The organism is Pengzhenrongella phosphoraccumulans (assembly GCF_045689905.1).
GTDB lineage: Bacteria > Actinomycetota > Actinomycetes > Actinomycetales > Cellulomonadaceae > Pengzhenrongella > Pengzhenrongella phosphoraccumulans.
In genome coordinates this window covers 1,366,124-1,422,008 of the sequence record NZ_CP144210.1, presented here as the reverse complement: position 1 = coordinate 1,422,008, position 55,885 = coordinate 1,366,124, and the positions used below count along the sequence as shown (strand labels likewise).

At 72.3% G+C, this 55,885-nt stretch carries 57 protein-coding genes (1 of these 57 only partly in view); 34 read left to right on the top strand and 23 right to left on the bottom strand.

Annotation, left to right across the window (positions count from 1 at the left end; translation table 11 throughout):
* The first annotated feature begins 86 nt into the window (after positions 1–86).
* A complete protein-coding gene (locus VTA80_RS06630; protein ID WP_407344605.1) occupies positions 87–485 on the top strand; it encodes a hypothetical protein in 399 nt (132 codons plus the stop codon).
* A gap of 117 nt (positions 486–602) precedes the next feature.
* Positions 603–1,001, top strand: coding sequence for a hypothetical protein (locus tag VTA80_RS06625; RefSeq protein WP_407344604.1), 399 nt, complete (start codon positions 603–605; stop codon positions 999–1,001).
* 18 nt (positions 1,002–1,019) lie between these two features.
* On the opposite strand, the gene VTA80_RS06620 is transcribed toward VTA80_RS06625, so the two are convergent.
* Together VTA80_RS06620 and VTA80_RS06615 are read right to left on the bottom strand one after the other, a co-directional pair.
* Positions 1,020–1,865: an SGNH/GDSL hydrolase family protein gene (locus VTA80_RS06620; protein WP_407344603.1), complete on the bottom strand. Its 846-nt coding sequence runs from the start codon at positions 1,863–1,865 to the stop codon at positions 1,020–1,022.
* Positions 1,866–1,905: 40 nt separating this feature from the next.
* A complete protein-coding gene (locus tag VTA80_RS06615) occupies positions 1,906–2,583 on the bottom strand; it encodes a uracil-DNA glycosylase (protein WP_407345709.1) in 678 nt (225 codons plus the stop codon).
* 208 nt (positions 2,584–2,791) lie between these two features.
* Here VTA80_RS06615 and VTA80_RS06610 point away from each other — a divergent pair, with 208 nt between their 5' ends.
* A complete protein-coding gene (locus VTA80_RS06610; protein WP_407344602.1) occupies positions 2,792–3,094 on the top strand; it encodes a DUF3263 domain-containing protein in 303 nt (100 codons plus the stop codon).
* Positions 3,095–3,125: 31 nt separating this feature from the next.
* On the top strand, positions 3,126–3,713 hold the full coding sequence (locus VTA80_RS06605; protein WP_407344601.1) for a LytR C-terminal domain-containing protein: 588 nt from the start codon (positions 3,126–3,128) through the stop codon (positions 3,711–3,713).
* A gap of 13 nt (positions 3,714–3,726) precedes the next feature.
* On the opposite strand, the gene VTA80_RS06600 is transcribed toward VTA80_RS06605, so the two are convergent.
* Positions 3,727–5,229, bottom strand: a complete 1,503-nt coding sequence (locus VTA80_RS06600; protein ID WP_407344600.1) for a glycoside hydrolase family 15 — start codon at positions 5,227–5,229, stop codon at positions 3,727–3,729.
* Positions 5,230–5,482: 253 nt separating this feature from the next.
* Here VTA80_RS06600 and groL point away from each other — a divergent pair, with 253 nt between their 5' ends.
* A complete protein-coding gene (gene groL, locus VTA80_RS06595; RefSeq protein ID WP_407344599.1) occupies positions 5,483–7,123 on the top strand; it encodes a chaperonin GroEL in 1,641 nt (546 codons plus the stop codon).
* A gap of 218 nt (positions 7,124–7,341) precedes the next feature.
* On the opposite strand, the gene VTA80_RS06590 is transcribed toward groL, so the two are convergent.
* Entirely contained in the window at positions 7,342–7,605 is a 264-nt protein-coding gene (locus VTA80_RS06590) for a DUF4031 domain-containing protein (protein WP_407344598.1), read from the bottom strand.
* Between the two features lie 67 nt (positions 7,606–7,672).
* Here VTA80_RS06590 and VTA80_RS06585 point away from each other — a divergent pair, with 67 nt between their 5' ends.
* A complete protein-coding gene (locus VTA80_RS06585; protein WP_407344597.1) occupies positions 7,673–8,596 on the top strand; it encodes an alpha/beta hydrolase family protein in 924 nt (307 codons plus the stop codon).
* Between the two features lie 19 nt (positions 8,597–8,615).
* Here the strand turns inward: VTA80_RS06585 and VTA80_RS06580 are convergent, their stop codons facing one another.
* The 7 genes from VTA80_RS06580 to VTA80_RS06550 all read right to left on the bottom strand — a co-directional run bounded on the left by VTA80_RS06580 (position 8,616) and on the right by VTA80_RS06550 (position 15,698).
* Positions 8,616–8,954: a hypothetical protein gene (locus tag VTA80_RS06580; RefSeq protein ID WP_407344596.1), complete on the bottom strand. Its 339-nt coding sequence runs from the start codon at positions 8,952–8,954 to the stop codon at positions 8,616–8,618.
* A 42-nt stretch (positions 8,955–8,996) separates the two neighbouring features.
* Positions 8,997–9,287 (bottom strand): WXG100 family type VII secretion target, encoded by a 291-nt coding sequence (locus VTA80_RS06575; protein ID WP_407344595.1) that lies wholly within the window; start codon positions 9,285–9,287, stop codon positions 8,997–8,999.
* Positions 9,288–9,380: 93 nt separating this feature from the next.
* Complete coding sequence (locus VTA80_RS06570) at positions 9,381–10,121, bottom strand: hypothetical protein (RefSeq protein ID WP_407344594.1); 741 nt, start codon at positions 10,119–10,121, stop codon at positions 9,381–9,383.
* A gap of 153 nt (positions 10,122–10,274) precedes the next feature.
* Complete coding sequence (locus tag VTA80_RS06565; protein WP_407344593.1) at positions 10,275–11,930, bottom strand: sensor histidine kinase; 1,656 nt, start codon at positions 11,928–11,930, stop codon at positions 10,275–10,277.
* Between the two features lie 2 nt (positions 11,931–11,932).
* Complete coding sequence (locus VTA80_RS06560; RefSeq protein ID WP_407344592.1) at positions 11,933–12,682, bottom strand: response regulator transcription factor; 750 nt, start codon at positions 12,680–12,682, stop codon at positions 11,933–11,935.
* A gap of 157 nt (positions 12,683–12,839) precedes the next feature.
* The gene (locus VTA80_RS06555) at positions 12,840–13,559 is read right to left on the bottom strand and encodes a PspA/IM30 family protein (RefSeq protein WP_407344591.1); all 720 of its coding nucleotides are present in this window, start codon (positions 13,557–13,559) and stop codon (positions 12,840–12,842) included.
* A 75-nt stretch (positions 13,560–13,634) separates the two neighbouring features.
* Positions 13,635–15,698 (bottom strand): TPM domain-containing protein, encoded by a 2,064-nt coding sequence (locus VTA80_RS06550; RefSeq protein WP_407344590.1) that lies wholly within the window; start codon positions 15,696–15,698, stop codon positions 13,635–13,637.
* Positions 15,699–15,835: 137 nt separating this feature from the next.
* On the opposite strand from VTA80_RS06550, the gene VTA80_RS06545 reads away from it, so the two are divergent.
* Entirely contained in the window at positions 15,836–16,591 is a 756-nt protein-coding gene (locus VTA80_RS06545) for a type 1 glutamine amidotransferase (protein WP_407344589.1), read from the top strand.
* Here VTA80_RS06545 and VTA80_RS06540 read toward each other — a convergent pair.
* The 3 genes from VTA80_RS06540 to VTA80_RS06530 all read right to left on the bottom strand — a co-directional run bounded on the left by VTA80_RS06540 (position 16,588) and on the right by VTA80_RS06530 (position 21,979).
* The gene (locus VTA80_RS06540; protein ID WP_407344588.1) at positions 16,588–18,294 is read right to left on the bottom strand and encodes a DNA repair helicase XPB; all 1,707 of its coding nucleotides are present in this window, start codon (positions 18,292–18,294) and stop codon (positions 16,588–16,590) included. The two genes, VTA80_RS06545 and VTA80_RS06540, sit on opposite strands and share 4 nt — an antisense overlap.
* Positions 18,291–20,789, bottom strand: coding sequence for a helicase-associated domain-containing protein (locus VTA80_RS06535; RefSeq protein WP_407344587.1), 2,499 nt, complete (start codon positions 20,787–20,789; stop codon positions 18,291–18,293). Before VTA80_RS06535 ends, VTA80_RS06540 begins: the two co-directional genes overlap by 4 nt.
* A gap of 194 nt (positions 20,790–20,983) precedes the next feature.
* Positions 20,984–21,979, bottom strand: a complete 996-nt coding sequence (locus tag VTA80_RS06530; protein ID WP_407344586.1) for a hypothetical protein — start codon at positions 21,977–21,979, stop codon at positions 20,984–20,986.
* Between the two features lie 657 nt (positions 21,980–22,636).
* Between VTA80_RS06530 and VTA80_RS06525 the strand changes: the two genes are divergently transcribed.
* From VTA80_RS06525 to VTA80_RS06510, 4 genes are read left to right on the top strand one after another with little or no spacing between them, the layout of a single operon-like run.
* Positions 22,637–23,020: a cold-shock protein gene (locus VTA80_RS06525; protein ID WP_407344585.1), complete on the top strand. Its 384-nt coding sequence runs from the start codon at positions 22,637–22,639 to the stop codon at positions 23,018–23,020.
* A 3-nt stretch (positions 23,021–23,023) separates the two neighbouring features.
* A complete protein-coding gene (locus tag VTA80_RS06520; protein ID WP_407344584.1) occupies positions 23,024–24,040 on the top strand; it encodes a DUF3027 domain-containing protein in 1,017 nt (338 codons plus the stop codon).
* Complete coding sequence (locus VTA80_RS06515; protein WP_407344583.1) at positions 24,037–27,171, top strand: sacsin N-terminal ATP-binding-like domain-containing protein; 3,135 nt, start codon at positions 24,037–24,039, stop codon at positions 27,169–27,171. The genes VTA80_RS06520 and VTA80_RS06515 overlap by 4 nt, the downstream gene beginning before the upstream one ends.
* A complete protein-coding gene (locus VTA80_RS06510) occupies positions 27,168–28,415 on the top strand; it encodes an MFS transporter (protein ID WP_407344582.1) in 1,248 nt (415 codons plus the stop codon). The genes VTA80_RS06515 and VTA80_RS06510 overlap by 4 nt, the downstream gene beginning before the upstream one ends.
* Positions 28,416–28,426: 11 nt before the next feature.
* On the opposite strand, the gene VTA80_RS06505 is transcribed toward VTA80_RS06510, so the two are convergent.
* From VTA80_RS06505 to flgN, 6 genes are read right to left on the bottom strand one after another with little or no spacing between them, the layout of a single operon-like run.
* A complete protein-coding gene (locus tag VTA80_RS06505) occupies positions 28,427–28,675 on the bottom strand; it encodes a hypothetical protein (protein WP_407344581.1) in 249 nt (82 codons plus the stop codon).
* 19 nt (positions 28,676–28,694) lie between these two features.
* Complete coding sequence (locus VTA80_RS06500) at positions 28,695–29,966, bottom strand: EAL and HDOD domain-containing protein (RefSeq protein ID WP_407344580.1); 1,272 nt, start codon at positions 29,964–29,966, stop codon at positions 28,695–28,697.
* A gap of 3 nt (positions 29,967–29,969) precedes the next feature.
* The gene (locus VTA80_RS06495; protein WP_407344579.1) at positions 29,970–30,347 is read right to left on the bottom strand and encodes a flagellar assembly protein FliW; all 378 of its coding nucleotides are present in this window, start codon (positions 30,345–30,347) and stop codon (positions 29,970–29,972) included.
* A gap of 17 nt (positions 30,348–30,364) precedes the next feature.
* Positions 30,365–31,297 carry a flagellar hook-associated protein FlgL gene (gene flgL, locus VTA80_RS06490; RefSeq protein ID WP_407344578.1) on the bottom strand — a complete coding sequence of 311 codons (933 nt, stop codon included), beginning with the start codon at positions 31,295–31,297 and terminating at the stop codon, positions 30,365–30,367.
* Between the two features lie 2 nt (positions 31,298–31,299).
* Positions 31,300–32,718 carry a flagellar hook-associated protein FlgK gene (gene flgK, locus VTA80_RS06485; protein ID WP_407344577.1) on the bottom strand — a complete coding sequence of 473 codons (1,419 nt, stop codon included), beginning with the start codon at positions 32,716–32,718 and terminating at the stop codon, positions 31,300–31,302.
* A 10-nt stretch (positions 32,719–32,728) separates the two neighbouring features.
* A complete protein-coding gene (flgN, locus tag VTA80_RS06480) occupies positions 32,729–33,211 on the bottom strand; it encodes a flagellar export chaperone FlgN (RefSeq protein ID WP_407344576.1) in 483 nt (160 codons plus the stop codon).
* Between the two features lie 299 nt (positions 33,212–33,510).
* Here flgN and VTA80_RS06475 point away from each other — a divergent pair, with 299 nt between their 5' ends.
* A complete protein-coding gene (locus tag VTA80_RS06475) occupies positions 33,511–34,455 on the top strand; it encodes a sigma-70 family RNA polymerase sigma factor (RefSeq protein ID WP_407344575.1) in 945 nt (314 codons plus the stop codon).
* Between the two features lie 95 nt (positions 34,456–34,550).
* Here VTA80_RS06475 and VTA80_RS06470 read toward each other — a convergent pair whose 3' ends face one another.
* The 3 genes from VTA80_RS06470 to VTA80_RS06460 are packed head-to-tail and all read right to left on the bottom strand — an operon-like array spanning position 34,551 to position 36,899.
* On the bottom strand, positions 34,551–34,868 hold the full coding sequence (locus tag VTA80_RS06470; RefSeq protein ID WP_407345708.1) for an Hpt domain-containing protein: 318 nt from the start codon (positions 34,866–34,868) through the stop codon (positions 34,551–34,553).
* Between the two features lie 7 nt (positions 34,869–34,875).
* Positions 34,876–35,247, bottom strand: coding sequence for a response regulator (locus tag VTA80_RS06465; RefSeq protein ID WP_407344574.1), 372 nt, complete (start codon positions 35,245–35,247; stop codon positions 34,876–34,878).
* On the bottom strand, positions 35,244–36,899 hold the full coding sequence (locus VTA80_RS06460; protein ID WP_407344573.1) for an ATP-binding protein: 1,656 nt from the start codon (positions 36,897–36,899) through the stop codon (positions 35,244–35,246). The genes VTA80_RS06465 and VTA80_RS06460 overlap by 4 nt, the downstream gene beginning before the upstream one ends.
* Here VTA80_RS06460 and VTA80_RS06455 point away from each other — a divergent pair.
* The 22 genes from VTA80_RS06455 to VTA80_RS06350 all read left to right on the top strand — a co-directional run.
* Positions 36,868–38,385: an ATP-binding protein gene (locus VTA80_RS06455; RefSeq protein ID WP_407344572.1), complete on the top strand. Its 1,518-nt coding sequence runs from the start codon at positions 36,868–36,870 to the stop codon at positions 38,383–38,385. The genes VTA80_RS06460 and VTA80_RS06455 overlap by 32 nt on opposite strands.
* A gap of 128 nt (positions 38,386–38,513) precedes the next feature.
* Positions 38,514–39,704, top strand: coding sequence for a flagellin (locus VTA80_RS06450; RefSeq protein WP_407344571.1), 1,191 nt, complete (start codon positions 38,514–38,516; stop codon positions 39,702–39,704).
* Positions 39,705–39,900: 196 nt separating this feature from the next.
* A complete protein-coding gene (fliD, locus tag VTA80_RS06445; protein ID WP_407344570.1) occupies positions 39,901–41,289 on the top strand; it encodes a flagellar filament capping protein FliD in 1,389 nt (462 codons plus the stop codon).
* A gap of 52 nt (positions 41,290–41,341) precedes the next feature.
* Positions 41,342–41,803 carry a flagellar export chaperone FliS gene (gene fliS / locus VTA80_RS06440; RefSeq protein ID WP_407344569.1) on the top strand — a complete coding sequence of 154 codons (462 nt, stop codon included), beginning with the start codon at positions 41,342–41,344 and terminating at the stop codon, positions 41,801–41,803.
* A gap of 8 nt (positions 41,804–41,811) precedes the next feature.
* A complete protein-coding gene (locus tag VTA80_RS06435) occupies positions 41,812–42,138 on the top strand; it encodes a hypothetical protein (RefSeq protein WP_407344568.1) in 327 nt (108 codons plus the stop codon).
* A gap of 212 nt (positions 42,139–42,350) precedes the next feature.
* Positions 42,351–42,692, top strand: coding sequence for a flagellar basal body rod protein FlgB (gene flgB / locus VTA80_RS06430; RefSeq protein ID WP_407344567.1), 342 nt, complete (start codon positions 42,351–42,353; stop codon positions 42,690–42,692).
* Positions 42,692–43,096 (top strand): flagellar basal body rod protein FlgC, encoded by a 405-nt coding sequence (locus VTA80_RS06425; RefSeq protein ID WP_407344566.1) that lies wholly within the window; start codon positions 42,692–42,694, stop codon positions 43,094–43,096. Before flgB ends, VTA80_RS06425 begins: the two co-directional genes overlap by 1 nt.
* A complete protein-coding gene (gene fliE / locus VTA80_RS06420; protein ID WP_407344565.1) occupies positions 43,096–43,407 on the top strand; it encodes a flagellar hook-basal body complex protein FliE in 312 nt (103 codons plus the stop codon). Before VTA80_RS06425 ends, fliE begins: the two co-directional genes overlap by 1 nt.
* Positions 43,407–44,984, top strand: coding sequence for a flagellar basal-body MS-ring/collar protein FliF (gene fliF, locus VTA80_RS06415; protein WP_407344564.1), 1,578 nt, complete (start codon positions 43,407–43,409; stop codon positions 44,982–44,984). The genes fliE and fliF overlap by 1 nt, the downstream gene beginning before the upstream one ends.
* Positions 44,981–46,021 carry a flagellar motor switch protein FliG gene (gene fliG, locus VTA80_RS06410; RefSeq protein ID WP_407344563.1) on the top strand — a complete coding sequence of 347 codons (1,041 nt, stop codon included), beginning with the start codon at positions 44,981–44,983 and terminating at the stop codon, positions 46,019–46,021. Before fliF ends, fliG begins: the two co-directional genes overlap by 4 nt.
* Positions 46,014–46,631, top strand: a complete 618-nt coding sequence (locus VTA80_RS06405; RefSeq protein WP_407344562.1) for a FliH/SctL family protein — start codon at positions 46,014–46,016, stop codon at positions 46,629–46,631. The genes fliG and VTA80_RS06405 overlap by 8 nt, the downstream gene beginning before the upstream one ends.
* Positions 46,628–47,989, top strand: a complete 1,362-nt coding sequence (locus tag VTA80_RS06400; RefSeq protein WP_407344561.1) for a FliI/YscN family ATPase — start codon at positions 46,628–46,630, stop codon at positions 47,987–47,989. Before VTA80_RS06405 ends, VTA80_RS06400 begins: the two co-directional genes overlap by 4 nt.
* A complete protein-coding gene (locus VTA80_RS06395) occupies positions 47,989–48,465 on the top strand; it encodes a flagellar export protein FliJ (protein WP_407344560.1) in 477 nt (158 codons plus the stop codon). Before VTA80_RS06400 ends, VTA80_RS06395 begins: the two co-directional genes overlap by 1 nt.
* Positions 48,462–49,172 carry a C40 family peptidase gene (locus VTA80_RS06390; RefSeq protein WP_407344559.1) on the top strand — a complete coding sequence of 237 codons (711 nt, stop codon included), beginning with the start codon at positions 48,462–48,464 and terminating at the stop codon, positions 49,170–49,172. Before VTA80_RS06395 ends, VTA80_RS06390 begins: the two co-directional genes overlap by 4 nt.
* Positions 49,169–50,635 (top strand): flagellar hook-length control protein FliK, encoded by a 1,467-nt coding sequence (locus VTA80_RS06385; protein ID WP_407344558.1) that lies wholly within the window; start codon positions 49,169–49,171, stop codon positions 50,633–50,635. The genes VTA80_RS06390 and VTA80_RS06385 overlap by 4 nt, the downstream gene beginning before the upstream one ends.
* A 58-nt stretch (positions 50,636–50,693) precedes the next feature.
* Complete coding sequence (locus VTA80_RS06380) at positions 50,694–51,170, top strand: flagellar hook assembly protein FlgD (protein ID WP_407344557.1); 477 nt, start codon at positions 50,694–50,696, stop codon at positions 51,168–51,170.
* Between the two features lie 30 nt (positions 51,171–51,200).
* Positions 51,201–52,403, top strand: coding sequence for a flagellar hook protein FlgE (locus VTA80_RS06375; protein WP_407344556.1), 1,203 nt, complete (start codon positions 51,201–51,203; stop codon positions 52,401–52,403).
* A 220-nt stretch (positions 52,404–52,623) separates the two neighbouring features.
* Positions 52,624–52,914 (top strand): flagellar FlbD family protein, encoded by a 291-nt coding sequence (locus VTA80_RS06370; protein ID WP_407344555.1) that lies wholly within the window; start codon positions 52,624–52,626, stop codon positions 52,912–52,914.
* The gene (locus VTA80_RS06365) at positions 52,914–53,726 is read left to right on the top strand and encodes a motility protein A (RefSeq protein WP_407344554.1); all 813 of its coding nucleotides are present in this window, start codon (positions 52,914–52,916) and stop codon (positions 53,724–53,726) included. The genes VTA80_RS06370 and VTA80_RS06365 overlap by 1 nt, the downstream gene beginning before the upstream one ends.
* Positions 53,723–54,574, top strand: a complete 852-nt coding sequence (locus VTA80_RS06360) for a flagellar motor protein MotB (protein WP_407344553.1) — start codon at positions 53,723–53,725, stop codon at positions 54,572–54,574. Before VTA80_RS06365 ends, VTA80_RS06360 begins: the two co-directional genes overlap by 4 nt.
* A gap of 7 nt (positions 54,575–54,581) precedes the next feature.
* The gene (gene fliL / locus VTA80_RS06355; protein ID WP_407344552.1) at positions 54,582–55,100 is read left to right on the top strand and encodes a flagellar basal body-associated protein FliL; all 519 of its coding nucleotides are present in this window, start codon (positions 54,582–54,584) and stop codon (positions 55,098–55,100) included.
* 154 nt (positions 55,101–55,254) lie between these two features.
* Positions 55,255–55,885: the 5' portion of a flagellar motor switch protein FliM gene (locus tag VTA80_RS06350; protein WP_407344551.1), read on the top strand. The gene runs 302 nt beyond the window's last position; only the first 631 of its 933 coding nucleotides appear in the window; it begins with the start codon at positions 55,255–55,257; the stop codon falls past the right edge of the window.

Below are 55,885 nucleotides of genomic sequence, written 5' to 3'. Positions count from 1 at the left end.
CCTCACACCTCCCGGCCGGTGGCCGATCAGGCCTCCAGGTGCCCCGCTCAGCACAGGATGTGCAGCGGCGGGTCAAGGAGGCCACCGTGGCGATGGATCGCAGAGTATTTCTGGCTCGACGGCTCGTCGCCGTGAGCTTGATCGGCCTGTCCACCTTCGGGGTGCGCGAAGCGTTTGCCCGGACCGGCGATTCCCTCACGCAGGGCGCAAACGGGACTGGCGGCTGCCAGGCGTTGTCCGTGGCGTACCAGGTCGACTACGTCCCCGAGCGGCGCACCTACGTGGTCGCCGGCGCGGAGGTCACGGGACTGGGTCCGGGCTGCGCGGGCCGAACCGTGCAGGTGACCTTCACCGCCGACGACGGCTCGCCACTCGCGACGGCGGACGCGCGCATTGCGGCGAGCAGCGCCGCCGTGGTCCTCACCGGCGACGAGGCCGTCGAGGCCGCCAAGGTCGCCGGCGTCTCGGTGGCCGTCCTGGGCTGAGCCGATCAGGGGACGAAAACCCTGCCAAAACCTCTCAACTCCGCGTCCGTTGCGCCGATCGGGTGATCGGCTGCGCCATTCGGGCACCTATGGCGCAGGGGGTGTGAGGAGACCACCGTGCTCGAACACCTGCTCAGCCTGCCGAGATGGCTCATCGTGTCGATCATCGTCGTCGTCGCACTGCTCGGGGCCACCGATCAGATGGACCGCGGTTCGGCGGCGCGCGCCGAGGAGGCGCCCTGCACGTTCAAGTCCGTCGACTACACCTACGGCTACGCCGCGGCGCTCGACGCCCGGGCCGTGACCGGGGCCGAGCTCAACGGGGTCGCCCCGGTCTGCGCGGGACGCGTCGTGCGGATCACGTTCCACGCGAAGGACGGCCGGCAGCTGGCCGGTGCGACCACCCGCGTGGTGGCCCCCCGGACCGTGCTGCTGCTGCGCTCCGAGGAGGCCCTGAGATCCTCGTCGATCAAGGGGTTCGACGTCGTCGTGGAGGGCTCGGCCCTCGAGGGCTGACGGCCGCGACAGTCAGACCTAGCCGGCCGAGCCCGTCGCGCGCGCGGGCCCGTCGAGCGGCATCACGGGGCCGAGGTCGGGGCGCTTGGGCGTGCGCTGGTCGCCCGACGAGCGGTTGCGCAGCCGGCGGGTCGCCCACGGGTAGACGTGCTCGCGCAGCCAGACGGCGTCGGCCATCGCCTTCTCGAGCCGGGGGACGGGCGGCAACGGGCTGAGCGGGTCGTCCCACGCGGCGTCGTCGGGCGTGAGGCCGAGACCGACCAGGGCCGCCTGCGCGACCCGCGCGTGCCCGTCCGTCGTGAGGTGGATGCGGTCGTCGGACCACATCCGCATGTCGTGCAGCGACTGCATGCCCCACAGGTCGAGCACGTGCGCGTCGTGCCGGCGCGCGATCGACCACACGTGGGAGTTGTAGACCCCGACGCGGTGCCGCGTGCGGCGCATCAACGCGCTGTCCGTGGGGTTCATCCCGGTGGAGAGCAGGACGTCGGCGCCGGTCGCGCGCAGCTGGATGACGGCGGCCTCGAGGCGGCCGGCCATCTGGTCGACGTCGACGGTCGGACGCAGGATGTCGTTCCCCCCGCCGACGAGCGAGACGAGGTCCGGCTCCAGGGCGATCGCGGTCGGAAGCTGATCGGTCAGGATCGGGCCGAGCAGCCGGCCCCGGATCGCGAGGTTCGCGTACTCCAGCGGTGCGGCACCGGCGTCCGTGCGCCGGGTCGACAGGTGAGCGGCGAGGATGTCGGCCCAACCGCGGCAGCGCGTGTCGTCGTCGGACCCCAGATCCCACAGGCCCTCGGTGAACGAGTCGCCGATCGCGACGTACCGGGTCCAGGTCGGGGTCGCGCTGCTCAGCTCCGTCATCGGGCCAGTCTGGACCTCGCGCCCGGCCGATGCGTGGCGATCAGGGCAGGTACCAGTCGATGGGCTCCGCACCCTGCGCGACGAGCAGCGCATTGACCCGCGAGAACGGTCGCGACCCGATGAAGCCGCGATGCGCCGACAGGGGGCTCGGGTGGGCCGAGGCGACCACCGGGGTCGCCCCGAGCGCACCCGCGACCGACTGGGCGTCCTTGCCCCACAGGACGGCCACGAGAGGCCCGCCACGGGCCACCAGGGCGGCGATCGCGGCGTCCGTGACCTGTTCCCACCCCCGGCGTCGATGGGCCGCGCTCTCGCCGGGCCGCACCGTCAGCACGCGGTTGAGCAGCATGACGCCGCGGTCCGCCCACGCGGTCAGGTCGCCGGACTTCGGGGTCGTGGCGCCGACGTCGGCGGTGAGCTCGGCAAAGATGTTCGCGAGCGAGCGCGGCAGCGGACGCACATGGGGCGCCGTCGAGAACGCGAGTCCCATCGAGTGCCCGGGTGTCGGGTACGGATCCTGCCCGACGACGAGGACCCGCACCTCGGCGAGCGGCCGCGTGAAGGCGCGCAGCACGCTGTCCGACGGCGGCAGATAGCCCCGGCCCGCGGCGGACTCGGCCTCGAGCCAGCCCGCCAGCGCCGCGAGCTGCGGGGCGACCGGGGCGAGCGCCGCGGCCCAGTCCGGCGCCACGTGGTCCGTCCACGCGGGGGCACGCAGGGCGGCGCGGGCCACCGTTGCGTCGTCGCGATCGGCCGCGGTCGGGGTCGGGGGCGTCGGGGTCACGGCGTGAGGGTATCGACCCGGGGTCGGGACCTCGACGCGTCCACCCCGACGCGCCGACGGCGGCGCGCCGAGGGGAATGACACTGGTGTGGTTCGCCTCTACGATGGGCCGAAGCGGTGAAGTTCGACGACGAGGGAGGACCATGGAAGCCAGGGCGGCGGCGGTGCACGAGCACGCGGATGCAGGGCTCGAACGGGACCTCTCCGAACGCGACCAGCAGGTCCTGGCGTTCGAGCGGCAGTGGTGGAAGTACGCGGGCGCCAAGGAGCAGGCGGTGCGCGAGCTGTTCGACATGTCCGCTACGCGGTACTACCAGGTGCTGAACGCCCTGATCGACTCGCCCGCCGCGCTCGCGCACGATCCGATGCTGGTCAAGCGCCTGCGCCGCATGCGCGCATCGCGTCAGCGCGCCCGAACCGCGCGCCGCCTGGGCGTCGACGCCTGAACTCCCTGCTGGACCCGCTAATCTGTCGGCCGTGACCAAGGGCGAATACCCATACCCCCCGGACGAGTTCGACACTGTCGAGCGCGGTTCCGTCCCTCGCGGTGTGCATCGCGCCACGCGATCGGTCTGGAAGCGGGTCTGGCCGTTCCTGCTCGTCCTCGTGCTCTTCCCTGCGCTTGCCTACGGCGCGGTGACCTACTGGTCGATCGAGCGCAACGGCGCCCCCGTCGCTGCGTCGAGCCCCGCGGACGCCGTCGTCCCGGAGGGAACCCCCGCGGAGACGCCGGCTGAGACGCCGGCTGAGACGCCGGCCGAGACGCCCGCGGAGACCCCGGCCGTCCCCGCGGACCTGACCGCGCCCGTGGTGGTCTTCAATGCGACCTCGACCAAGGGGCTCGCCGGCAAGGCCGCGACCGTTCTGACCGATGCGGGCTGGACGTCGGTGACCTCGGACAACTACACCGGGGACCCGATCACCGCCTCGACCGTGCTGTTCGGCTCGGCCGACCTCGAGACCACAGCCCAGGCGGCCGCGGACGCGCTCGGGCTCACCTCGATCGCGCTCGACGACACGGTCACCGGCATCCAGGTCATCCTGGCGGACGACTACAAGCCCTGACCGCTCTTGCCCCTTACGGGGTTGCGGTCGCCGGCTGCTTCGCGTACCCGTCGAGCTCGGCGACGGCGAGCACCACGCACGCCGCGCTCCAGGACAGCGGGGCGACGGCGGCCGGCGATCCGTCCCCGAGCACCTTCTCCGGGATCGCGCCCGACGACGTCCGGTGCGCGTCGAGCCAGGACAGCCACGACCCGGCGGTTGCGGTGTCACCGACCGAGGCGGCCGACAGCGCGTACAGCGCGGTCTGCGGCGTCCACGAGATGCCGTCCTTCTTCCACCCGGCGCCGGGGGCGAGGCCGCCGGCCGGACGGGACATCTCCAGTGCGGACGCGCGCCACGCGTCGAGCGCCCCCGGGATCGCCGTCGGCTGGAACGGCGGCAGCAGGAACGCGCCGGCGGCGTCCTGGCTGCGGCCGTCGGTGTACCGGGCGAACCGCGGACCGAACTTGTCGATGATCGCCGCCCGCAGCTCGGTCGCGCGCGTGGCGGCCGCCGCGGCCGGTTTGCGCAGGCCCAGCTCGCGGTTGAGCTCGGCTGCCGCCTCGAGTCCGCTGAGCGTGGGTGCCGCGATGCCGAGCGTGAGGTCCGCCTCGCCGACCTCCCAGAAGTCGCTCGAGGCCCGCGGGAGGGTGCCGCGACGCTCGGTCTCCGCGAGCAGGTGCGTGGTCGAGCGGTCGATCATCGGGCGCAGCGTGCGCAGGGCGGTCGCGCGCGCGGCGTCGTCGTCGATGGTGGCGATCACGGACTGCGTGGCCCACAGGGCCCAGCCGGTGCCGTCGGCCTGGATGCCTCGGTCGTCCGGCGGGCCGGAGCCGTCCGGCAGGTAGCGGGCCTCGAACTCGCCGCCGCTGTGCTGCACGCGCTGGAGGAAGCCCAGGATCTCGAGCGCCTCGGCGGGGTGACCCGTGGTCGCCATCGCGACGGACACGTAGGAGGCGTCCCGGGGCCACACGTAGCGCCACTTGGCCGACCAGCCGGCCACCGAGGCGCCGTCGTTCAGCAGGAGGGCCCGCATGTCCAGCAGAGCGCCGGAGACCATGTCCGCGTACGGGCCGTCCTGACCTGGGACGGTGCCCGCGGCGAGCCACGCGCGGGACTCCGCCGCCTGGGTCTGCGCAGCGGCGAGCGCGTCGGCGTCGAGCGGGCCGGGGTCAAGGACCCGGCTGCCCGGGAGGTACACGGCGGTGGTCCCGGCCGCCACCATGTCCGGCAGGCGCGAACCGCTGCCGGAGACGCCGTCGGAGTAGAGCCGGATGAACTCCGACCGGTCGAGGTTGGCCCAGGGGGAGCGGCGATCGGTGAGCAGGAACGGGTAGGCGAGCATCGTGATCGTCACCGCAGCGGTGACGGTGCGCCGGGTCCAGCGCGCGGCGGTGCGCCGTCTGGCCTCGGCTCGTTCGGCGGGCGTCGGCGTCATCGTCGGCCGGGCGCGTGGCTGGGGTCGCGAGAGCAGGCCACGCCGCGGCGGGCTCGGAGGCGGCGTTGCCTCGACGAGGTCACGGGTGGGGGCGGTCATCCGCCCGAGGGTAGCCCGAGGCGTCCACCCGCAGCGAAATGTGGGGGTGCATCGGGGGTCGAGGGGTGCCTTCCCTTGCACTCGACGTGGTCGAGTGCTAACCATGGACTTAGCACTCTCGGCATGAGAGTGACAGAATCATCGGGCCGTCCGGTGAGGTGCGTGCAGGAACGGGACATGACCGTTGCTGCACGGGCCGTCCGTCGCGGGCATCAGTCGGCCCCACCCCCAGCAAGCGGAGGTTCACACACCGATGGCCAAGATCATTGCGTTCGACGAGGAGGCACGTCGCGGCATGGAGCGGGGCATGAATGCCCTCGCCGACGCCGTCAAGGTCACGCTCGGCCCGAAAGGCCGCAACGTCGTCCTCGAGAAGAAGTGGGGCGCGCCCACCATCACCAACGATGGTGTGAGCATCGCCAAGGAGATCGAGCTGGAGGACCCCCTCGAGAAGATCGGGGCCGAGCTCGTCAAGGAGGTCGCCAAGAAGACTGACGACGTCGCCGGTGATGGAACCACCACCGCCACCGTGCTCGCCCAGGCGCTCGTGCGCGAGGGCCTGCGCAACGTCGCCGCCGGCGCCAACCCGATCGCGCTCAAGCGCGGCATCGAGAAGGCCGTCGAGGCCGTCACCTCTGAGCTGCTCAAGGCAGCCAAGGAGATCGAGACCAAGGAAGAGATCGCGGCCACCGCCGGGATCTCGGCCGGGGACTCCTCCATTGGTGACCTCATCGCTGAGGCGATGGACAAGGTCGGCAAGGAAGGCGTCATCACGGTCGAGGAGTCCAACGCTCTCGGCCTCGAGCTCGAGCTGACCGAGGGGATGCGCTTCGACAAGGGCTTCCTCGCCGGTTACTTCGTCACCGACCCGGAGCGTCAGGAAGCCGTCCTCGAGGACGCGTACGTCCTGCTCGTCGAGTCGAAGATCAGTTCCGTCAAGGACCTGCTGCCCCTGCTGGAGAAGGTCATCCAGTCCGGCAAGCCGCTGGTCATCATCGCCGAGGACGTCGACGGTGAGGCCCTGGCCACGCTCGTCGTGAACAAGATCCGCGGGACGTTCCGCTCGGTCGCCGTCAAGGCGCCCGGCTTCGGCGACCGTCGCAAGGCGATGCTGCAGGACATGGCCATCCTCACGGGTGCCCAGGTCGTCTCCGAGACCGTCGGGCTCAAGCTCGACACCGTCGGCCTCGAGGTGCTCGGCACCGTCCGCAAGGCTGTCATCACCAAGGACGAGACGACTCTCGTCGAGGGTGGCGGCGAGCCCGACCAGATCGCCGGTCGCGTCAGCCAGATCCGTGCCGAGATCGAGAACTCGGACTCGGACTACGACCGCGAGAAGCTCCAGGAGCGCCTCGCCAAGCTGGCCGGTGGCGTTGCCGTCATCAAGGCCGGTGCGGCCACCGAGGTTGAGCTCAAGGAGCGCAAGCACCGCATCGAGGACGCCGTTCGCAACGCGAAGGCCGCCGTCGAAGAGGGCATCGTCGCCGGTGGTGGCGTCGCTCTCATCCAGGCGGGCAAGCTCGCGTTCGAGCGTGCCGAGATCATCGCCCTCGAGGGCGACGAGGCCACCGGTGCTCGCATCGTGGCACTCGCGATCGACGCTCCGCTCAAGCAGATCGCGATCAACGCCGGCCTTGAGGGTGGCGTTGTGGCCGAGCGCGTGCGCAACCTGCCGAACGGTCACGGCCTGAACGCCGCGACCGGCGTGTACGAGGACCTGCTCGCGGCCGGGGTCAACGACCCGGTCAAGGTCACGCGTTCCGCGCTCCAGAACGCGGCGTCCATCGCTGCGCTCTTCCTCACCACCGAGGCGGTCGTGGCTGAGAAGCCCGAGCGCAACGGCGGCGCGGCCCAGGGCGGCGGCGACGGCGGCATGGGTGGCATGGACTTCTGATCCTCGCGATCAGGGTCTAACCCCTCAGCACCACGCACGATAGAACGGGCCGGTCACCTTCGGGTGGCCGGCCCGTTCTGCATGCCACGGGGGAGGCGAGTGTGAGGTTGAGTTCGCTGATGTGGGTCGAGTTCGCTGGTCTGGACCGGCGAACTCGACGCAGATCAGCGAACTCACCCGCTGTCCGGGGGCGGGGTGCGCGTGCGGGGGTGCGGGGGTCAGCGGTCGCGGGGGCGGATGCGTAGGCCCGAGGCGCGCAGGCGACGGACCAGCTCGCGCGTGCCGACCGGTTCGGCGCCCTGCGTGATCAGGCGGTCCACCAGGTCGTCCGGGACGTCGTAGTGGTCGCGGTCGAACGCCCGGATCGGGATGCCGGCCGCCGCGGCGAACTCGTGAAGCTCCGCGAGCGACGAGTCGCTGATCAGGTGGCTCCACAGCTTGCCGTGCCGGGGCCACAGCGGGGGGTCCACGAGCACGGCCATCCGCCGAGGTTAACCTGCGCGGTGGGCAGCCCGTGCCGGGCGCGGCCGGTCCGCCTACGGTGGGGGGATGGAGCGGGGGCGCATGTACGGCAGGTCTGGGCGGTCGCCGCGGCGGGTCGCCCGGCGTGCGGCCGCGGGGGCGGCGGCGCTGGTGGCCGGGACGTTGCTGGTGGCGTGCACGGGCTCGACCTCGCCCGGCTCGACCTCGCCCGGCTCGACCTCGTCCGCGAGTTCCCCTGCCGCCACCGAGCGCCCGCCGACGAGCCGCGCGGAGTACCTGCCGGGCCTGACCGCGAACGTGTGGGAGCCGGCCGCGCCCGGGCCCGGGCCTCTCGTCGTTCTCATCCCGGGGGGCGGCTGGATCACGGCCGACCCGGCGGGCCTCGCCCCGCTCGCCTCGGCACTGGCCGACGCCGGCATGACCGTCGTGACCGCGACCTACCGCACCTCGACGACGGACACGTACTTCCCGGGCCCGCTCGAGGACGTCCTGTGCGCCGTGGCGTATGCCGCCGCCCTGCCGACAGTCACCGGCGACGCGCCGCACCCGATCGTCGTCGTCGGGCACTCGGCCGGGGCGAACCTGGCCGCACTCGCGGCGCTGACCCCGGAGGCCGGCTCTCCCTCGTGCCCCTACCAGCCGGTCGCACCCGATGCCCTCGTAGGCCTCGCCGGGCCCTACGACGTTGCCCAGGTCCCGGAGATCGGGGTCTCGTTGTTCGGCAAGGCCCCGCAGGAGGCGCCCACGGCATGGGTGGACGGCAATCCCGTGCACCAGGCGGGCAACCGGGTCGACCTTCCAGTGCTGCTGCTGCACGGTGAGGACGACTCTGACGTGTCGACCTCGTTCACCACCGGGTTCGCGGACGCCCTGAAGGCGGGCGGCCACGACGTGACCGTCAAGCTCGTGCCGGGGGCCGACCACTCCGGGATCTACCAGGCCGACGTGGCGGCCCAGCCGCTCATCACCTGGATCGACGCGCTGCCCTGACGATCCGGGAGCTCGCGCGTCAGGCGGTCGCGGGGCGCCTCTCGGTGTACCTGGCAGACGCGACGGCGGTCGCGACAGCGGGAAGCAGCAGGCCTCCCACCGTCAGCAGACCGATGAGAGCGCCAAGGCAGAGCAGGACGGCGCACACCAGCATCGGGAGTCGGGTCCGGCCGGATACTGCGGCCGCGAGGGCGAGCAGGGCCGTGACCAGGAGGACGCCGACGTACCACCAGGCGACGCCCGGCCCGTCCTGAGCTCGTACCACCTTTGCGTAGACGCCAAGAAAGGCCAAGGTCAGCACGGAGGTCGCCGCGGCGAGCTGACGCGCCCGGGGTCGGACCCGACGATCGATCGTCATGATGGACATCTTGCCCGCGGGCGGGCGCTCGCGGGTGCGGGCCTAGCGTCCGAACAAGCGCGTGGCCTGCTGCTCGGCGTCGGCATAGGACGCCGCGGCCGCACCGAGCGCGGCGGTGATCTGGTCCAGGGACTCCTCGACCCGACCCTGCGTGCTCGACCAGTCGGCCATGATCGCGCCGAACGCGGTCGCGGCCCCGCCCCGCCAGCTGCCCTGCAGCTCGGTGAGGTGCCGCATCATCGCGGCCACCTCGGTGCGGATGGCGGCCGTCGAGCCGCGCACCGCCGCGCTCGCCTGCGCGACCTGCTCGCTGTCGACCTCGTACCTGCCCATGGCGTCCTCCTGAAAGAAGTGGAAGGCGCCGACACTACGAAGGCCGACGGGTGCGCCGTCGTCGGGCAGGGGTGGGCTGGGGACGAGGCTCGCTCAGGCCCGGTCGGGGGACGGCTGGGGCTCGGCAGGCTCGGCCGTCGAGGCCTCGAGGGCGGCGAGCTCCTTCTCGAGCCGGTGGAGCTCCGCGGCGACGTTCTGCCGCGCGGGCTCCTCCCAGGCGCTGCCGAGCGGGCTGACGAACAGCGCGCGGCGCTGCAGCAGCTTGGTGAGGATGCGGATGCGCGCGCGCACGTAGTCCTCGACCGGAAGGTGGGAGTACTCGGCGCGGATGTCGCGCAGGTACGTCTTGTAGCGCTGGGGCTCGCTCGCCAGGACCGCAAGGTCGGCGTCGCACAGCACGGCGCAGTCGAAGTCGCCCGACGTGGGGGCGTGCCGTCGCAGGGCGATCACGAGGTCATGGACGCGCACGGCGCGCTTCTCCGGGACCCCGAGCGCGGTCAGCTCCTCGAGCGCGAGGTCGGCGCTGGCCACCTCGTCCTCACCGCCGCGGTTCGCGTAGGTCGCCTCGTTCGCCGCGTCGAAGATCGCTCCGTGGTACCACGCGGCGAGCCGGACGACCTCCGGCTCGTGGGTCTCCTCGGCGAGCTCATCGACTCGCGCGAGCACGTCCGCGAGGTGCTTGATCGTGTGGAAGTGGCGGCCCGGCTCGGACCACCGCTCGATCAGGCGTGCGCCGACGGCGCGGATCTCCTCGGGGGAGGCGGTCGCACCGCTCCCCAGACAACTGCGGACCCAGGCGGACAACAACCACTGTGGAGCGTCGTAAACGCCCATCGACTTGCCTCACCACGACAGGGGGAACCTCGGACAAAGACTCAGCATCCTATCCCCCACTTCGGTTGCACGCTGCTCACCTTGAGAGTAACTGGGGATGATTCGATGTGATCTGTCCGGTCGGCGGGGGCGTGCCGTGGCGGCCGCGGGTCGTCACCGGTCGGCGTCGACCTCGTCGGCGTCGTCGGGCTCCTCGGGGGCGGGGGCGCCCCGACCGAGGGTGGCGGCGTCGACCGGCAGGCTGACCCGGACGGTCGTGCCGCCGCCAGGGGTCAGCGCGATCTCGACGCTCCCCCGATGCGCGCCCACGATCGCGGCGACGATCGCCATGCCGAGGCCCGCCCCGCCGCCGAACTCGCGGCCGCGGGACGAGTCGATGCGGTAGAACCGCTCGAACACGCGCGCGGTGTGCTCGGGCAGGATCCCGGGGCCGTGGTCGCGCACCTCGAGCACCGCGCGCGCCGTCGGCCCGGTGCCCACGAGGCCGACGGCGATCTCGACGGCGGTGCCCGCGGGCGTGTGCTGGGCGACGTTGCCGGTGAGGTTGGCGAGCACCTGGCGCAGCCGGTCCTCGTCGCCGACGACGACGCAGGGCGTCACCGCGGTCCCGGCGACCAGGGGTTCGAAGCGGATCGGTCGGCCGGCGTCGAGCGCGTGCAGGTCGCTGACGGCGTCGGCGACGAGGACGGTGAGGTCGACCGGCTCGTGGCGCATCGGGCGGCCGTCGTCGAGCCGCGCCAGGTGCAGCAGGTCCTCGACCAGGCGGCCCATCCGGGTCGCGGAGTCCTCGATGCGACGCAGGGTGTCGTCGACCTGGGGCTTGGTGGTGACGGCGCCCATCCGGTACAGCTCGCTGTAGCCGCGGATCGTCGCGAGCGGGGTGCGCAGCTCGTGCGAGGCGTCCGCGACGAATCGCCGCATGCGCTCCTCGGACGCCGCGCGCGCCGCGAACGCCTGCTCGATCTGGGCGAGCATCGCGTTCAGCGCGTCGCCCAGCCGGCCGACCTCGGTGGTCGTCGGTGCTGGGGGCACGCGCCGGGACAGGTCGCCCGCGGCGATGGCCGCCGCGGTGTCCTCGATCTGGCGCAGCGGGCGCAGCGATCGACGTACGGCGAGCCAGCCCGCGAGCCCCCCGAGCACGAGCACGACGACGGAGATGCCGAGCAGGGCCCAACGCATCAGGGCCATCGTGGCGCTCGCGGACGCGAGGGGGAGCGCGACGGCGACGGACCCGACGACGATCGAGGGGTCCAGCGTGCTGACGAGGACCCGCTCGACCACGCGCCACTGGTGGTGACCGCCGACCGAGGCCACGGTGAACGGCTCGCCGCCGAGCGCCGCGACCTGCTTCGCGGTGAGGGCGGGGAGGTCCGGGGCCGAGGTGCTCGTGGTCGCCGACGGGTAGGTCTGGAAGATTGAACCATCCAGCGCCGCGACCTGGACGTAGTAGTCGCTGGGCCGGCCGTCCGACCCGCGCAGCGCGTCGTCGCCGTCCCACGCCTGCTTGGCGGCCTGCTCCGCGGAGGTGGTGAGCTGGACGTCGACCTGGTTGAGCAGCGAACGGTCCAGCAGGGTCAGCGTGGCCAGGCTGGCCAGCCCGAGCCCGAGCAGCAGCAGCCCGGTGACGATCCCGACCATGCGGACGCGCAGCGGTACGGCGTGCAGCCGGTCGACGACGGCGTCGCGGAATCGGACCGGGCCGCTGGCGCGCCGGTCGGTCGGCACGCCCGGTCCGGCCGGCGCCGTGGTGGCGTCGGCCGGGCTCGCCGTGCCGGTCAGGGCCGCTTCGGCCTCGGTGCGGGCGTCCACCGTCACCCCGCCGCCGGCGGCAGGCGCAGCACGTAGCCGACCCCGCGCTTGGTGTGGATCAGCGGCAGGGGCGCGGCGGCGTCGTCGTCCACCCCGGCCGGCGGCGCGTCGATCTTGCGCCGCAGGTAGGAGATGTAGGACTCGACGATGTTCGCGTCGCCGCCCCAGTCGTACTGCCAGACGTGGTCGAGGATCTGCGTCTTGGACAGCACCCGGCCGGCGTTGAGCATGAGGTAGCGCAGCAGCTTGAACTCGGTGGGGGAGAGGTCGATCGTGCGGCCGGCGCGGCGGACCTCGTGGCCGTCGTCGTCGAGCTCGAGGTCGGCGTAGCGCAGGGTCGCGTCGTCGGCGTCGTCGTCCCCCGGGCGGGTGCGGCGCAGCACCGCGCGGATGCGGGCGACGACCTCCTCCAGGCTGAACGGCTTGGTCACATAGTCGTCGCCGCCGACGGTCAGGCCGGTGACCTTGTCGGACGTGTCGTCGCGCGCTGTGAGGAAGACGACGGGGACGTGGTGACCCTTCTCGCGCAGCCGACGCGTCAGGGTGAAGCCGTCCATGTCCGGCAGCATCACGTCGAGCACGACGAGGTCGGGGTCGACCTGCTTCACGAGCCGGAGCGCGGAGGCGCCGTCGCCGGCGGCGTGCACCTCGAACCCGGCGAACCGCAGCGACGTCGCCAGGAGCTCACGGATGTTCGGCTCGTCATCGACGACGACAAGACAAGCCTCAGGCTCTCCGCCGGTCATATTCATGCATCCCAGTCTGCTCCGATTTTCTGGGAGTCACCTGGGTATCCCCTGCACGCACGACGCCGCCGAACTCGGAGGTTTGGCTCGAACTCGGACACCGCAGTGTCCGAGTTCGGCGCAAACCTCCGAGTTCGGCGAAGTTGGCGGGACTGGGAGGGGGTTAGTCCTGGGGGGATTTCATTGCTGCCAGGCGGGCTGCGATTTCTGCGTCGGCTCCCGCGGACTCCAGGTCCTCGAACTGGGCGTCCAGGGAGGAGCTGTTGAGCTCGGCCTGGCCGGCCACGCGGGCCTCCTCGCGGCGCACCTTCTCCTCGAAGCGGCTGACCTCGCTCGTGGGGTCGAGCATGTTGATGCTCGACACCGCGTCCTGGACCTTGGACTGCGCCTCCGCGCTCTTGGCCCGGGCGACCAGCGCGTCGCGGCGCTGCTTGAGGTCGCTCAGCTTCTCCTTCATGCCAGCCAGGCCGGTCTTGAGCTTCTCGACGACCTCGTTCTGCGAGGCGATCATCGGCTCGGCGCCGGAGGCCTCGTTCTCGAAGCTGATCTGCTTGCCGAGCGCGACCTTCGCGAGGTTGTCGAACTTGTCGGCGTCGACGGTGTTGCCCGTGGCGCGCAGCGCGTCGGCGCGGCTGGACGCGGCCAGGGCCTTGGTGCCCCAGTCCTTGGCGGCGGCGACGTCGGCCGTGTGGTCCTGCTCGGCCATCCGCAGGTTGCCGATGGTCTGCGCGATGGCGCCCTCGGCCTCGGCGATGCTGTTGGTGTAGTCGCGGATGAGCTGGTCGATCATCTTCTGCGGGTCCTCGGCGCGGTCCAGCATCGCGTTCACGTTGGCGCGCGTGAGCTGGCTGATGCGTCCCAGGATGGTCTGCTTCTCGGTCATGGTCGTGTGAGCCTCTCGTCCGTTCGTGGTCACTGGTCCGTGCTGGTCGTGCCCCATGCTGGTCGATCCGCAGTGCTAAAAGCCGCCACCTCCGCCGCCGAAGCCGCCACCGCCCCCGCCGAAGCCGCCGCCCCCGCCGCCCCCGAAGCCGCCTCCGCCGCCCCAGCCGCCGCCGAAGCCGCCGCCGCCACTGCCGTGGCCCCCGCGGAGCAGGCTGTCGATGAGGATGCCGCCCAGGATGAGGCTGCCCGCGTTGTTCGAGCCGCCGCCGAACCCGCCGCCGCCGCGCCGCGACTGCTCGTACGCCTCGACGTCCTGCTGAGCGAGGCCCTGAGCCTGGGCCGCCAGCTGGTCGGCGCGCCGCGCGTCGTCCAGGCCCCGCGGGGGGTCGGTCTGCACCAGGGACTCGGCCTCGTCGAGCAGGCGCTGCGCCTCGGCGATCCGGGTGCGGGCCTCCGGGCCGACGGCGCCGCGGCGCGTCTCGATGTAGTCCGTCACGGCGCGCACGCGCGAGCGCAGCGGGCCGATCATGCCCGCGAGCTGGGCCCGCGCACGTTCGGCCTGCTCGGCCTGGCCGCGCGCCGGCTCGAGCGCCTTGTCGAGCACCGCCTCCGCCGTCCGCAGGTCGCCGAGGAGCTTCAGCGGGTCGCTGCCCGGCCCGGCGGCCCGCGCCGCGTCGCGGGCGATGGTCGCTGTGGCGGCCGCGGTCGCGACAGCTGGATCGTTCGGTGCCAGGCGGACGACGTCGTCCAGGTCGGACCCGAGGGACCGGATCCCCGCCGCGATCGCGGCCTCCGCGCCGGCGAGCTCGACGCCGGCCCGATCGACGGCGTCCAGCAGGGTGGTCCCCTGGCCGACGGCGTTCTCGGCCGTGCGCGCCGCGATCACAGCCGTCGCGCGGTCACCGGCCGCGACGGCAGCGCGACCCTGCACCACCGACTCGCGCGCCGCCGCGAGCAGCCCTGCCGCATGCTCCGGGTTGGTGCTGACCGAGGCGAGCGAGGTCGCCGGGTAGGTCGCGGCGAGGCTCGCGAGGGTCTGCGTGGCGGTGACGATCCGTTCGGTGGCCTCCGCGGCGCGCCGGTCGATCTCCTCGAGCAGCTCAGGCGCACGCGCCTGCAGGTCTCGCAGCGCCTCGAACGCGGCGGTCTGCCCGTCGAGCGCGGCATCGGCCTGGGTGCACAGGCGCAGGATCTCCAGCAGCATGGCCCGGCGCTCGTCCTCGGTCTCGGGCTCGGCGTCGTCGAGAAGCTGGCGCAGCCCGAACGCCCGCAGCCCGGCCGCCTTCGCGTCGGCGAGCACGGTCGTGAAGGTGCGCGTCTCGGCGTCGCCGAACTGCGCCTGGGCGAAGCCGAGCTCCTGCTCGGACGACCGCAGCTCGTCGTCGAGCGTGACGAGGGCGGCGCTGGCCTGGCGGTCCAGGGTTGCGGTGTCGACGGGGGCCGGCTCGCCGGCGGGGCCGCCCGGCTGGCGGGACTTCGAGCGCATCGACCGGAACAGCAGGAAGCCGCCGATGACGACCAGGCCGACGAGGAACAGGGTCAGCAGCGACGAGAAGCCGGAGCCGGAGCCGGAGCCGGTCGTGCTGGACGATCCGGAGCCCGTGTCCTGGAGGGCGTTGGCGGTGTCGATGGCGGCGGCGGCCCAGTTGTTCTTCGCGAGCTGCGGCACGATCACGTCGGTGCGGATCCGGGCCTGCTCGGAGGCGCTCACCGGCGAGCTGTTCGAGGCCACGAAGCCGTACTCGCGATCGGTGACCGCCACGGCGAGCAGCAGGTCGTTCGCACCGAGACCGGTCGCGGTTGCGGTCTTGGTCGCCCAGGAGACCGGGTCGGTGCCGTCGAACGAGTCGACGTACACGACATACAGGCGCAGGCTCGCCGTCGCCTCGAGGTCGGACTGCGCCGCAGTGACGTCACTGGCCTCGGTCGCGGTGAGCACCCCGGCCGAGTCGGTGAGCTGGCTCGAGACCGCGTCCGGGGGGTCGGCGGCGGCGGGGGCGGCGCCCAGGCCCAGGAACAGGACCAGGGCGACGGCGGCGATCGCCGCCCGCAGCGCCGTCAGGATCGGCGTCGGGCTCGGCGCCGTCGTCGACGAGAACGTGCGGGGAGCTGGCCGGGTCGCTGGTGCTGGGGTCACAGGCCGATCTTTGTCTGTGGCTGCCCGCACCGCAAACGTCCGGTGGTTCGCGGCTATTGCTCGAAATCGGTGGTTTTCGCCCGAACGGCGGCCGGAATCGGCAGCAACCGCCCCCGGGGGTCCAGTAAGTTCTCCGCATGAATCAAACCGAGCCGACCGCGCCCGACGCGATCCGTCCGCCCGTCGTCACCGTGATCCAGCACAATGCGGACGTGCCCCTGGACAGGTTCGCCGACTGGCTCGGTGACGTCGAGGTCGTCGTGGTGCGGGCGTTCGCAGGTGACGCGGTCCCGGCCGAGGTCAGCACGGACGGACTGATCGTGCTGGGCGGCCACATGAACGCCCACGCCGACGCCGTCGCGCCGTGGCTCCCGGCCACGCGCGCGCTGCTCGTGGCGGCGGTCGCCGCGCGCGTGCCGACGCTCGGGATCTGCCTGGGCGCCCAGCTCCTCGCGACGGCGTGCGGCGGGCACGTCCAGGTCGCCGCTCCGCCCGGACGCGAGGCGCAGATCGTCGACGTCCGCTGGCGGGCCGAGGCGGCGAGCGACCTGGTCCTCGCCAAGGTCGCTGCCGGTGGGCGCAGCGCGCCGCTGCCCTCGATGCACGCCGACGCGATCGTCGACCTGCCGCCCGGTGCAGTCTGGCTCGGGTCCAGCGCGATGTACCCCTACCAGGCGTTCCGGCTCGGCACCGCGTGGGGCGTGCAGTTCCACCCCGAGGCGAGCGCCGAGACGTTGCGCGCCTGGGCTGACGCGTACGACGACGTCGACACCGCCGCGGTCATGGGAGCGTTCTCATCGCGTGCGGGGGAGATCGAGGCCGCGGGACAGGCGATCGCGTCCGGGTTCGCCGACGTCGTCCGTCGGGCCGCCGACGGGGCCGGCCGGGTCTAGCCCGGCTGCTCGGTCGCGTCGGGGACGTCGGTGACATCGGTGCTGTTGGTGACGTCGGGGACGTCGGTGACCAGGTCCTCGGCGTCGATGATCGTGTACGCGTAGCCCTGCTCGGCGAGGAAGCGCTGGCGGTGCGCGGCGAACTCCTGGTCGACGGTGTCGCGCGCGACGACCGTGTAGAAGTGCGCGGTGCGCCCGTCGGCCTTCGGCCGCAGGATGCGACCCAGCCGCTGGGCCTCCTCCTGGCGGGAGCCGAACGATCCCGAGACCTGGATCGCGACGGACGCCTCGGGCAGGTCGATCGAGAAGTTCGCGACCTTGCTCACCACGAGCTTGGTGATCTTGCCGGTCCGGAACTCCTCGAACAGCCGCTGCCGCTCGGGCACGGTCGTCGCGCCCGTGATGACCTCGCAGCTGAGGTGCTCGGCGAGGTCGGCGAGCTGGTCGAGGTACTGCCCAATGATCAGGGTCGGGTCGCCCTCGTGCTTGGCCACCAGCTCTTCCACGATCCGGTTCTTGCCGGTCGCGCACGCCGCCAGGCGGTAGCGCTCCTCGGGCTCGGCCGTCGCGTACGCCATCCGGTCGCGTTCGGGCAGGGTCAGGCGGACCTCGACGCACGCCGCCGGGGCGATGTACCCCTGCGCCTCGATGTCGCGCCACGGCGCGTCGAACCGCTTGGGCCCGATCAGGGAGAACACCTCGTCCTCGCGACCGTCCTCGCGCACGAGCGTCGCGGTCAGGCCCAGTCGCCGTCGGGCCTGGAGATCGGCCGTCATGCGGAAGATGGGGGCGGGCAGCAGGTGGACCTCGTCGTAGATGACCAGGCCCCAGTCGCGCGCGTCCAACAGCTCGAGGTGGGTGTAGACGCCCTTCCGCTTGGTCGTCATCACCTGGTAGGTCGCGATCGTGACCGGGCGGACCTCCTTGCGCGAGCCGGAGTACTCCCCGATCTCGTCCTCGGTGAGCGACGTGCGCTTGAGCAGCTCGTCGCGCCACTGCCGCGCGGAGACGGTGTTGGTGACGAGGATGAGCGTCGTCGTGCCCGAACGGGCCATGGCGCCCGCGCCGACGAGGGTCTTGCCGGCCCCGCACGGGAGCACCACGACGCCGGACCCGCCGAAGTAGAAGCTGTCGATCGCCTGCTGCTGGTAGGGGCGCAGCGACCAGTTGCTGTTGTCCAGCGTGATCGCGTGCGCCTCGCCGTCGACGTACCCGGCGAGGTCCTCCGCGGGCCAGCCGAGCTTGAGCAGCACCTGCTTGAGGTGGCCGCGCTCGCTCGGGTGCACGACGACGTCCGTCTCACCCAGGCGTTCGCCGACCAGTCCGGCGGTGCGCCGGGACCGCAGCACCTCTTCGAGGACGGCCCGGTCGAGCGCGTGCAGGACGAGCCCGTGCGCCGGGTCGCTCACGAGCTGCAGCCGGCCGTACCGCGACATGGTCTCGGCGACGTCGACCAGCAGCGCGTGCGGCACCGGGTAGCGCGAGTACTCGAGCAGCACGTTGACGACCTGCTCGGCGTCGTGGCCGGCGGCGCGCGCGTTCCACAGGCCCAGCGGCGTGAGCCGGTAGGTGTGGACGTGCTCCGGTGCCCGCTCGAGCTCGGCGAACGGCGCGATCTCGCGCCTGCACGCGTCGGCCCTCTCGTGCCCGACCTCCAGCAACAGGGTCTTGTCGCTCTGCACGATCAGCGGGCCATCGGTCATGTGGTGGGTTCTCCAGGGTCGATCAGCGTTACTCCGGCGATGCGGTGCACGGCCACGGTGAGCTCGGCGTCACGCTCGGTGTCCACCGCTCGCACCCGCCCTGCATCCACGCGCAGCGGACGCACCCGACGCCTGCCGGGAGTGCCCTGCGGACCGACGATCTCGAGCCAGACCTCGTGCCCGTCGGCGGCCGCCTGCCGCAGCGTTGCCAACGCGGCGACGGGGTCGACTGTTCCCGCGTCGCCACGACCGGGGCCGGAGCCGCTGTCGTGCGCGTGCGCCGCGCGGTCGGACCGGGCCTCGGCCTCGGCGCGTCGCAGGGCAGGCACCAGGGCGGCGAGGTGCTCGCGCCACTCGCGGGCGTCGGCGGGCGTGGTCGGCGCGGTGGGCCGGGCGCCGTTGACCGCCGGCGACGGCGTGGCGGGGGCCGTGGAGATCACGCCACCTGCCCCACGGCGCCGTCGGGCACCGGCGCGCACGCGGCGCACCATCGGGCGGGCGTGCACGACCTGACCGTCCGGACCCTCGCCCGCGGGGGCGAGCCCGCGGTCGCGCAGGGCGGCCAGCAGGGCGGTCGGGGTGGCGTGCGCCGCCAGGACGGTCGGCGCGAGCCGGACCAGGCCGAGGTCGGCGAGGGTCGGGTCGTCGACGAGGCCGGCGAGGAGCGTGGGGTCCTCGGCGCGGATGTAGCCGAGCGCCGAGCCGACCCGCAGCCGGCCGTGCCGCCGGGCGGCGTCGCGCACGAGGTACTCGAGCGGCTGGGGGACGTCGCCGAGCGCGTGCGACGAGAGCTCCTCGAGCAGCTCGTCGGCCGTCTGGCCGCCGTCGAGCGCGGACCGGACGGACTCGATCGTGAAGCGCACGGTCACGCCCGCACCGCGAGACTCGACCTTGGCCATCCGCTCGAGCAGTGCAGCGAGCTCGCGGGTGGGCCGGCCGGGCACGATGCCGGTCAGGTCGCCCTGGAGCATGAGCTCGCTCACGGCCACGGGGAGCACAGCCGCGATCGCCTCGGCGGCCGCGGCCTTGCCGGCCGCGAACCGTTCGGCCGCGTCCGGGCTCTCGGCGCCGGTGTGGGTGCCTGCGGTCTTCGGCGCGGCGGGGGCGGTGCCGCCCTCGGGCCACGGGCGCAACAGGGCACGACCGGCGGCCGACAGCGCGTTCGCGCCGAGCACGCCGAGCACGCCGGCCTCACGCAGGGTGGCCTCGACGGCGGTCAGCGGCGGGACGGACCGCGGCGTGCGCCAGCGCAGGACGGCGGCGACGTCGTCGGCGTTGAGCACGGTGCCGGGCTCGCGGGCGTCGAGCACTGCGAGCACGGCGCGGCGCAGGCGCGGGGCCCACGGGCGGGACAGCTCGGGGTCGAGCGCGGCCCGGAGCTCGCCGCGCTCGTCGCGGCCGCCGACGACCCACGGGGTGCGGGTCATCGTCAGCCAGGCGGTCGCGAGCGTCGCCCAGCGGTCGGGGAGCTCGGCGTCGAGCCAGTCGTCGACATCGAGCGTGGGGGAGAAGGTGGGCTGGTCCTCGCCGTCGTCGATGATCAGGCCGGCGGCGCCGGCGAGCTCGACGACGAACGCGGCCTGGATGTCCTCGATCTCGAGCTGGGAGGCCAGGCGGCGCAGCTCGCGCACGCCGAGGCCGCCGGAGCGCAGCACCGGCGGGGGCACGCGCTCCCACTCGCGGATGAGGCCCGCGACCAGGCGGACGGCGTCCTGCGCGGCGCGCGCCGACTCGTCCTCGACGGTCTCCTGGGGCAGGTGCGTGCCGACCGGGCGGGGTTCGCCGGCAGCGGGCTCGCGGTGGGTGCGACCGCCGCGCAGCGCGAGGCCGAGCTGGCGCGGCAGGATCACGCGGGCCGAGTCGGCGGCGCGGAGCAGGCCGTGCGAGATGAGCCAATCCACGGCAGCGCGCTGCCCGACGGACGTCGCCGCCGGGATGCGGGCCACGGGCGGGCCCCAGCTCAGGGCGTCGAGCACCTCGTGCGCTCCGGGCGGGGCGTCGGCCAGGAGGGCGGCGACCTCGCTGGTGAGGGCCGCGGCGTCGAGCGGCGCGGCGGCGAGCGCGGCGTCGAACGTGGTGCCGAGGACGGCTTCCGCGCCGGTGGTCAGCGCGAGCGGGCCGAGGCCGGCGGGGTAGGGGCCGAGCAGCTCACCGAGTCCGGGCGCCGGGTGGATGGACGTCTGGTCCCCCCACAGCAGCGCGATCTCGAGCCCGTGCGCCACCGCGACGGGCATCGGCGCACCGATGGCGGCTGCGACGTCGTCGGCCGTGATGGCCGGACGCACGTCGTGCAGAGCGACGACGGCCTCCAGCACCTGCAGCACGGAGGCATCGACGGCCGCGAGAGCGCGCTCGAGACTGAATCGGCTCGTCGCTCGGGCTGCGAGCGCCACGAGGGTCGAGGGGGACGGGTTGGCCAGGTCGGGTCGCCGCTCGAGCAAGGTAACGAGCTCGGAGTCACTGCGCGACCGCAGGTGCTCGCTATAAGTAGGCATCCGCACTAGGGTACGCGGCCCGGATTCCCTCGGGAACCGTCCGCCCGTTCCCGAGGGCCGGACGACGGGTAGTGAGTTCGTCGGTTTCGGTCGGGTTCGCCGGTCTCGACCAGCGAACTCGTGCCGAATGAGCGAACTCGACGGATTCCGTGACCTCGCGTTCCGGATGCGTGGCGTTACGCGGGCGCGTGTTTCTACCACGGGGTGAGGGCGGGGATCGGGACCAGGTGGTCGACGAGGCGCGCGGGGAAGCGCCGGCAGACCCTCAGGACGAGCTCCTTCGGGTGGCGCAGATCCGCCGCCGTGACCCTCAGGACGCCCCAGTTCTCCTCGGCGATGGCGTCCTGCCGCCGCTTCTCGGCGAAGACCGCCGCCGCCGGGTCGCCGTCGGCCAGCGTGGAGTACTTCACGAACCCGTCGAACTCGATGAGGAGGCGTCCGTCCCGCCACCCGAGATCGGCCCAGAACCAGCCGAGCCGGGTGTGCACCGGGAGCTGCAGCTCGGGGCGCGGCAGGCCGGCGCTGATGAGGATGTGCCGGACCCGGGTCTCCCAGGGTGACTCGGCACGACCGTCGGCCGCCGCCAGGACCGCGCGGGCCGTGGCGACGCCGCGTCCGCCTGCGCGGGCTTCGATCCGGGCGGCGATCGCGGTGCGGTCTGCTCCGAGGTGGAGCGCCGAGTCGGCGATCACCAGTCCCTCGAGCGGGTCGAGCCGGGTGAGGCAGTCGACCACCGTGCGGTCGAGGGACGTGAGCGGCACCCCGCGCCACCGCTGCCGATCCTCGGGGGCCAGAGCCATCAGGTGGCGAACCAGCCCCGGATCCCCGCAGCCGTGAGGCCGCACGGTCTGGATCATGTGGGTCCGGTCGGGCGGTTGCCAGGTGGCGCAGCCCCAGATCAGGGCGGCCGACTCGTGGCTGAACCAGAACGGGGTCCGGAGCTGACGGCCGACGGCGGCGATCCGGGCGAGGGCGAGCTCTCGCGCGGCAGCGGCTGCGACCGGGGTCGTGGAGGGGATCGAGGGGGCGGAGGTGGGGTTCGGGCCGAGGCCCGGGTCGGACGTGGTGGTGGCGGGGCGGCTGGTTGAGGGGCGGTAGGCCCCGGGGCGCACCCGTTCGAGAGTCCCCGATCGGACCTCGGCCTTGACGCGGGCAGGGGTCAGCTCGCGCGCGAGCACGACCGTCGGCAAGGGGGAGGTCGGCGGACGTGCGGGCCGGCGGGGTGGCGGCGGTGGGGCGGTCGAGCGGAGTGGTGCCGACCGGGCCGGCGATGTGGGTGGAGCAGATCGGGAGGACGACGTGGGTGGTCTTGACCGGGTGGGGGACAGAGGTGCGGCCGACCGGTTGGGGTCGGCGGCGGGCGATGCGAAGTGGTTGGGCATGCGGTCACCGTCCGCCGAATCCGCCGACGTGGGCAGCGCGCGCCCGACCCGGTGTGCATGTGCTGTCTTCACGGGCGACCCGTGGTCGGATCCGCAAGCGGTCTGATGCGGACGGGGCGGATGCGGGACGGGGCGGATGCGGGACGGGTCGGATGCCGAACCGGTCGGATGCGGACGGGCGCGGGACGGGTCGGACGGGAGTGAGCGAACGGGCTGAGGTGGCCGGGTGGTGCGGTGAAGTCGCTGGTTTGGCGTCAGTTCGCCGGTTGTGACCGGCGAAGTCAGCCGGGATCAGCGAACTGGTGGCTTTTCGGCGCGGATCGGAGGCGAATCTTGGGCCGTCGGGGGCGTTCCGGGGACTTGGGCGGTCGCGCGCCGGATAAACTGTGTCGTTACTGTCTTACGTACTTGCTTCACGGTTCCGCGAATTGTCCTTACGCACCCGACGACGTCACAGAGGTTCCAGTGCCCACCGGCAAGGTCAAGTGGTTCGACACCGAGCGTGGTTTCGGTTTCATCGCCAGCGACAACGGCGATGAGATCTTCCTGCACGCCTCGGCTCTGCCCGCAGGCGTCACGGATCCCAAGCCCGGCACGAAGGTCGACTTCGGCGTGGCCGACGGGCGTCGCGGCCCGCAGGCGCTGTCCGTGAAGGTTCTCGACCCGATCCCGTCGGTCGTCAAGGCGGCCCGCCGCCCCGTGGACGACATGGTCGTGATCGTCGAGGACCTCATCAAGGTGCTCGACAAGGTCGGCAACGAGCTTCGCCGCGGCCGGTACCCGGACAAGTCGAGCGGCCAGAAGTACGCCGCCCTGCTGCGCGCCGTCGCCGACAGCCTCGAGGGCTGAGACATGGCATCCCCCACGAAGGACGCCGTCCTCACCAACGCCGTCGAGCTGGCCCGCCAGGTCGCCATCGATGCCGCCGAGCAGCCCGAGCACGTCGGCGAGCACCTCGGTGTGGTCGTCGAGGGCGATCGCCTCGTCTCGCACACGTTCGCCTCGAACGCCCCGGGCTACCGCGGGTGGCACTGGACCGTGACGCTCGCCCGCGTGCCGCGCGCCCGGGTCGCCACGATCTGTGAGGTCGAGCTCCTGCCCGGCGACACCGCCGTCCTGGCGCCCGCCTGGCTGCCGTGGTCCGAGCGCCTGCGCCCGGGTGACATCGGCGCCGGCGACGTGCTGCCGTTCATGCCCGGCGACCCGCGCCTCGTGCCCGGGTACGTCGCCACCGGCGATGCCGAGCAGGACCGCGTCGCGATCGAGGAGCTCGCCCTGGCCCGCGTCCGGGTGCTCGCACCCGAGGGGCGCGAACGCGCGGCGGAGCGGTGGTACGCGGGCTCGCAGGGGCCGACGGCGCCCGGTGCGCTCGCCGCCGCTGCTGCCTGCCAGACCTGCGCGTTCATGGTCCAGCTGAGCGGCCCGCTCGGGCAGCTCTTCGGCGTGTGCGCCAACGAGTGGTCGCCGGACGACGCCAAGGTCGTCAGCCTTGACCACGGGTGCGGTGCGCACTCGGAGACCGACATCGAGCCGCACGCGAGCGACTGGCCGGACCCGGTGGCGAAGATCGACGACCTCGACCTCGAGCTCGTCTCGCTCGTCGAGGAACAACCGGCCGCCATCAAGGACGAGCCCGAACCTGAGGTCGAGGCTGCGTCCGTCGTCGTGCCCGAGCCTGAGGCTGTTGTCGAGCCTGAGGCTGAGGCCGGTGTCGAGTCCGTTCTCGAGCCCGAGCCCGAGTCCGTCGTCGAGCGCGAATCCCAGCCCGAGCTCGCGACCGACGAGACCCCGACCGACGAGACCCCGACCGACGAGACCCCGACCGACGAGACCCCGACCGACGAGACCCCCGCCCCACCCGAGTCGTGACCCAGGACGCCTTCGGGACCGCGGCGCTACGCGCTGCCGTCCTGCAGGCGTGGGCGGCCTCACCGGCACGCCTGCGGGAGGACGCCAACACCGAGGAGGACCACGCCCGCGGCTACTACCGCGACCGCGTGGTCGTCGAACTCGCGCAGAACGCGGCGGACGCTGCCAACCGCGCGGGCACCGGCGGGCACCTGCTGCTGCGGCTGAGCACGGACGACGGCGCGACCGTGCTCACCGCGGCGAACACCGGCGCCCCGCTCGACGCCGACGGCGTGGCCTCGCTCGCCTCGCTGCGCGCGTCGGCCAAGCGCGACAACCGCGCGTCGACGTCGCCCGTCGGCCGCTTCGGGGTCGGCTTCGCGGCGGTCCGGTCGGTGGCCGACGAGATCTCGGTCCGGTCGACCACGGGCGGGGTCCGGTTCTCGCTCGCCGACACCGCGGCCGAGCTGGCGGCGCTCGCCACGACGCACCCCGGGGTCGCCGACGAGGTCCGGCGCCGCGACGGCTCGCTCCCGGCGCTGCGCCTGCCGCTGCCCGACGACGCCCGGCCGCCCCACGGCTACGACACGGCCGTCGTGCTGACCCTGCGGGACCCGATCTCCGCCGACGAGGTCCGCGCGCTGCTCGCCGAGGTCGGCGACCCGTTGCTGCTCGCCCTGCCGGCGCTCACCGAGATCGTCGTCGAGATCGACGTCCCGCAGGAGAGCTCGCGGCGCCGCGTGAGCGACGTCGGCTCGCGGTGGACGATCGCGCGCGGCACCGGGATGCTCGACCTCGCGCTGCTCGCGGACCGGCCCATCGAGGAGCGGTCGGCGCGCGAGTGGGGAGTCACCTGGGCCCTGCCCCGGCACGACGTAGCGGCCGCGCCCACCTGGGGTGGCGTCGTGCATGCCCCGACCCCGACCGATGAGCGCTGCACGCTCCCCGCGTTGCTGGTGGCCACCCTTCCGCTGGACCCGTCGCGCCGGCACGTCGTGCGCGGGCCGCTCACGGACGCCGTGCTCGGCCACGCCGCAACGGTCTACGCGAACCTGGCCCACGACGTCGCGGCCGCCGGCGGCGACCCGCTCGCGCTGGTCCCGATCGGGCTGCCCGGCGGGTCGCTCGACGGCGCCGTGCGCGACCGGATCGTCGCGCAGCTCACGTCGACGCCTCTGCTCGCCGCCGCCGAGTTCCGGCCGGACGGCGAGGACCTGGTCGCGGACACCTCGACCGACGGCCTGCTCGAGCCGCGGCGGGCGGTCGCGCTCGCCGGCGACATCGGCCGTGACCCACATGCGGTGGCCGCGCTCGCCCGCTGGGCGGCGAATCTGGTCGTGCTCGGGCCGGGGCACGAGGCACCCGCTCGCGTGCTCGGCGTGCAGATCCGCGAGCTCGCCGACCTGGTCGAGGAGCTGCCGACCGCCGCGCAGCCCGAGGACTGGCACGCGCTGTACACGGCCCTGATCCCCGCCGCGGTCGACCCGGCGGTCCGCGAGGCGCTGGGCGCGCTGCCGGTGCCGCTCGCGGACGGCCGCACCGTCCGGGGCGCGCGCGGCCTCGTGCTGCCCTCGGACCGGTTCGGCGGCGGCGGCGACCTCACCAGCCTGGAGGTCCTCGCACGCTGGGGCTTGCGGCTCGTGCACCCGGGCGCCGCGAGCCCGCTGCTCGAGCGGCTCGGCGCGGCCGCACCCGAGTCCGGTGGCCTCCTGCTGCTGCCCGCCGTCCGCGAGGCGGTCCTCGAGGTGGCCGACGACGACGACCTTGCGCTGGCTGCCGACGTCGCCGAGGCCGTCCTCACCCTGGTCGCCGGGACGATCGACGACGGGCACGTCCCCGTCGGCGCCGCCGCCTGGCTCGGGGAGCTCACGCTTGTCGACTCGCACGGCGAACCGACCCCCGCGCGCGGCCTGGTGCTCGGCGGCTCGACCGCGGGCGACCTGCTCGACGAGCGCGTGCTCGCCCCCGTCGCGGACGACCTCGTGGACCGCTGGGGCGCGCGCGTCCTGGCCGCCGTCGGGGTCCGCGACGACCTCGCGGTGGTGCGGCTCACGGACGTGCTGGTCGAGGGGCCGGGCGAGGGGCTGCTCGGCGCCGACAGCCCCGAGGACCTCGCCACGCGGTCGCTCGACGGCTGGGACGACTACCTCGAGGTGCTCGCCGGGCGGCTCGGTGCGGGCGTGATCGTCGGCGAGCTCACCGCGGTCGCGGACCTCGACGCCGTGCGGGACGAGGCCTGGCCGCAGGTGCTCGCGCACCTCGCGGCCGATCAGGAACTGCGCCGGGCGCTGCTCGACCCGGTTCGCGCCGAGGGTGATCGCAAGGGCCGCGGGGCGCCGTCGTACACGGCCTGGTGGCTGCGCTCCCGGACGCCGTCCGCGCTGGGCCTGGGTGAACCGTTCGCGCTGTGGACCGCGCCGGTCGGGCTGCAGAAGCTGCTCCCGCCCGTGCCCGAGACCCTCGCCGGGCTCGACCCGCTGGTCCTTGCCGAGCTCGGGGGCGTCGGTGAGTTCGCCGAGCTCGACGGCGAGGGCTGGGCCGACCTCCTGGACGCGTTGGGGCCGGTCGGCACTCCGGTCTCGCCCGACATCGCCGGCACGCTCTGGCGCGCGCTGGCCGACGCCGCCGCGACCACGGTCGAGCTCGATCGCGTGCCGGAGCGGCTGCCCGCGCTCGTCGGCCCCGCCGAGGTCCGCATGGTGCACGCCGACGACGCCGCCGTGGCGCCCTCGCCGATGTGGCTGCAGCGGCCCGACGTCGCAGCCCTCATCCCGGCCCCGCCCGTCGTGGCCGTCCGGCTGAGCGGGTTCCTCGACCTGCCGCTCGCGGACGACCTCGCCGAGGAGAAGCCCGCGCTGCCCGACGACGACGGCTCGCCCGGCCCGACGCCGGACGCGGCGATCGCGCTCGCGCCGAACGCACCGCGGACGTGGCAGGAGCACGACGACCTGCGGGTCGGCGGCGCCCCGGTCGAGTGGTGGGTCGAAGGTGACGGCCCGGACGCCGTCGTGCACGCGACCCAGCTCGCGGGGCTGGCCCGGGGACTGGCCCAGGCCGCCGGCCGGTGGGAGCTGCGCCACGCGCTCGAGCTCGCGCTGACCGAGCCGGACCGGGCCGCGGAGCTGCGCGCCGAGGCGGCGTTCGACCGATGACCCCGTCCGCGACCGACCGGACCCTCTCGCCCGTGGGGCAGGTGGCCCGTGGCGTGTACGCGCCGGCCCTGGTCTTCGAGATCGGCATCGGCGCGATCATGCCGATCATCCCGCTCTCGGCGATCGACCTCGGCGCGACCCTGGCGGTCGCGGGGCTCATGGTCGCGCTGCTCGGCGTCGGCCAGATCGCCGGCGACGTGCCGGCCGGCGTGCTCGCCGCCCGCATCGGCGACCGCCGCGCGATGCTCGTCGCCGCGGCCTTCTCGGTGCTCGCCCTCGCGGGGTGCGCTCTCGCCCCGAACCTGTGGGTGCTCGGCGCCGGGGTGCTCGCGGTGGGCGCGACGAACGCGGTCTTCGTGCTCGCGCGGCAGGCGTACCTGACCGAGGTGATCCCGGTGATGAAGCGCGCCCGGGCGCTGTCGACGCTCGGCGGCGTGCAGCGTATCGGGGCGTTCCTCGGCCCGTTCCTCGGCGCCGCGATCGTGCACCTGCTCGACCTGCCCGGGGTCTACTGGCTCGCGGTCGTCACCAGCCTGCTCGCCGGCCTGGTCGTGCTCGCCGTGCCCGACGTCGCCGGGGCGGAGACGATCCGCCGCCGTGCGGCCGCGGTGCCGGTGCCGCTGCGCACCGTGCTGCGCGACAACGTCAAGGTGTTCGCCACGCTCGGGTTCGCGGTGTTCGCCGTCGGCGCCGTGCGGGCCAGCCGTCAGGTCGTGCTGCCGCTGTGGTCGGAGCACCTGGGGTTCAGCCCGGCGACGACGAGCCTCATCTTCGGCATCTCGGGCGCCGTCGACATGCTGCTCTTCTACCCGGCGGGCAAGGTGATGGACAAGCGCGGCCGCCTGTGGGCCGCGATCCCGTCGATGCTGATCCTCGGCGGGGCGATCTTCGCGCTGCCGTTCACGACCACCCTCGGTGGGGTCACGGCGGCGGCGATGGTCATGGGCTTCGGCAACGGGATCGGCTCGGGCATCCTCATGACGCTCGGCGCGGACGTCGCGCCGCCGGCGGTCCGGTCGCAGTTCCTCGGGATCTGGCGGCTGTTCTCCGACGCGGGCAGCGCCGCCGGCCCCCTGGTGGTCGCGGCGGGCGCGGCGCTGGGGAGCCTCGCGGCGGGCATCGCGGCGATGGGCGCGGTCGGGATCGTCTCCACCGGCGCGCTGGCCCGCTGGGTCCCACGCTGGTCGATCCACGCCAACGCCACGACCCGCCGCCGCGCCGCCGAGGCGGCCGCGAACCTCTGACGCCCGGCCCTCTACTCGAGGTGGGGGTCGGTGATCTTGGCCCAGGCCAGGGCGAGGAGACCGCCGCCGACACCGGCCACGCAGGTCCAGAACGAGGCCAGCTCGCCGTTCCCGGTCCGGTACCGGATCCACGTGGCGATCAGCGCGATCACCCAGACGGCCAGCCCGGCCGAGATCATCTTCACCAGGTCCACGGGGGTCGGCGAGGGGTCGGCGCGGCGCTTGTCGGGATTCATCATCAGAGTGAAGACGGACGGCACGCTCATACCCTACGACGCATCAGTCGTGCGAACCGGCCGTCGGCCCCGCCCCTGACAGGGTGGTGGCCGTGCCGAGCGCGTCGGCGATCGCGGCGAGGTACGCGTGCGCCACGTCGAACGTCGACAACCCGGAGGCCTCCACGCCCGCGAGGTCGTTCTCCTCGTGGGCGAGCACGGCGGCGAGCACCTGCCCGTACGGCCCGGACCGGGTGAGCAACGCCTGGCCGACGTCGTCGGACACCCCGGCGCGCTCGACCAGCATCGCGGGGGCGATGCGCAGCTGGGACGCGACGGCCGACAGCAGGCCGACGGTGTACCCGGCCTCGTCGTCGGCGAGGGTGCGGCACGCGACGGCGCGCGTGAGCACGAACCACAGCCCGGCGACCGCGTGGTCGCGCGAGCCGATGAGCGACGACGCCGCGAGCGCCCGCAGCTGACGCGGCCCGAGCAGGGTGACGGCCTGCTTGATCGAGTCGATCCGGTGCCGCGATCCCAGGGCGCTCGAGTTGATCAGGTGGAGCACCCGGATCGTGAGCTCGGGGTCGGAGCCGACGATGCGGATCGCGCGGGCGGTGTCGATCTCGCGGGCGTTGAGCACCTGCATGAGCTCGAGGCACTGCAGCTCGCCGGCCGTGAACTCGCGCGCGGTGGGCTCGGTGTCGCGCTGGAACAGCGGACCCTGGAGCAGGTCCACGCCGTGGGTCGCGCAGAAGGCCACGGCCGCCTCGCTGTCGACGCGCTCGGCGATCACCGGGACCCCGGAGCGACGCGCATGGCCGACGGCGGCGGCAGCGACCTCAGCTCCCCGGCCGAGGTCCACCTTGGTGAACGTCACCAACGGCAGGAGGGCGTCCTGCAGGCCACCCGGCACGTAGTCGGCCAGCGCGAGCGGGATCCCCGCGGCGCGCAGCCGGGCGAGGTGACCGGCGGCGTCGGGCACCTCGGCGAAGTGGCGCGGGACCTCGAGGACGACGCCGCCCTGGGCCTGCGGCGGGGGCCAGCGGCCCACCAGGAGGCTCGACGTCGCGCGCACGAACAGCACGCTGCCGCCGGCGAGCGCGTCGAGGTCGAGGCGCGCGAACTCCTCGTGCGCGAGGGCGTCGAACTCGTCGCCGCGGTCGACCTGGGTGAGCGGGGCGTGCACGACGACGTTCACCGCGTACCCGTGCACCGAGTGGTCGGGGCGCACCACGGGCTGGCGCTGCACGGTGACCTCGGTCGAGGCTCCGCGCGCCGGGTCGGCGGTGGTCGCAGTGGTGGGTTGGGTCCAGGGACTGAGCAGGGAGGGCACCGGTCAGCCGAGGGGGGCCTGCATCGGCCAGTCCGTGCTGTCCAGCACGACCTGGGTGGCCGCGCCGGTGGCGAGGTTGATGATCAGCGGGGCGAGCAGGTTCGCCGTCGTCGGGACCTCGTCGTAGCCGGGGTGCACGACGACGAGGAGGAGCGGGTCATCGCCCGCGGCGAGCCCGAGAGCCTCCCGCGTCGAGGTGCCGAACTCGGGGGTGTAGTTGGCGAAGAAGACCTCGGGCCGCACCACGAACAGGCGCACGTTCGGGTCGGTCGCGCTCCGGAGGGTGAACAGGGTGCCGTCGTCGTCGATGCCGTTGAGCTCGTACTCGAGATGGTCGGGCAGACCCGGCAGCGGTGGCACGGGGCGGACGAGAGTGGGCATCGCAATCACCTGGGGATTCACCGGAGGAAGTCGAGCAGGGTGGGCTGGAGGACGCGAGCCGTCGCGCCGAGGGCAGCCTTGTAGGCCACTTCCTGAGTCTGGAGCTCGACGACGGTGGCCGCAAGGTCGACGTCCTCGATCCCGCTGAGCTGGGTGACGAGCGCAGTCTTCGTGGCGAGCGCGCGGGTCTCGGCGCCGAGGACCTGATTCTGGCGGGCGCCCACCCCGCCGAGCTCCATGAGCATCGCGTTCCGATGGCCGTCGAGCGTGTCGAGCTCGCCGGAGACGTTGCCGCCGTCGCGGAGCGTCTGCGCGATCCGGTCGAGCGTGGCGAAGACGGAACCGGTGCCGCCGGCAGCGTCGCTGCCGAAGGCCTTGGCGCCCTCGACGTCGACCCGGACGAGCGTGTTGGCGTCGATGCGCCGGTCCACGCTGGTGCCGGAGGAGCTGTTCGACAAGTACGTCCGGGTGCTCCCCGGAATGGTCGGATCGGCAGGCACGACGGTCACGGCCGCGCCCGTGTTGGACGTGCCCGCGAAGATGGACCGACCCTGGTAGGTGGTGTTCGCCTGGCTCACGAGCGTGTCCCGGAGCGACTCGATCTGCGCGGCCAGGGCCTCGCGAGCCTGCGGGTTCAGCGCGCCGCCGTTCGCGCCCTGGACCGTCAGGTCGCGGGCTTGGAGCAGGACCGACACGGAGTCGTTGAGCGCGGTGTCGGCCGTGGTGAGCCAGCCGTTGCCGTCGTCGATGTTGCGGGCGGCCTGCTCGTTGGCCCGCAGCGAGGAGCGCAGGGAGATCGCCGCGGCGGTCCCGGCCGGGTCGTCCGACGGCTTGGTGATCTTCGTGTTGCCGGAAAGCCGGTTCTGCAGATCCGCCATCGAGGCGAGGTTCTTCTGCAGGTTGGCCAGCGTGGAGCGCTGCGTGGTCTGTTGAGTGACTCTGCCGATCATGGTCATCTCCCTACGAGGCCCGTGCGGTTGATCAGGGTGTCGAGCATCGAGTCGATCGTCGTGAGGACGCGGGCCGCGCCCTCGTAGGCGCGTTGGTAGGCGAGCATGTTGACCGACTCCTCGTCGACGTCGACGCTCGCGTTGGACATCTGCAGCTTCTCCGCGGTGCTCCGCGTGGCTTCGGTGATCGTCGCGTGCTGCGTGGCCGACCGGGAGGACACGCCGATGTCGGTCACGAACGCCGACCACTGCGAGTCCGGGCTGCCGGACGCTTTGGCGAGCTGCGCCATCGCGTCCCCCATCGAGCCGTCGAGATGGCCGGTGCCGTCCTTCGCGACGGCGATCAGGGCGCCGTCGGTGATCGCCGTCGACAGCGTCGCGGCGGCGGAGGAACCGACGGTCGTCGCGGTGAAGAAGTCACCACCACCGGCGCCCGTGGTGGTGAACGCGGTGGCGTGCTTGTCGTTGACGCTCTTGATCAGGTTCGACGCGAGGGCGTCGTACCCCGCCGCGGCCTCCGCCAGCGTGCCGCCGCGCTTTGGCGGGGTGTCGGCCGGGGCGAGCACGGTGGCCATCGAGACGATCGTGCCGGTCTGGGCACCGAGCGGCGTCGCCGTCCCACCCCAGCTGAGCTTGATCTCCGAGCCCATCGTGAGCGAGTCCGCGTTGACCTCGATGCTGTGCGCGGTGTCGCCGCGCACGAGCGCGTTCCCGCCGACCAGGACGTCGACCGTGCCGTCCGGGCGTTCGACCGCGCTCGCGCCGACTAGGGCGGACAGCCCGGTGATGAGCAGGTTGCGCTGGTCGATGAGCTCGTTCGCCGAGCCGCCCGAGACGAGCACCCCGCGGATCGACTGGTTCAGGCCGGCGACCATCTGCGCCGACGAGTTCGCATCGACGACGGCGGCGTCGAGCTCGGTCCGCGTCTGCGCCCACTGGGTCGTGACCGCCGCGTGCCCGGCGGAGATCCGCTGGGTGAGGGCCTTGGAGGTCTCGAGCAGGACGTTGCGAACTGCCGCGGAGTCGGGATGCAGCCCCACCTGCTCCCACGCGCCCCAGAACTTCTGGAGCGCGTCGGACACGCCGAGCTCCCCCGGTTCGGCGATGGTCGACTCAAGGCGCGAGTACGCGTCGGCCTTGGTGGCCGCGAACGATGCCCCCCCGGTCTCGGACCGCACGCGGGCGTCGAGGAAGATGTCCCCCAGTCGGGCGATGCTGGTCACGGATGTGCCGTTGCCCGTGGCCAGACCGGCCGAGAACATGGACGGCGATGACAGCGCCTCGACCGAGGCGAGCGTGGCCCGCTGACGGGTGTACCCGACGGTGTTGGCGTTGGCGATGTTCTGGCCCGCGACCTCGAGCGCTTGGCGCTGCGCGATCAGCGAGCTCAACGCTGTGTTGAGACCGGAGAAGCTGCTCACGATGTGCCCCCTAGAACGACTGGTCGATGAGCTGAGCGGTCGCGCTCGCCGATGACGGTGTGCCGTGAGGGTTGTACGTCTGCACGGTCTCCTGGAGGCCGAGGATGGTCTCCTGGGCGGCCCGGTGCGAGCTCGTGAGGAGCTCCCGGTTGCCCTGCGCGACGTCCTGGATCTGCGAGGTGAGCGTGACGAAGGCTTCGCGGTGGCTGTTGAGCAGGTCGTTCCACGGCTCCGGCGCGGCGGCGGCCAGATTGCGCAGCCCGCTGCCGGGCGTGACCCCGAACTCACGCGCCACGGAGTCGGCCTCGACGGCCCGGCCGAGCTCGGCGTCCCGAATCTGGTCGAGCACCTGCTCGACCTCGCGGGTGGCGTGACCGAGCCAGCGGCTACGGCCAGTCGAGAGCACGAGCTGTTCCTCTTCGAGCTTGAACAGCAACAGCTCAAGCAGCTGGCGCTCGCGCCACAGCACGGCGGACAGCTCTGCCACGCCCATCCGGGACTCCTTCATGTGGTCGTCGTTCGTCGGTCGAGTTCAGGGGTCCCATCGGACGGTCCCGAGGCATTGTGACGGTTCGCCTCGAACGAGTGTCAAGCCGGTGGGCGAGCGTCGGAACGGAACGGACACGGCTGGGCGAATGACCCACGATTTTCACAGCGGACGGCCGTCGACGCGCCCGAACGGACTGTGACGTGAGTCACACTACTGAGTAAAGCCTCGGATAACGCCGCAGGTCAGAGCCGATGCGCTCCGGGCCCCGCATCGAGCGGGCGGTTACCTGAGAAGTTTCCCGCATGCAATTCCTCAAGATCAGCCCCCCCTGGGACGAAATCTTGTCTGTGCCCAACCCCGACGCAAGCATCGACACCCTCGTGACGGCGAACCTCCCTCTGGTGGGATATCACGTCTCCGAGCTGCTCGGCCGTGTCCCTTCGTATGTGTCGCGCGACGACCTGGCCTCCGCCGGTTCGCTCGCCCTGGTGCGGGCCGCCCAGGCGTTCGACGTCACCACGGGGGTTCCCTTCGCCCGGTACGCCGCGCTGCGCATCCGCGGCGCGCTGCTGGACGAGCTCCGCTCGATGGACTGGGTGTCCCGCGGTGCCCGCCAGCGTGCACGCCGCGTCAGCTCGACGCGTGACGAGCTCACCTCGCAGCTCGGTCGCACTCCCTCCCGCGAGGAGCTCGCCAGCACGCTGGGCACGACCGTGGCCGAGATCGACGCCGCGCGCGGCGACGCGGACCGCCGCATCCTCAGCATCGAGGCGTTCGACAGCGCCATTGCGGACACCGTCTCCGAGCCGAGCATCGGCCCCGAGGAGACGCTGCTCGTCAACGAGAAGCTGCAGCACCTGCGCGCGGCGGTGACCTCGCTGCCGGAGCGGCTCAAGTACGTCGTCGAGCAGCTGTTCTTCGAGGACCGTCCCGTCGTCGACCTCGCCGCCGAGCTGGGCGTGACGCAGTCCCGCATCAGCCAGCTGCGCACCGAGGCGCTCGCCCTGATGAAGGACGGCATGAACTCGAGCCTCGAGCCCAGCCTGGTGCGCACGGCGGACCGGCCCGACGGCGTCGCCGAGCGTCGCCGCAAGGCGTACTTCGAGCTCGTCGCCCAGCAGGCATCGTTCCTGGCCCGCGCGTCCCAGCTCGCGAGCCCCGGACCTGGCCGGCTGCCCAGCCAGCGCCCCGATTCCGAGGAAGCCGACGTCTTCGTGCACGACGTCGCGGGGTACGCCACCGCCTAACAGGCTCGACTTCCGACAGCGACGTTGCCCTGCTCCCCCGCGCGAGGAGTGGGGCAGCGTCGTTTGCGGGTGGTGAGACGTCGGGAGCGGTTTCCTCAGCGGGTGACGACGTCGCGCAGTTCTCGCAGGATCGACCGAGCAGCGGCGGTGTCCAGATCGGCCTGTCCGAGCGCGCGCTCGATCTGCGCCGCGAGCGTGCTGCCCTCGGGCCGGCCGTAGGAGCCGAGGGCACCCGCGAGGTTGTGGGCCGCTGCCTGCGCCTGCGCGAGCGTCTCCGCCTCGAGCGGGGTCGATGCCGGTGCCCCGGGCGCGCCCTGCTGGTCGAGGTAGGACTCGATCAGCTGGACGCGTGCGTCGACGAGCGGCCGGAAGGCGCGCCACAGCCTGGCGATCAGGAGCTCCGTCTCGTCCATGCTCACGTCACCACCCCAACAATTCCTCGATCTGGATCGCGAGCCGCATCGGGTCGAAGGGCTTGCGCAGGATCCCTGCCACGGGAGCCGTGGCGAGCGCCGCGAGCTCGCTGGACAGCGCCTTCGCGGTCAGGAGCAGGATCGGGATGTCAGCGGTCAGAGGATCCGCGGCCAGGTGCCGCGCGGTCTCGGGGCCGTCCATCCCGGGCATCATGACGTCCAGCAGGATCGCCTCGGGCTGGTCGGCGGCCGCGCGTTCGAGGGCTTCTGGGCCGCTCGCCGCGACGGTCACCGTCCATCCGGCGACGCGCTCCAGTGCGAGGCGGGTGATCTCGCGAAGATCCGGTTCGTCGTCGACGATGAGCACGCGGCGCGTCACGGCGTCACCCCCTGGCTCTTGCGGCGGCGATCCGCCCTCACCGGTGACTTCTGGGAGCGCAGCGGCAGGGCGACGATGAACGTGCTCCCCGTGCCCACCTCGCTCTCCACCTGCAGGGTCCCGCCGTGGGCCTCGACGATGTTCTTGGCGATCGCCAGACCCAGCCCGGACCCGCCGTGCTGGCGACGTGAGCTGCCGTCCACCTGCCAGAACCGGTCGAAGACCCGGTCCAGGGATTCCGGGGGGATCCCGACGCCGTCGTCGCTGACGCTGACCCGCACGAACTCCAGGTCCTGGTCGCCGTGCAGGCGCACTGAGCTCCCGGGGCGCGAGAAGCGCAGGGCGTTGCCGAGCAGGTTCGTGAGCACCTGGATGAGTCGGTGCTCGTCGCCCCACACCGTGGCGACGACCGGCTCGATCTCCAGGCCGATCCCCGTCGCGATCGCCGTGCCCTGCACCGTCGCGGCCGCCGCCCGCATGAGCTCGCCGACGTGCACGGGCAGCCGGCTCAGCGGCATCTGGCCGGTGGCCGAACGCTCCAGGTCGAGGATGTCGTTGACCAGCCGGGCGAGCCGTTGGGCGTTGCGCAGGGCGATGTCGACCAGGGGCTTCGCCTCGTCGGCGACGCTACCCATCACCCCGCTCGCCAGCAGCTCGAGCGCGCCGGTCAGGGAGGTGAGCGGCGTGCGCAGCTCATGGCTGACGACGGCGGTGAACTCCTCCTTCATCATGTCGACCTGCACCCGACGCGAGGCGTCGTCGAACACCACGACCGCTCCCACCACGGCGTTGTCGTCCTGGACGGCTCCGACCGACCAGTCGGCCGGGAATGGTGTGCCGTCCGAGCGGATGAAGCTGCCCGCCAGATGATGCCGAGTGCCACCGGTGCGCAACACCTCGCTGACGGGGCAGACGTCGGCGGGGAACGGGGTCCCGTCCGAGTGCCGCGAGTGGGTGACGGCGTGGAGGTCGACGCCGAGCAGGTCCTTCGGTTGCCACTCGAGCATGGCGCTCGCGGCCGGGTTGATCGACACCACCCGGCCGTTGCCGTCGACCCCGACGACCCCTTCGGCCATCCCGGCCAGCACCATCTCCGACCGCCGCCGCAGGGCCAGGTGCTCAGCGGCGATCCGGTGCTCTTCTGCGGAACGCAGCTCGGCCTCGGCCCAGCAGGCGAGGTCGACGAGTGCCGCGAGCTCGGCCTCGTCAAACCGCCGGGGGCTGTGGTCGAAGACGCCCAGCACCCCCACGGCCTCGTCCCCGAGCCGGAGCACCTGGCCCGCGAAGGCATGTGGTCGGGGTCGACCGGCGAGGCACGGGAACAGGGCGAACCGCTCGTCGACGGTCAGGGGCTCGACCGTCAGCACGCCCTCGCTGCTTGTGACGGTGTCGCTGACGAAGGTCGCGATTCCCGGCAGATCGACCTGTCGTAGCCCGATCGTGGACCGGAAGGACGTGACGACGCCGTCGGCCAGCAGGCAGACGAACGCGACGGGGACGGTGAGCACCCTGCTGGTGAGCCGGGTGATGCGATCGAACCTCTCGCTGCTCGGGTTTGCGAGCGGGCGTTGGCCCTGGTGGGGGATGAGCAGCGTGGACCGGGGGGCGAGCCACTCGTTGGTGATCCAGACGACCGACAACTTCGTCGTCATCAGCGACGAACGCGGTCGCATCGAATGGGTCAACGACGCGTTCATCCGCAAGACGGGCTACGAGCTCGACGAGGTCGTCGGACGGGTACCGGGCGAGTTCCTGCAGGGCCCGGGAACCGACCCCGTAACTGTCGCCTTGATGCGCGAGCGGCTGGCGGCCCGCGAGGGCTTCACCTGCGAGGTCCTCAACTACGCCCGGGACGGGTCGCCCTACTGGGTCGCGCTCGAGGTCCGCCCGATCAGCGACCCGGACGGGACCGTGACAGGTTTTGTCGCGGTCCAGGGCGACATCACCGAACGGCTGGCGACCAATGCCGCGCTGCTGGTGGCGAAGGACGCGGCCGAGGACGCCGTCCGGGACAAGGCGCACTTCCTCGCGAGCATGAGCCACGAGATCCGCACCCCGCTCAACGCCGTGCTCGGGCTCACCGAGCTGCTCCTGGACACCTCGCTCGACGCGAACCAGCGCGAGTTCGTCGAGACGGCCCACCGCAGCGGGCGCCTGCTCCTGGCGCTCGTCAACGAGATCCTCGACTTCTCGGCTCTCGACTCCGGTCGGGTCGAGCTCGAGTCCGCCCCCGTCCGCCTCAGCGCCCTGATCGGGGAGGTCGAGCAGATGCTGGCGCCGGAAGCCCGCCGCGCCGGGCTGCTCCTCGACCACGAGGTCGCACCGGACCTGCCCGATCGGATCCTGGCCGACGCCACCCGGCTGCAGCAGGTCCTCGTCAACCTCGTCGGCAACGGGCTGAAGTTCACCAGCGACGGAGGGGTGCACGTGAAGGTGAGCCGCACGGCGGGCGCCGACGGCGCACCCGACCTGCTTCACCTCGCCGTGATCGACACCGGCATCGGCATCCCGGCCGACCGCCAGGAACGGATCTTCCGCCCGTTCACCCGGGTGGACACGTCGACCACGCGCGTCTACGGCGGGACCGGTCTGGGGCTGACCATCTGCGCGCTGATCGCGCAGCAGATGGGCGGGCACCTCGAGCTGACCTCGGCCCCCGGCCAGGGCTCGACGTTCACCCTCGTGGTCCCCCTGACGACCTGCCTCGACGACGAGGCCGCCGTCGAGCGGCCCGCGGCCGGCACGTTGAGCCACGAGCAGGCCGCCGGGCTGGCCGTGCTCCTGGTCGAGGACGACGCGGTCAACTCCATGGTCGCGCTGCACATGCTGCGCCGGCTGGGCATCGAGGCCGACGTCGCGGTCGACGGCCGCCAGGCCGTGGCGGCGGCCACCACCCGGGACTACGACGTGATCTTCATGGACGTGCACATGCCCGGGATGGACGGGCTCGAGGCGACGGCGCAGATCAGGTCCGCGGGCGGGCGTCGTCCGTGGATCATCGCCCTGACCGCGAACGCCCTCGACGGCGACCGCGAGCGGATGCTCGAGGCCGGCATGGACGACTACGTGAGCAAGCCGGTGCAGTTGGTCACCCTGACGGCGGCCCTGCAGCGGTCGACGCCGATCCGGTCCCGCTAGGTCTCCGGGGGCGCCCGATATTGGTGTGATTTTCCTCGTTGGTAATCCTTAACGACCCCTCCCGCGGACCGATAAGCACACTGCCAGCCCATGGACGGGCGGTAGCGGTTCACAACCAGGAGGACATCATGGCTCTTTCGGTCAACACCAACGTCGCGGCGCTCAACGCGTACCGCAACCTCAACACCACGCAGAACGACCTGAGCAAGTCGCTCGAGAAGCTCTCCAGCGGCTTCCGCATCAACCGCGCGGCCGATGACGCTGCCGGCCTGGCGATCTCCGAGGGCATGCGCTCGCAGATCGGCGGCATCAAGATGGGCGTCCGCAACGCCCAGGACGGCATCTCGCTCGTCCAGACCGCTGAAGGCGCGCTGAACGAGACCCACTCGATCCTGCAGCGCATGCGTGACCTGTCCGTCCAGGCGTCGAACGGTGGCGCGCTGAACCAGGACGCCAAGGACAACATCCAGACCGAGATCACCCAGCTCAAGTCCGAGGTCAGCCGCATCGCGGACACGACCACGTTCAACGGCCAGAAGCTGCTCGATGGCAGCTACAGCGGGACCTTCCAGGTCGGCGCCAACGCCGGAGAGACCATCTCCGTCGGTGTCTCGACCGTGATGAGCTCGGCTGGTCTCGGTGTGTCCGGCGTCGACGTGTCGAAGGTCGCGGCCAACGCGGCGAAGGCCACGGTGACGAACGCTGTCGCAGGCACCCCCGGCAAGCTCGACGCGTTCAAGGACTCCGCGGGCGTCGCCCTTGACCTGAAGGCGAACGCGGCTGACTACGACAAGCTCAACGGCACCGTCACGATCGGCAGCAAGTCGTTCGACCTCGGCTCGGTGAAGTACGGCGTCTCTGACACCGCCGCGGTGCGCGGTGGCAAGCTGCAGACCGCGCTCGACACCGCGTTCGGATCGGGCGTTGCCGTCGTCGACCTCACGACCGCCGGAACGCTGACCTTCACCGGTCCTGCCGTTCCTGCTTCCCCGACGGCGTCGCAGCTGGCCGCCGTCACGCCGCAGTTCGCTCAGGTGTCTGGTGCGTCTTCGGCGATCACGGCGATCGACACGGCCATCAAGACGGTCTCCACCACGCGCTCCGACCTTGGTGCTGTGCAGAACCGCTTCGAGCACACCATCAACAACGCGAACGTCGCCGTGGAGAACCTGACCGCGTCGGAGTCCCGCATCCGCGACACCGACATGGCGTCCGAGATGATCAAGTTCACGCGCTCGCAGATCCTGTCGCAGGCTGGCACGGCGATGCTCGCGCAGGCGAAGTCGATCCCCCAGGGCGTGCTGCAGCTCCTGCAGTAGGCCTGACTTCTCCACCTCTAGCACAAGCTCCACGAACGAGTAGCTCCAAAGCACTACAGCTCGACCTCGAATGACCGATCGGTGGGGCGTGGACCTGGACCGTCCGCGCGCCACCGATCGGCCTATCGGCCGCCGGGCCACGCAAGAAGATCAACCGGACGGCACGACATGACACTCACCCCGAGGGAGGCACCCGATGAGCACCGCCATTGACGGACTGATCAGCGGCCTCAACACGACCACGATCATCTCCCAGCTGATGACGCTGGAGTCGGCGCCGCAGACCGCGCTCAAGGCGAAGGTCACCAGCACCGGGTCGTTCGTCACCGCCCTGCAGGCGCTCAACTCAAAGGTCTCCTCGCTGGGCGACGCCGCCAAGACCGCCGCGACCGCCGCCTCCTGGCAGGCCGTCACGACGTCGAGCTCGGCCACCTCGGTCTCCGCGACTGCCACGACCGCCTCGCAGCCTTCGTCCGTCACCTTCTCGATCGGGTCTCTCGCGAGTGCCCAGACCTCGGTCAGCGCGGCGGGCGCCACCTTCGCTGCCAGTTTTGGAAACAAGATCACCCTTGCCACTGGCAGCGGTTCGAGTGCCACCGTCAAGGAGATTGACCTCACCGGCGTGACCGACCTCGCGGGGATGGCCGGCGCGATCAACACCGCCGACGCCGGGGTCTCTGCCTCGATCGTGAAGGTCTCCGCCACCGAGTCCCGCCTCCAGCTGACGTCGAAGTCCACGGGCGTCGCCTCGGGGTTCGACCTCTACGACGGTTCGGTCTCGCTCGCCAGCGTTCAGGGCGGCTCAGCGGGCACCACCCTCATGGGGCGCTCGGCGGCGACGCAGATCACTGGCGCGGCCGACGCCAGCATCACTCTGTGGAAGGGCACGCCCTCCGAGACCAGTGTCACCTCGGCAACGAACACGTTCTCCGGTCTGCTCACCGGGGTCGACCTGACCATCAGCAAGCTCGAGACGAGCCCCGTCACGGTGACTGCGGCGCGCAACGCGACCGCCCTCCAGTCGCTCGCTTCGGGCCTGGTCGACAACCTCTCCACCGTGTTCGCGGAGATCAAGTCCCAGACCGCCAGTACCACGACCACGGACAGCACCGGCCGAACGCTCGTCAAGGGCGGCATCCTGTCCGGGGACAGTGCGGTGCGCGACCTGCAGCAGTCCGTAATGAGCGCGGCCTCCGACCCCATCGACGGGATCTCGCCGTCGACAATGGGCCTGGTGCTGGGTAAGGACGGCACGATCACGTTCGATGCCACGATCTTCGCCGCCTCGCTGGCGGCCGACCCGGCAAAGGTGCAGTCCGTCATCACCGGCCTCGCCGCGCGGCTGCAGACCGTCGCGACCAACCAGTCGAATGCGACGACCGGGGCGCTGTCGCTGAAGATCAAGGGCCAGCAGACCTACGTCACGACCCTCAACGACCAGGTGTCCAACTGGGACGTCCGCCTGCAGCTGCGGCAGAACGCCCTGAACAAGACCTACGCGAACCTCGAGGTGGCGCTCGGCAAGCTCAAGTCCCAGTCGGACTGGCTCACCGGCCAGCTCGCGACGACGAGCACCACGGGATGAGCCCGCGCCTGAGCGTCATCCCTGCCTGCTGCCTTGCCCCCGAGAGGACCTCATGAATCTCGCCCTGACCCGCATCCGCTTCCGCGAGAACGCGATCACGACGGCCGGTCCGCACCAGATCCTCACGATGCTCTACGACCGCCTGGTGCTCGACCTCGATCGCGCCGAGTCCGCCCAGCGGGCCGGCGAGCAGGCCGAGGCCAACCGCCAGATCGACCATGCCCAGGACATCATCTCCGGGCTCGCCTCGACGCTCGACGTCGGGGAGTGGGACGGGGGCCAGGGCCTGATGGACGTCTACATGTTCCTGCTGCGTGAGCTCGTCGGGGCTTCGATCAAACAGGACCCGGACCGGATCCGCGCGTGCTCCGAGCTCGTCGTGCCGCTGCGCGACGCCTGGCACCAGGCCGCCGACATCGTGGCGGCCGAGCACCTTGCCACCCTCCCCTCCCAGCGCACCCGGGCCCTCGCCTTCGGCGAGTCCGCGGTGGGCGGTGAGCTCGGCGTGGGATGACCATCGCGATGGTCCGACGAGCTTCCGTCGCCGCACCGGGCTGGACCGACGCGTGGTCCGCCGCGCTCGCCGAGCTCGAGCTCGGCGTTGACGAGGCCGAGGCCGTCCTGCGGGCCGGGCACGCACCGGCGCCGACCACCTGGCTGCCCCCGACGGACCTCGGCCGCCTGCCCGCCCCGCTGCTCGAGCGCGCCCAGGCCCTGCTCGGGCGTCAGCTCGAGGTCGCCCGGTCGCTCGCCGAAGCCGCCGAGCACAGCCGGCGGCACCTCCTGGTGCTCGACCAGGTTCGGGCCGCGCCCGAGGCGCTGCCCGTGTACCTCGACACCGCCGGCTGACCCGGCAATTTCGCCGTCGGGCCGGGCCGGATTCCCGGCTTGTCCGACCCTGGTCGGTATAGGTCACTCTTTTGCGTGACCTGCGGAATCCCGCCTGAAAGAACGTCTCATGCGGGTGTGGCCGCGGCCGATGAGGCCCCCGAGCACGGATCGCTCACCCCGCAGGCCAAAGGATTGGCCGAGCATCTGCACGCTGCCAAGGCGGTCCCTCCGTGTTCGATTCCGTATCCACGTCTGCCATCGGCAGCGCGCTCGACGCGCTCGCCCTGCGGCAGCGTGTGATCGCCAACAACGTCGCGAACATCTCGACACCAAACTTCCACGCCGGCAAGGTCCAGTTCGAGGACACCCTCGCGGCCGCCGTCGCGGACGGGTCCGGTGACGTGACCGCGAGCGTGGCGTCCTCGCTCGAGCCCACGCGGCTGGACGGCAACAACGTCAACCTCGACGAGGAGACGTTGCTCAACGTCGACACCAACCTGCGCTACCAGCTCGCGACGCAGGCGATGGACGGCAAGTTCTCCTCGATGCGCGTCGCGATGCGGACGAACTGATGAGCATCTTCGGCGCGATCGGGATCGCGAGCACCGGCCTGACCGTGCACCGCAAGTGGCTCGACGCCGTCAGCGACAACCTCGCCAACATGAACAACGCCACCGCGACGAGCGAGACCGCCTACCAGGCCAAGTACGTCGTCGCGCAGGCGAACGGCGCGGCCTCGGAGCCCGGCGGGGTCAGCGTCACGGGCATCGCGCTGGGGGACGCGGCCGGCCGCGTCGTGTACGAGCCCGCGAACCCGCTCGCCGACGCCGAGGGCAACGTGCGTTACCCGGACGTCGACATGGCGAGCCAGATGACCCAGCTGATCATGGCCCAGCGCGGCTACCAGGCGAACGCCGCCGTGGTCGACCGCGCCAAGGAGACCTACATGGCAGCCCTGCAGATCGGACGGAACTGATGAACATCGCCGCGCTCGGCGCCATCTCCGGCGTGACCGGGACCGGCTACGCCGGCGCCGCGGACGCCGTCGGGGGCGCACAGACGTCGGGCGGGGTGGCGTTCGGGAACGTCGCCGCGTCGATCGACTCGCTGCAGGGCCTGCAGTCGACGTCGGACGCGCTGGCCGTCAAGGCCGTCACCGGTGACCTGGACAACGTGCACGACTACACCATCGCCGCGAGCGAGGCGAAGGTCACCCTCGAGCTGACCGCGGCCATCCGCAACAAGGCCGTCGAGGCGTTCTCCGAGATCATGCGGATGCAGGCCTGATGCCCGCCCAGATCACGAGCGCCCTCGGACGCTTGCAGAAGTTCATCGGCCAGTTCTCGATCGCCCAGCGCACCCTCGGGCTGATCGGGATCGCGGGCCTCGTGCTCGGCGCGATGGCCCTGTCCAGCTACCTCACCAAGCCAACGATGAGCCCGTTGTTCGCCAACGTCTCGGCGGCCGACGCGAGCGCCATCGTCGACCAGCTCACGGGCGAGGGCGTCGCGTACGAGCTCACCGACGGCGGCCGCACGATCCTCGTGCCGCAGGACAAGCTCTACACGATGCGGCTCAAGGTCGCGGCCGCGGGCCTGCCCGCCGCCACCGACGGCGCGGGGTACTCGCTGCTCGACTCCATGGGCATGACCGCCTCGGAGTTCCAGCAGACGACGACGTACCGGCGTGCGATGGAGGGCGAGCTCGCCAAGACCATCGGCGCCATGTCCGGGGTCGAGGCGGCCACCGTCAAGCTGGCGATGCCCGAGCAGACCGTATTCGTCGCCGACACCGCCGACCCGACGGCGTCCGTGTTCATCCAGACCTCGCGCGGCACCACGCTGGAGGCCGAGCAGGTCACCGCGATCGTGCACCTGGTCTCGGCCGGCGTGCAGGGCATGAAGCCCACCGACGTCTCGGTGGTCGACGCCGAGGGGCACGTGCTCTCGGCCGTCGGCGGCCTGCCGGGCGGCGGCATGGGCGACCAGCAGACCTCCGACTACCAGGCGCGCGTGGCCGCGTCGGTGCAGACGATGCTCGACCGCCTCGTGGGCGCAGGCAAGGCCGTCGTGACGGTGAACGCCGAGCTCAACCTCGACAACACCGACCTCACCAGCGAGAAGTTCAGCGCGCCGGCCCCGGCCGTCCCCGCGCTCTCGTCGGCGACCACGACCGAGACCTACACCGGTGGTGGCGGCGGCGCCGCCGGGGTCCTCGGCCCGGACAACATCGCCGTCCCCGGTGGCACCTCGGGCACCGGCACCTACACCAAGGGCAGCGAGAACCTGAACCCCGCCGTGGACAAGGTCACCGAGCACACGACGACGACGCCCGGCAGCGTGCGGCGCCAGTCGGTGTCCGTGGTGGTCGACCAGGCGGCCGGCGCCGACCTCAACATGACCGACCTCACCACGATGGTCACCGCGGCCGCCGGGATCGACGCGACCCGCGGCGACACCGTCGCGGTGTCCCGGATGGCGTTCGACACCTCCACGGCCGAGGCCGCCCAGGCTGCGCTCGGTGTGGCCGACGTCGCCGCCAAGGCGGACGCCACCGCCGCCCTGATCAAGCAGGGCGCGATCGCCGGGGCGATCCTGCTCTTCCTCGTCGTCGCGTTCGTGATCGCCAAGCGCCGGTCCGGCAAGGCCCGCCGCGAGGCGATCGACCTCGGCGAGCTCCAGATGGTCAACGACCTGCCGCACCTGCCGTTCGGCGGTGTGGAAGCGCTCACGCTCGCGCCGACCCAGGCCCCGGTGGACGAGGCGGCGCTCAAGCGCGCTGAGATCGGCAGCCTCGCCGAGGATCAACCCGCTGAGGTCGCCGAGCTGTTGCGCGGTTGGCTTCAGCCGGGCGCGGTCCGATGACCGTGGCAACCGTCCCGTCGTCGTCTCTGTCGACCGTGGGCCTCACCGGCACCCAGAAGGCCGCGATCGTCCTGCTCCAGCTGGGCCGGGAGCGGGCCGCGCGGGTCATGTCGCGGCTCGACGAAGCGGAGATCGACGAGATCACCGCCGAGATCGTCCGGCTCGAGAACCTCGACTCGCGGATCGCCGACAACGTCATGGCGGAGTTCCACGCGGTCTCGATCACGGGGCCGAGCCTGATCGCGCGCGGTGGTGTCGGCTACGCCCAGCAGCTGCTCGAGGCCTCCCTCGGGCCGGAGCGCGCGAAGGCGGTCATGGACCGGCTGTCGACCGTGATGGCCGGCCAGCCGTTCGAGTTCCTGCAGGCCGCCGACGCGCGGCAGGTGCTCTCGCTGCTCTCCGGCGAGCACCCCCAGACCGTGGCGCTCGTGCTCGCGCACCTGCGTCCCGAGCACGCCTCGGCGATCCTCGCGGGCCTGCCCGCGGCCACCCAGGGCGAGGTCGCCCACCGCATCGCGCTGATGGAACGCGCCTCGCCCGACGTCGTCGCCGTCGTCGCCGAGAACCTGATGCGCAAGGCGTCGTCGGTCCTCACCCCCCAGGAGACCTCCGCCGTCGGCGGCGTGCAGCCCCTGGTCGAGATCATCAACCGGGCCGACCCGGGCACCGAGAAGCAGATCCTCGAGGGCCTCGAGGCGCGCGACAAGGCGCTGGCCGAGGAGGTCCGCAGCCGGATGTTCGTCTTCGGCGACATCGTGCTGCTCGAGGACCGTGCCGTGCAGCTCGTGCTGCGCTCGGTCGAGGGCGCGGTCCTGTCCGTCGCGCTCAAGGGCACCAGCGACGAGGTACGCGACAAGATCCTCGCGAACCTGTCCGAGCGGGCCCGGGAGAACATCGTCGAAGAGATGGAGCTGCTCGGGCCGACGCGCATGTCCCAGGTCGAGGAGGCCCGCGCGGGCATCGTCCAGGGCATCCGCCACCTCGAGGAGAGCGGGCAGATCGTCATCCGCCGCGACGGCGAGGACGAATATGTCTAACCCGCCGACCCGGTTCCTCCTCGCCCCCGTGGCCGGGGTGCGCGACGCGCGCGCCGACGCCGGGAGCGAGGCGGCCCGGGCTGCGGGCTGGGCGGCAGGCTGGGCCGCGGGCTCGCGGGCCGCCGCCGAGGCCGCCACGAACCAGCGTCGCGCGATCGACGAGGCCGAGCGCGCCCGCGAGGCCGAGCGCGCCGCGCGCGCCCAGGCGGCGCTCGTCGTGCTGCGCTGCGCAGCCGAGGCCGTCACGAACCAGGTCATCCCCGTGCTCGCCGGGGCGGCCGACCTGCTGGACGACGGCGCGGTCACGCTCGCCCAGGCCGTGCTCGGTCGCGAGCTGTCCGACGCCGACGACGGCGCCCGCCTCGCGCTGGCCCGTGCTCTGAGCGTTCCGCCCGAGGTGGGCGTGCACACGGTGCGCCTGCACCCGCTCGACCTGCAGGTGCTCGTCGGCGCGGGTGTCGCGGCCGAGCTGCCCGCCGGCATCGAGCTGCGCGCCGATCGCTCGCTCGCCCCCGGCGACGCCGTAGCCGAGTTCCCGGATGGGTTCCTCGACGCCCGCATCAGCACCGCGATCGCCCGCGCCCGGCGCGCGCTCGAGGAGCTCCGATGAACGCGGACCTCCTCATCCCGGGCACGAACCGCTGGGATCTCGCCCTCGCTGCCGCACAGCCCGAGCGCGTCGGCTCCGTGCGCACCGTCGTCGGCCTTGCGATCGAGGTCGCGGGGCTGGACTGCGCCGTCGGTGGGCTGGTCGAGATCGGCGAGGCCACCGTGCCCGGCAGCCGCGCGGGATCTGCGGGCGGTGCGGTGCTGGCCGAGGTCGTCGCCACGACGCGCGACCTCGCGCGCTGCATGCCGCTCTCCAACGTCCACGGCCTGCGCGCGGGGGCTCCGGTCCGCAGCCTCGGCCGGCCGATGACAGCGCCCGTCGGCCGAGGTCTGCTCGGCCGCATCCTCGACGGCCTCGGCCGGCCGATCGACGGTCGCGGCCCGCTGCGGGCCAGCGGTCAGGTGGCCGTCGACTACGCCGCGCCGGGCGCCCTGACCCGTGCGCGCATCACCACGCCGCTCAGCCTCGGCGTCAAGGTCATGGACACCCTGACGACCGTGGGCCGCGGTCAGCGCCTAGGCCTGTTCGCCGGCTCCGGCGTCGGCAAGTCCAGCCTGCTGTCGATGATCGCGCGCGGCACCGACGCCGAGCTCACCGTCATCTCGCTCGTCGGTGAGCGGGGGCGCGAGGTCCGCGAGTTCATCGAGGACGACCTCGGACCCGAGGGCCTGTCGCGTTCCGTCGTCGTCGTCGCGACGTCCGACGAGCCCGCGCTGGTGCGCCTGCGCTCGGCGTTCCTGGCGACCCGGATCGCGGAGTCCTTCCGCGACGAGGGCGCCGACGTCGTGCTGATGATGGACTCGCTCACGCGCGTCGCGATGGCGCAGCGCGAGATCGGGCTCTCCGTCGGCGAGCCGCCCGCGACCCGCGGCTACCCGCCGAGCACGTTCTCGCTGCTCGCACGCCTGCTCGAGCGGGCCGGCACCGGCCCGACCGGGTCGGTCACCGGGCTGTACACCGTCCTGGTGGACGGCGACGACCACAACGAGCCGATCGCCGACGCCGCCCGCTCGATCCTCGACGGGCACATCGTGCTCGACCGGAAGCTCGCCGTCGCCGGCCACTTCCCGTCCGTCGACGCGCTCGCGTCCATCTCCCGCGTCGCCGGCCGGGTCACCACACCCGAGCAGCGGCGGCTGTCGACCGTGCTGCGCCGCGTCATGGCCGCGCGGCGCCAGGCGCAGGACCTGCTCGACGTCGGTGCCTACGCCGTGGGGACCAACCCCCTCGTCGACGCCGCCGTCGCGCACGCGGACGCGATCGACCACTTCCTGCGCCAGGGCATGGACGAGCAGGTCCCCGCGGCCGACTCGTGGCAGCTGCTCGGTGGACTCGTCGCCCGGCTGGGGGTGTCCTGATGGAGCGTGCGTTCCGGCTCGCCGGCCTGCTGCGCCTGCGCAAGCTGCAGGAGGACCAGGCCGCAGCGGTGCTCGCGACGGCGAACGCTGGCCTGCGGGTCTCGCAGGCGCGTCGCGCCGACCGCTCGGCCGCGCTCGCGAACCACTGCCTGCCCGACGGCGACTCGCGGGCCTTCGCCGTAGGCATCGCGGCCCGCGCCAGCCTCGGTGGGCTGCTCGTCGAGGCGCGCACGGCCGTCGTGACCTCGCGCGAGCGGGTCACGGTCGACACGTCCGCCTGGTCGGCCGCGCGGTCGCTGTCGGTCGGGCTCGAGAAGCTCGAGGAGAAGCACCGCGTCGTGGTGCAGCACGAGGACGACCGGCTCGAGCAGATCGTGCTCGACGAGATCGCGTCGCGCGGCGCGCACGCGGGAGCCGCGGGCGGGGCTGCCGACGGCGAGCCCGACGAGGCCAGCGACGCGGAGGTCCGGCGATGAGCGGGATCGTGAACGTGCAGGCCCGGATCGGCGAGATCCAGGGGTTCATGACCGCGTTGCGCGCGCAGGCGGCCACGCAGACGTCGGCCACGCAGACGTCGGCCACGCAGGCGTCGGCCACGCAGACGGCGTCGGGCACCACGTCGGGCACCACGTCGTTCGCCGACGCGCTCGCGGCGAGCCTGAGCCTCGCGCCGACCCAGGAGACCTCGGCGGCCGCCGGAACCGCAGGCAACACCGGCACGGCAACGGGCCAGGGGCTCGTCGACGCGGCCATGGCCTACGTCGGCGTGCCCTACGTGTGGGGCGGCGAGAACCCGGCGACGGGACTCGACTGCTCCGGGCTGGTGCAGCGCTCGATGGCCGACCTCGGCGTGGACGTGCCGCGCGTCGCGCACGACCAGGCGAAGCTCGGCACGGCGGTCGCCTCGATGGACGCCGCCCAGCCGGGGGACCTGCTGATCTTCAACGGTGGCACGCACATCGCCATCTACGTGGGCGACGGTCGGATGATCGACGCGCCCAAGCCCGGCAAGTCCGTGTCCGTGCGCGACGTGTACGAGACGCCGACCGCGATCCGGCGCGTGCTGCCGGCAGCAGGCGCGGTCGCTGCGTCGGCCCCGATCTCCTCGACCGCGTCGCTGACCGGCGCGGTCGATCTCCAGCGGTACGCCCTGACCATGATGAGCGAAGGGGTGGCGGCATGAGCCTCCAGACCATGACCATGACCACGCCGGCACCGGTGCGCGCCGACCCTGCCGCGCTGCGCGGGGGAGCGGCGCACGCTCGGGAGCGGTCGAGCGGGTCGACCAGCGACTTCGCGGACGTGCTCGGCTCGGCCGTCGACGCGCGGCAGTCCGCGGCCGTCACGTCCCGGTCCGACACGGAGGATCGCGCAGCGGCGTCAGACACCGCCGACAGCTCGCCCGATCCCGCTCCCGGTTCGGCGACGTCGTCCGACGCCTCGGACGCGACTGCTTCCGCGGCGGTGTCCATCCCCGCGGAGTCACCTCGGGACGCGTCATCGCTGGCTGCGGCGATGCAGGCGGCGGCGATGTTCTCCGTCGGGCAGGCCGCCGACGCCGCTGCTCCGACCGCGGTGGCCGTCGATCCCCGGACCCTGGGGACCGCGTCCGGCACCCCGACCGCCCGCGTGGCCGCTCCGGCCGCGCAGGCCACCGGTGCACCCGTGGCTGACCCCGCGATCGCCGTCGGCAGCCGCAACGCGTCCGCAACAGCAGTTCAGGGCGTGCCGGTGAACCCGGCGAGCGCTTCGGGCGCCGCAGCGGAGAGCAGCACGTCGGTCGCCAGCGGCGGCGCCGTCGGCGCGGCGGCCAGCGGCACGGTCGGCGCCGCGGCGCCGGTTGCCGCGGGAACCGGCGGTGCCAGCACGGGCTCGGGCTCGGCGGACGCCGGCACACCCAGCTCAGACACTCCTGGCTCAGACGCCCGTGATTCGGACGCCTCCGCGTCGGACGGTGGCCGATCGGAGGCCGCCGGATCGGGTGGCTCGGCCGCGGGGACCTCGTCGCTCGGTGCCACGCCGGGCCAGGCGGCCGCTGCACCCGCGCCCGCCGCGTCGTCGTCGGCCACGATCGAGGCGGCCACCGCGATCGCGCCGGCCGACTCGGCCACGACCGCGCTGCCGGGCGTCGTGCCCGCGTCGGCGCCCACTGCGCCGGCCGCCGTCGCCGCGCCCGCCCCGCTGGCCAGCCCGCTCCCCGAGCGGCCCGTGGCCACGCAGCTCGCCGGCCCGATCGCGTCGTTGCGCACCGCCGGCGATGGCGAGCACGTCATGGTCATCCGGGTCTCGCCCGACAGCATCGGCCCGGTCCGCGTCCTGGCGCACATCGGCGTCGAGGGCGTCCGGATCGAGCTGCTCGGCGGGAGCGACGCCGCGCGCGACGCGCTCCGGGCGGCGCTGCCGGACCTGCGCCGCGACCTTGCCGGGGTCGGGCTGCAGGCGAACCTGTCCCTCGGGTCCGACGACAACCCCGCCGGCGCCGGCACGGGGCTGGGGCTGGGCGGCCAATCCGGGAGCGCCCCTGGCGAGCGTGGACGTTCGCCCCAGGGCGCGGCCGGGGGAGCGGCCCGCCCGGCAGTCGGCGGCACCGCCCTTCCCGAACCCGCCGGGCCGCCGGGCTCCCGCCGCCTCGACATCACGGTCTGACGGCCATGACCTCCGACTACCTCCCGCAGCTCACCACCGACGACCTGGAGACCCATCCATGAGCATCGAGTCGATCATCTCGGCCAGTGCCGGCAGCACCACAACCAGCACCGTCGTCGGCGGCGGGCTCTACACCGGCGCAGCCAAGGCCATCGAGGCCAGCAAGGGCACGATGGACAAGCAGGCGTTCCTCGAGCTCCTCGTCACCCAGCTGCGCAACCAGGACCCGAGCGCGCCGATGGACTCCAACGCCCTCATGGCCCAGACCACCCAGATGGCCTCGATGGAGTCCCTCACCGAGCTCTCCACCACGTCCCGCGAGAGCTTCGCGCTGCAGATGCGGGTCGCCGCGGCGGGCATGGTCGGGCAGAACGTCAGCTACACGAGCGGCACGGAGACCCTCACCGGATCGGTCACGTCCGTCTCGTTCGCCGGTTCCGTGCCGATGGTCACCGTCGGTGGCAAGGAAGTCCCGCTCGACTCGATCTCGACCATCTCGGCACCAGCTGTCACCGCACCCGTCCCCGTCGCCTGACCCTTTCGCTCTTCTCGAAGGAGATTCACCATGCTTCGCTCCCTGTTCTCCGGCATCAGCGGCCTCAAGGCCCACCAGACGATGCTCGACGTGGCCGGCAACAACATCGCCAACGTCAACACCACCGGCTTCAAGGCCTCGCAGACGCAGTTCCAGGACACGCTGTCCCAAGTGATCACGAACGCCGCGTCCGCGGCGCCTGGTGTCGGCGGCACGAACCCGGCCCAGGTCGGCCTCGGCGTGCGCGTCGCGGGCATCACGACCAACTTCACGCAGGGCGCCGCCCAGCTCACCAACCGCAGCACCGACATGATGATCAACGGTGACGGCTTCTTCACCGTCCGCAGCGGCGCCGAGCAGTTCTACACGCGCGCCGGGTCGTTCAACTTCGACTCGGTCGGCCAGCTCGTCACGGCGGACGGCGCGCTCGTGCAGGGCTGGGCCGCCGTCAACGGCGTGGTCAACCCGAACGGACCCCTGACCGACATCCAGCTGCCGATCAGCACGCTGATGGGCGCCAAGGGGACCACGAAGGCGACGTTCGTCGGCAACCTGCCGTCCGATGCCGCGGACGGCACCGTGCTGACCAAGGCGATCGACGTGTTCGACGCGCTCGGCAACACTCGCGGCCTGACGCTTACCTTCACGAAGGCGGCCGGCGCGTGGACGCTCAACGCGGCCGACGGTGCGGCGAGCTATCCGACACCGCCGGCCCTGCCGACCGGTGTCACCTTCGATGCCGCGGGTGCGATCACCTCGCCGACCACGTTCTCGATCGGGACGGCGCCGGATCAGGTCGCCGTCGATCTGTCCTCGTTGACCGGCTTCGCCGGCGTGAGCACGGTCGCGGCCATGTCTCAGGACGGCCAGGAGGCCGGCAACCTGCAGTCCTTCTCGCTGGCCCCCGACGGCACGCTCCTCGGGTCCTTCAGCAACGGCCTCAAGCAGGCCATCGGTCAGCTCTCCATGGCCACGTTCACCAACCCGACGGGGCTGGAGAAGGCCGGTGGCTCGATGTACCGCTCCACGGTCAACTCGGGGATCGCCCAGGTCGGCGTCGCGGGGACCGGGGGGCGCGGCAAGCTCGCGGGCGGCTCGCTCGAGATGTCGAACGTCGACCTGTCGGCCGAGTTCACGAACCTGATCATCGCCCAGCGCGGTTTCCAGGCGAACTCGCGCGTGATCACGACGTCGGACGAGCTGCTCCAGGAGCTCGTCAACCTCAAGCGCTGACCTCTGCGTGCGGGAGTCGGGGCGAGGACGTCTGCGAGGACGTTCGCGCCCCGACTCCTTGTCGCGGGCGATAGGCCGCGAGAAGTGCGGCGTTTTCGGGCAGTGGGGTGGAGAGGGCCAGGTGGGAGCCCTCGACTGCTCACACGGACGCGGTTCGGACCGATGAGGACTGCACAGGGCCCATGGATGGGCCTGGAGGATCGACCCAAGGATGGACACCGTGATTATCGTGACGCGACTCAACGGCTCGCAGTTCGCGATCAACCCCGATCTGCTGCAGCGCATCGACAGCACCCCGGACACGATCCTCACCTTGGTCGACAGCACGAAGTTCATCGTGAAGGAACCGATGGCCGAGGTCATCGACCTCATCACCACGTACCGGGCCACCCTCGTCGCCCGCGCCCAGGACGTGCAGCAGCGACTCGGCCTGCACGTCGCGCCGGACCTGGCCGACGACGATGACTCCCCGCTCGCCCAGCCCGTCCAGCTCTACCCCAGGAAGCCCTGATGGACCCGGCGTCCATCATCGGGATCGTCGTCTCCTTCGGCGCTGTGATCGCCTCCATCTTCATGGAGGGCTCGAGCCCGATGTCCGTCGTGCTGCCGCCCCCGATGCTCCTCGTCATCGGTGGCACGCTGGGGGCGGGCCTCACCGGGAGCACGCTCGTCGACGCCAAGCGCGCGTTCGCGGCCATCCCGAAGGCGTTCACGCTCAAGCTGCCCAAGCCCGAGCACACGATCGAGACGCTGGTCAGCCTCGCCGACCGGGCGCGTCGTGAGGGCCTGCTCGCGCTCGAGGACGCGGCCAAGGAGATCGACGACGAGTTCCTCAAGGCCGGCCTCCAGGCGGCCATCGACGGGACCGACCCCGAAGACCTGCGCACGATCCTCGACGACAAGATCGCGACCAAGCGCACCCAGGACCGTTCCGTCGCCAAGTTCTTCGCCGACATGGGCGGCTACGCGCCCACGATCGGCATCATCGGCACGGTCGTCGCCCTGGTGCACGTGCTCGAGAACCTGTCCGCGCCCGAGGTGCTCGGACCGCTGATCGCGTCGGCGTTCGTCGCCACGCTGTGGGGGCTGCTCACGGCGAACCTGCTGTGGCTCCCGTTGGCCTCGCGCCTCAAGCGTGCCTCCGACCTCGAGTGCAACCAGATGGAGGTCGCGGTCGAGGGTCTGCTGGCCGTCCAGGCCGGCGCCAACCCGCGACTGGTCGGTGAGCGCCTGCGAAGCCTGCTGCCGGCCGAGCCCACCAAGTCCGGCAAGTCCGCCAAGTCGGCGAAGTCCGCCAAGCCCGCGAAGAAGGCGGCGGCATGAGCAAGCCCCACGGCCGTCGGCCCAAGGTTCACGAGGAAGAGCACGAGAACAGTGAGCGCTGGGCCGTCAGCTACGCGGACATGATGACCGTGCTCGTCGGGCTGTTCATCGTGCTGTACGCGATGAGCCAGATCGACCAGACCAAGTTCGAGGCCCTGCGCGGCTCGCTGGCCGCCGGCTTCGGCAACGCCTCCCCGACGGTGCTCACGGGTGCCTCGGGCATCATGAAGGACGCGGGCGCCGTCCCGGCCAGCATCACGCCGGCCGGTGAGACGAGCCCGATCGCCCCGGCCGCCGAAGTCACGGCCGAGGCCAAGAACATGGCCGCAGCGCAGAGCGAGCTCGCGCGGCTCGAGGCCATGAAGGCGCAGATCGAGGCGAACCTCGTGGCGGTGGGGATGGGCAGCCAGGTGAGCTACGGGATCGACGAGCGCGGCCTGGTCGTCGGTCTGGTCGCGAACGACTTCTTCTTCGAGACGGGTAGTGCCGCTCTCAAACCCGCGGCCCAGACGGTGCTCGACGCGGCCGGACCCGTCATGGCGGCCATCCCGGACGAGATCTCGGTCGAGGGGCACGCGGACTCGGTGCCCAGCTCGGGCCGGTACGCGACGAACTGGGAGCTCTCGGCCGACCGGGCGACCCAGGTGCTGCGCCACCTCGTCGAGTCTGACGGGATCGCCGGCAGCCGGATCTCGTCCGTGAGCTTCGGCGACGCACGCCCGCTGGTCGGTGCGCCGGGCTCCGACGCGCTCGCCCTCAACCGCCGGGTCGACCTCGTGGTCCGCAGCCCGCAGTCCGAACCGGTGCGCACCCTGCTCCCGGTCGTCATCGCCGCCAACGGAAAGTGAGAGAGCTGTGACTGAGCAGCGCGTGATCTCGAGCTCGAAGCGCTCGGTGGGGGGGATCCGGGAGGGCCGCGGCGTGCCCGCCGTCGCGGACACCGCCGCGCCCGACAAGAAGCGGAAGAAGCCGAAGAAGCTCGTCGTGATCATCGCGGCCGTCGCGGTGCTCGCGCTCGCCGGTGCGGCCTACTTCTTCCTGCTCCAGCCCGGCGGTGGCGACGCCACCCCGGCGCCGACGCCCGCGCCCGTTCCCGGCAAGGTCGTGCCCATCGACGCCGTGAGCGTCAACCTGGCCGACGGCCACTACCTGCGTCTCGGTCTCGGCCTCCAGCTGACGGCCGCGGTCAGCGAGGCCCCCGACCCGTCGCGGGCCCTCGACCTCGCGATCGCCCTCTTCTCGGGCCACACCGTCGCGGAGGTCTCCGATCCCGCGACGCGAGACGCCCTCAAAGCCGAACTCGTCACCGAGCTTGCCGACGCGTACGAGGGCGAGGTGATGGATGTCTACCTGACCGACTACGTCACCCAATGAGGTGATCCCCTGACCGGCACGGATGCCGGTGGTTCGCGGCGCCATGGAGGGCGCCACATTGATCCCTTTTGCACTTCAGGGATGTGCTGGACCCCACTCAAGGACCCTCAGACAGGTTCCTCACAACGCTGAGTGCGCGGCCGATCAGAGTTCCGTGACGGTCCAGGATGCGAAGCAGGGGCGCAAGCGCCGTGGCAGTACAGGCACTCCGGTCGTCTACGACTTCCGCCGCCCGATGACCCTCGCGAGGGAGCACGGGCGCGTCCTGGAGATGGCTTTCGAGAACTTCTCGCGACAGTGGGGCAACCAGCTGTCGGCACGCCTGCGCACGCTCGCGACCGTGTCGATCGACTCCGTCACGATGCGCTCCTACGAGGAGTACGTCCGCTCGTTGCCGCAGCAGACCGTGATGCTCATGTGCACGGTCGAGCCGAGCCGGGCGACCGCCGTCGTGCAGATCCCCAGCGGGATGACGATGAGCTGGGTCGACTACCTGCTCGGTGGGCGGGGGATGGTGATCGGTGACTCCGAGCGCGAGCTCACCGAGATCGAGTTCCAGCTCGTGCGTGACCTGCTCCAGCTCTCCCTGAGCGACCTCAGCTACGCGTTCGCCGCTGTCCTGCCGATGAAGGTCGACGTGCGGACCGTGCAGTACAGCCCGCAGTTCGTCCAGGCGGTGGCGGCGTCCGCGCCCGTCATCGTCGCGACGTTCACCATGCGCGTGGGCGAGCTCGAGGACACCACCACGATGATGCTGCCGGCCGACGTCATGCTCGCCGGCCTGC

Coding starts and splice junctions, on each gene's coding strand:
- flgN (WP_407344576.1), bottom strand. CDS start 33,211: ATGGGCGTGGCAGAGCTGTCCGCCGTGCTGTGGCGCGAGCGCCAGCTG.
- VTA80_RS06450 (WP_407344571.1), top strand. CDS start 38,514: ATGGCTCTTTCGGTCAACACCAACGTCGCGGCGCTCAACGCGTACCGC.
- fliG (WP_407344563.1), top strand. CDS start 44,981: ATGACCGTGGCAACCGTCCCGTCGTCGTCTCTGTCGACCGTGGGCCTC.
- VTA80_RS06510 (WP_407344582.1), top strand. CDS start 27,168: ATGACCCCGTCCGCGACCGACCGGACCCTCTCGCCCGTGGGGCAGGTG.
- VTA80_RS06535 (WP_407344587.1), bottom strand. CDS start 20,789: ATGCCTACTTATAGCGAGCACCTGCGGTCGCGCAGTGACTCCGAGCTC.
- VTA80_RS06555 (WP_407344591.1), bottom strand. CDS start 13,559: ATGACCGAGAAGCAGACCATCCTGGGACGCATCAGCCAGCTCACGCGC.
- VTA80_RS06575 (WP_407344595.1), bottom strand. CDS start 9,287: ATGGGCAGGTACGAGGTCGACAGCGAGCAGGTCGCGCAGGCGAGCGCG.
- VTA80_RS06390 (WP_407344559.1), top strand. CDS start 48,462: ATGAGCGGGATCGTGAACGTGCAGGCCCGGATCGGCGAGATCCAGGGG.
- VTA80_RS06365 (WP_407344554.1), top strand. CDS start 52,914: ATGGACCCGGCGTCCATCATCGGGATCGTCGTCTCCTTCGGCGCTGTG.
- VTA80_RS06620 (WP_407344603.1), bottom strand. CDS start 1,865: ATGACGGAGCTGAGCAGCGCGACCCCGACCTGGACCCGGTACGTCGCG.
- VTA80_RS06560 (WP_407344592.1), bottom strand. CDS start 12,682: ATGAATATGACCGGCGGAGAGCCTGAGGCTTGTCTTGTCGTCGTCGAT.
- VTA80_RS06380 (WP_407344557.1), top strand. CDS start 50,694: ATGAGCATCGAGTCGATCATCTCGGCCAGTGCCGGCAGCACCACAACC.
- VTA80_RS06580 (WP_407344596.1), bottom strand. CDS start 8,954: ATGACGATCGATCGTCGGGTCCGACCCCGGGCGCGTCAGCTCGCCGCG.
- VTA80_RS06435 (WP_407344568.1), top strand. CDS start 41,812: ATGGTCCGACGAGCTTCCGTCGCCGCACCGGGCTGGACCGACGCGTGG.
- fliF (WP_407344564.1), top strand. CDS start 43,407: ATGCCCGCCCAGATCACGAGCGCCCTCGGACGCTTGCAGAAGTTCATC.
- VTA80_RS06495 (WP_407344579.1), bottom strand. CDS start 30,347: ATGCCCACTCTCGTCCGCCCCGTGCCACCGCTGCCGGGTCTGCCCGAC.
- VTA80_RS06360 (WP_407344553.1), top strand. CDS start 53,723: ATGAGCAAGCCCCACGGCCGTCGGCCCAAGGTTCACGAGGAAGAGCAC.
- VTA80_RS06540 (WP_407344588.1), bottom strand. CDS start 18,294: ATGACCGATGGCCCGCTGATCGTGCAGAGCGACAAGACCCTGTTGCTG.
- fliE (WP_407344565.1), top strand. CDS start 43,096: ATGAACATCGCCGCGCTCGGCGCCATCTCCGGCGTGACCGGGACCGGC.
- flgL (WP_407344578.1), bottom strand. CDS start 31,297: ATGATCGGCAGAGTCACTCAACAGACCACGCAGCGCTCCACGCTGGCC.
- VTA80_RS06385 (WP_407344558.1), top strand. CDS start 49,169: ATGAGCCTCCAGACCATGACCATGACCACGCCGGCACCGGTGCGCGCC.
- VTA80_RS06395 (WP_407344560.1), top strand. CDS start 47,989: ATGGAGCGTGCGTTCCGGCTCGCCGGCCTGCTGCGCCTGCGCAAGCTG.
- VTA80_RS06405 (WP_407344562.1), top strand. CDS start 46,014: ATGTCTAACCCGCCGACCCGGTTCCTCCTCGCCCCCGTGGCCGGGGTG.
- VTA80_RS06425 (WP_407344566.1), top strand. CDS start 42,692: ATGAGCATCTTCGGCGCGATCGGGATCGCGAGCACCGGCCTGACCGTG.
- VTA80_RS06590 (WP_407344598.1), bottom strand. CDS start 7,605: ATGGCCGTGCTCGTGGACCCCCCGCTGTGGCCCCGGCACGGCAAGCTG.
- VTA80_RS06475 (WP_407344575.1), top strand. CDS start 33,511: ATGCAATTCCTCAAGATCAGCCCCCCCTGGGACGAAATCTTGTCTGTG.
- VTA80_RS06610 (WP_407344602.1), top strand. CDS start 2,792: ATGGAAGCCAGGGCGGCGGCGGTGCACGAGCACGCGGATGCAGGGCTC.
- VTA80_RS06375 (WP_407344556.1), top strand. CDS start 51,201: ATGCTTCGCTCCCTGTTCTCCGGCATCAGCGGCCTCAAGGCCCACCAG.
- VTA80_RS06520 (WP_407344584.1), top strand. CDS start 23,024: ATGGCATCCCCCACGAAGGACGCCGTCCTCACCAACGCCGTCGAGCTG.
- fliD (WP_407344570.1), top strand. CDS start 39,901: ATGAGCACCGCCATTGACGGACTGATCAGCGGCCTCAACACGACCACG.
- VTA80_RS06600 (WP_407344600.1), bottom strand. CDS start 5,229: ATGACCGCCCCCACCCGTGACCTCGTCGAGGCAACGCCGCCTCCGAGC.
- fliS (WP_407344569.1), top strand. CDS start 41,342: ATGAATCTCGCCCTGACCCGCATCCGCTTCCGCGAGAACGCGATCACG.
- VTA80_RS06470 (WP_407345708.1), bottom strand. CDS start 34,868: ATGGACGAGACGGAGCTCCTGATCGCCAGGCTGTGGCGCGCCTTCCGG.
- groL (WP_407344599.1), top strand. CDS start 5,483: ATGGCCAAGATCATTGCGTTCGACGAGGAGGCACGTCGCGGCATGGAG.
- VTA80_RS06460 (WP_407344573.1), bottom strand. CDS start 36,899: ATGACGACGAAGTTGTCGGTCGTCTGGATCACCAACGAGTGGCTCGCC.
- VTA80_RS06585 (WP_407344597.1), top strand. CDS start 7,673: ATGGAGCGGGGGCGCATGTACGGCAGGTCTGGGCGGTCGCCGCGGCGG.
- VTA80_RS06570 (WP_407344594.1), bottom strand. CDS start 10,121: ATGGGCGTTTACGACGCTCCACAGTGGTTGTTGTCCGCCTGGGTCCGC.
- VTA80_RS06400 (WP_407344561.1), top strand. CDS start 46,628: ATGAACGCGGACCTCCTCATCCCGGGCACGAACCGCTGGGATCTCGCC.
- VTA80_RS06545 (WP_407344589.1), top strand. CDS start 15,836: ATGAATCAAACCGAGCCGACCGCGCCCGACGCGATCCGTCCGCCCGTC.